The organism is Bythopirellula sp., from assembly GCF_041737835.1.
In the GTDB taxonomy this organism is placed as follows: domain Bacteria; phylum Planctomycetota; class Planctomycetia; order Pirellulales; family Lacipirellulaceae; genus Bythopirellula.
On record NZ_JBGSQY010000024.1, the window covers coordinates 57672 to 115342 of the forward strand.

The following is a 57671-nucleotide window of genomic DNA, read 5'->3' on the forward strand; positions in this document are numbered from 1 at the left end:
GATTCATCAACGCGAACCGCGAGGCGTTCCACAACTTGTTGCAGAAGTTGCGACCCAACTCAAACCGTTCGCTCACCACCGCCCCGCGCGGCAGCTTTTGATCGTCTTCGGTGCCGTGCGATTGCGACCACTGCGTGCCGAACGGCCGGTGGCATTTGTCGCACTCGATCCGCGGCAACGTGCGGTTCTTTTTCGTTTGGGCAATCAACGACTGGCAATGCGGGCATTCAAACTCCACCGGCATGCGGACGTCTTGCGTCTCGGTCGTCAGATACGCCAGCCCAAACCGCAGCGAATCGGCCCCGAACTTTTCGATCACGTCCAAGGGATCGACGCCGTTCCCCTTCGACTTCGACATCGTTTCGCCGAAACCATCGAGAATCTTCGGATGAATGAAGACCTCGGGAAAGGGCACTTCACCCATGTTGTAAAGACCAGCCAGCACCATCCGCGCGACCCACAGCGTGATAATATCACGCGAAGTGATCAGCGTGCTCGTGGGATAAAACTTCGCAAGCTCCGGTGTTTGTTCCGGCCAGCCAAGCGTCGAGTGCGGCCATAAGGCGGACGAGAACCAGGTGTCGAGAACTTCGTCATCTTTCTCTAATGACCTAATTACATCGGCAAGATTATTCGTCGCCTCTGTTGCTGCTGGAAAGCTTGGCAAAAGCACACCATAAGTTGGTCCCGCATTAAAGTCAGTTGTGAATTTCTTAATTCCATCAAAGAACTGATCTACGCGATTCGAATGCGTGCAAATGCGGATGTCGGACTTGCTCCCAAAGTTGAGACCTTCTTGAACTTGGATGAAATATTCGTCGGGGTTGAATCCCGCTGCAATGCATGCCTTTTCAAGTAATTTAGCTGCTTCTTGTTTATCATTTTTCCAGTTATCTACATCATCAATGGCAACCAGTGCATGCCACACTGGTATCCGATGTCCCCACCAAAGTTGTCGACCCACTGGCCAATCGCGTTTTTCACTGAGCCAATCCAGATACGTTTTCTTGTAACGCTCGGGAATAATCTTTACACGCCCGTCCGATACTGCGTCCATCGCCGATTGCGCGAGCTCGTCCATCTTCACGAACCACTGATCGGCCAGATACGGCTCGATCGGCGTCTTGCTACGATCGCTGTGGGCTAGATCGATGTCACGATCTTCGATTTCCACACAAAGCTCGGCTGCTTCCATGTCGGCAACCACTGCCTCGCGGGCTTTCTTCATCGTCAGGCCGCGATACTTCTCCGGCACGCTGTCGTTGAGCGAGCCGTCGGTGTTCATAATGTTGCGTATATCGATCGACTGATTGCGTTGCCACACCTGGTAGTCGTTCTCGTCGTGTGCGGGGGTGATCTTCACACAGCCTGAACCCAGTTCCGGCTTCGCCCATTCGTCGGCGATGAGCGGAATCTTGCGACCTGTAAGCGGTAGCTCCAACATCACGCCGCGTTTGGCCATGTCGCGAAGTTTTTCGAGTTGCGGCAGCATCTTCGTGCGGCGTTCCAAAAGCAGCGTCGCTTGCTCTTCGAGTTCCCCTTTTTCCTTCGCGCTGGCAGCGATAATCTTTTCGCGCAGTTCGGCACTCACTTTGTCGAAAGCCTTCGCCGGATCGGGATGCACCGCCACGGCCGTATCGCCGAGCATTGTCTCGGGTCGCGTGGTGGCAATCGTCACATGCGTTGGTTCCCCCGGCCGAGGATCAATGACCGGATAATTAAAGTGCCAGAAGTGGCCCTTGGTGGCTTCGTGGAAGACTTCGTCGTCGCTCACCGCGGTTTGCAGGAATGTGTCCCAATTCACCAACCGCTTGCCACGATAGATTTTGTTGTCGGCGAACAACTTGAAGAACGTCTCGCGCACCGCGCGGGCGCATTGATCGTCGAGCGTGAACCGCAGCCGTTCCCAGTCGCAACTCGCGCCCAGTTGTTTCAGCTGCGAAAGGATCCGCTGCTCGTATTGTTTCTTCCAATCCCAAATCCGCTCGACGAGCTTCTCGCGACCCAGATCGTGCCGCGTGAGTTTTTCCTCTTCAAACAACCGGCGTTCCACCACGGCCTGCGTGGCGATCCCCGCGTGATCGGTCCCCGGCATCCACAGCACGTTGTAGCCCTGCATCCGCTTCATGCGGCACAAAATATCTTGCAGCGTGTTGTTGAGCGCGTGCCCCAAATGCAAGGCCCCCGTCACATTCGGCGGCGGGATCACCACGCAATAGGGCGGCCGTGGATCGTCAGCCACGGCATGAAAATAGCCTTGGCTTTCCCAATAGGGATACCACTTGGCTTGAGCCGCAGAGTGATCGTACTGGGCGGGAAGTTCAGACAACGAGGGGGGATTCGGATTCGACATCAGAGGCTTAGACACAATCGAGAAAACAACGGTTCAGCGCAACAAAAAGGCCATTGTCCCATCACTTTCGCAGCGAGACAATGGCCTATTTCCGTTGGCAATCTATGCAATTCCCTCGCTTGCATCCAAGGATATTAACCACAAAGACACGAAGAGCACTAAGTAGCAAATTATTCGTGGTATTCGTGTCGATTCGTGGTTACCCTCTTCGTGTCCTTTGTGCCTTTGTGGTTACCCTGACCGCGCTAACGACAACCAAGCGTCGTCGCGATCGTCACCGGATAGTATCGTCCCTCGACGATGTGCCACAGATTCCCCCCGACGTGCAGCACCGCCACGCGGCGATTCCCATGCCATTCCCAGCGCTCGCCGGTCGCCAAATCAAACACTCGGGCCGATGACGGATAACGCAGCAACTCCCAAACGCCCTTGCCGTTGAGTTGTACCGCGGCGCTGCGTCCTACGTTATCGAGTTGCTTCAACAGTCCCGGGGCACGTTCGTTCAACATGCGGGCTTGCATTTCGGGCGATAGTTGCAGATCGAAGGCCGTGGTTGGCATGACGGTCCCTTCGCCGAACGCGAATTCAAATCCGCCCCCCTTTTTGGCCAGCCCCCAAGCGCGCTCGCCGAGTTGCTCATTGTAATAGTTGTAAACCAATCCGGGCTTGATCTCCGCGGGCGTGACCCGCACAAGCTCCACGGTTTCCAAATTGGGATGCAGCCGGTAAACGCCCGTGTGATCCTCCGCGGAAGCCACTTGAGCCACCGCAGCCTTAGAACTCAACAGCTGCACTAACAACATCATCCAAAAAGCGAACGTCTTCATAAGAACCCCTCGGACCATACATGCGAAACGACCCTCAAATATAGATCACGGTTAGCCGGCAGCGTCCCGCTGCCGTGCACGCCGCTGCCGTCAATCCAATTCGCCCCCAAACCCGCTGCTAGCAGCCCAATTTGGCCCATCTTCTGGCCTGCATCATTCTGCGGTGATTTGGTAAGCTTCGCCGCTATTTTTCGCGCTCGGCGTCGCTTCGCGGCACCGCGCGGTTAACTGGATTTTTCGCCACATGCTCAAAGCGCTTGAACTCAACGGCTTCAAAAGCTTCGCCGATCGCACGCGGCTGGAGTTCCATAACGGCATTACGGGCGTTGTGGGGCCTAACGGTTCGGGCAAGTCGAACGTCGTCGACGCGATCAAGTGGGTGCTGGGCAATCAAAGCCCCAAGGCGCTGCGCGGCAGCGAAATGACCGACGTCATCTTTGGCGGCTCGCGTTCACGCAAACAGAGCAATGCCGCCGAAGTGACGCTGTCGTTCGACAACAGCACCGGTGTGCTCAACGTCGACGATGCCGAAGTCCATGTCACCCGCCGCGTGTATCGCAGCGGCGAAGCCGAATACCTGATCAATCGTCAGGTTTGCCGCCTGAAAGATATTCGCGAAATTTTCGCGGGAATCGGCGTCACCACCGGCGCCTACAGCATCATCGAACAAGGACGCGTCGATGCCCTGCTGCAATCTTCGCCCAAAGAACGCCGCCTCATCTTTGAAGAAGCCGCGGGGGTGAGCCGCTTCAAACTCAAACGTCAAGAAGCCGCACGGCGACTGGAACGCATCGAACAAAATCTGCTGCGGCTCTCGGACATCGTCGAAGAACTCGAATCCCGCTTACGCACGGTTCGTTCTCAAGCCGGCAAGGCGCGTAAATACAAAGAACACTCTGACCGTTTGCGCCAGCTGCGTATCCAATTAGGCCTTGCTGATTGGCGCAAACTGACGACCGCGCTCACCGAGCAAAATCAGCAGACTGAATCACTGCGTATTGCCGTTAACTCGGCCCGAGAAAACGCGGCTGCGCGGGAAGCCGAATTGCAGGCCGTCGAGCATGCCATCGACCAATGGCAACGCGAGTCCCAAGAAGCCGGGGCCAAAGCGGCCGCGGTTCGCGAGCGTATTGCCCAATGCGAATCGACCCGCCGCAGCCAACTCGCCCGGATTGATGAGCTGGAACAAGAAACCGAACGGCTCGAGCGCCAGCTCTTGGCGATGACGTCCAAAGCCGGCAACGCTCAGCAAATGGTGTCGGAAAACACCGAGCAACTTCAAGCCGCGGAAAGCCAATTTGCGGAACTCGACGTACAAGCCCGGCAGCAACAAGCGGAACTCGATTTGGCCCAGGCGGCCCTCGCCCAATGCCGGGGCGATTTGGAAAAATGCCGTACCGATCACACCCAAGCCTTTCGCGATGCCACGCAGCTGGAACACCGCATCCAGATTATCGAAGCGCAACGCCAATCAGCCGTCGCGACCGGTGAACGCTTCCGCCAGCAGGTCGAACAAACCCGCCAAGCCAAAGCCGAGATTCTCGAACGCTTCACCACGGCCAACGACCAGCTTCGCATTCAAGAAGCTGCTGCGGAACAATCACAGCGGACGTTGGAACTCGCCCAAGCCAAGCTACGCGAACACCGCACACAGTTGACCAAAGCCCAGGCCCAGTTCGCCGAACTGAATGGCCGACTCACGGGCGCTCGTGAACGCGCTTCAGTCCTTGAAGAACTCGAACGCCAACTCGACGGTTTGAGCGCAGGAACCAAAGAAGTTTTGCGGCTCGCCCGCACCGAACCCCATGGTCCCTTCGGACAAGTCCACGGGATCGTGGCCGACTTGTTGCACGTCGACGCCGACACGGCCTCCTTGGTAGAAATCGCGCTGGGCGATCGTGCGAATTGTCTCGTTATTGAGAAAGTCGATCCACGCTTGGTCAATATGGCTGAGAACGAGTGGGCCGGGCGCACGAGCTTTTTGCGGCTTGATGTTCCGCTGGTCGCCAGTGCGGTTGATCGGATTGATCTTTCCAACGAACCGGGCGTCATGGGCCGAGCCGACCAATTCGTCGAAATCGCGGCAGAGCTGGCCCCTCTCACGCGACGGCTACTGGGCCGGCATTGGTTTGTGGATTCGCTCAAAACCGCATTTCAACTGGCCGGTGGTATTGGCCGTGGTTTGAACTTTGTCACAGTTGTCGGAGAAGTCGTATCGGCGGACGGAACGCTGACCGTCGGCCCACGACAATCGTCGTCGGGCTTGCTTTCGCGCCGTAGCGAATTGCGGGCCCTCGTCGATGAAATCCGCGACATGGAACACAAGATCGACGAGCAACGCACCAATTGTTCGCACCTGGAAAAAACGCTGCACGACGACGAGCAATCGCTGACCGAACTTACCAAACAGCACGACCGGACGTCGCAGACGACCAACGAAACTCGTCTGAAGGTTGCTTCTGCCCGTGAGCGACTCGACCGTGCCACCGAGGAGTTAAATTCCGCAGAAGCCGAGTTGCGTTTGCACGATGAGCAAGCGACCTCCGAAGACAATGAACTCACCGATATTCGCGGTCAACTCAAGCAGCGTCAGACGGATCTGGAAAATTTCCAAAAGCAGCTTGAGCTGCGCACCGAACAGGGTTCCCGTTTGGAAGAACAACTCGCCTCGCTTCAACCGAGCGTCACCGATGTTCGCGTAGCCCTCGCTCGCAGCGAACAACGGCGCGATGGCCTCCGTCGGCAGATGGAACAATTGCACCGCGATCACGCCGAGCACGACCGTGCCTTGGAAGAAACTCGGCAACGCTCGGTCGATTGCCGCACACAGCGAACCCAATTGCAACAATCGGTTCTCGAACACACGACCGAACTCGCCGAACTTTACGCAGCCAAAGATCAACTCACCACGGGCCTCACCGATTGGTCCGCCAAGCACGAAGACCTTCGCAAACAACGCACGACCGCCAGTCGCAACGTCGAGGGTTTGCGCTCGCAGCTTCTCGAAAACCAATCCAAGTTACAGCAACTTGATCACAAACTTCAGCAACAAGAGCATCAACGCAAAGAACTGGCCGAGCGGCTCAAAGAAGATTATCAAATCGAGCTGGCTGTGATGGCTGTGACCGAACCCCCGGTCGAAATCACCGGTCGCGACGAAATGGAAAAAGAAATCCGAACACTCCGCGACCAACTTTCCGGCATAGGCCCCGTGAGTCTCGACGCCCTCACCGAACTGGAAGCCATTGAAGAGCGGCATTCGTCGCTCGCCAAGCAGTACATCGATCTCAAGACCGCCAAAGCGAAGCTCGAACAGCTCGTCGTGAGCATCAATTCCGAAAGCCGCGATATCTTCGTGAAAACGCTCGACGTGATCCGCGGGCATTTCCAGGAACTTTACCGCAATCTGTTTGGCGGTGGCGAAGCTGATATCATCGTCGAAGAAAGCGAAACCGATGACGTGCTCGAATGCGGCATCGAGATCATCGCTCGCCCCCCCGGCAAGCAGCCACGCAGTATCTCGCTGCTATCAGGTGGTGAACGAACAATGACGTGCGTCGCGTTGTTGCTAGCAATCTTCCGCAGTCGCCCCACCCCATTCTGCGTGTTGGACGAAGTCGACGCCGCGCTCGACGAAGCGAACATCGACCGCTTTGTGGAGGTCTTGAAGCAGTTCATGGCCAACACACAGTTTATCGTCGTCACACACAGCAAGCGGACGATGTCCTGCGCCGACACGCTCTATGGCATTACCATGCAAGAATCTGGCATATCGAAACGCGTATCGGTCCGCTTCGAGGATGTCCGCTCCGACGGTTCGATCGTCACCAGCCAAGCGGCGTAAATTTTTTCTTAGGCGCGTTGCAACGCTTCCTACAGAACCTGTAGCCGCGCCGATTTGCGGCCATTTTCTCGATTGGTTCTTAAACTTCCAGCATCGATTCCCTGGGCACGACGCACAGGATCGACACCTTCTTTACAGCCCGTACAACCGGTTGTCTCACCTTGAATAGAGAAAGTTTCTAAAGTCGGACCCCCGTTTGAATCGAAACTATCCTTCGGAAGGATTGTTCTGGCTGAACGAAATACAATCAGCCAGTCAGAATGATCCACGCAGGGGGGAGCCTGCCAAATCCGGGATCATGTAATCGCGCAAGCGATTGCACCCACCTACCTTACGAGTAGCGGTACGCTCTCTCCACGCCAAGACATATTTGCCGCTCCAAAGGGAGCGCAAGTGTTGGAAGTTTTGCGCGATCGTAACGATTGGAATCACTGTTAACTACAGTCTCCAATTTAACGAATTTTGCCAATCTTCCAGTGCTTGCACTGCCGATGGAACACCATGGCGGAGAGGATCAGAAGGACCTGAGCCAACCCTACATGCGATTTTAGTATCCCGACCCAGGTGTGCACAGAACACCGTACTGGCCGAAGGGAAGCCGACGCCAGGCTGTTGCACGCAAACGGGATGCGCGGCTATCGGGCAAGTGCCCATAGCGCGACAAGATGCGTTAACGCGAGACTATATTGGAGTACCCGTGATGAAGGTCTTTACAACTGGTCAGGTCGCCAAGATCTGCAAAGTGGCCCCGCGCACGGTCAGCAAATGGTTTGACTCAGGGCGATTAAAGGGCTATCGAATCCCCGGTTCCCAGGACCGTCGGATTCCCCGTGAATACTTGATCCGCTTCCTCAAAGAGCATGGCATGCCTTTGGGCGATCTCGAAGACGAAGCGATGGCCAAGGTTCTGATTGTCGCCCAGGACCAAGTGCTGATCGAAAACCTAAAGCGTGAACTGCCTGTGGAACGAGCTTTCCGCACCTCCACCGCCGCGAGCGGTTTCGAGGCCGGCATCCAAGCCGAAAGCTTCCACCCCGACTGCATCATCGTCGATTTCTCGATTGGTCAGCTCGAGGCCCTGCAGATTTGCCAAAACTTGCGTCGCTCAAGCGACTTTGCTGAAACCATTCTGATTGCCTTGTTGCCCGATGACGGCACCACGGCAAGCTTCGACCGCTCAAGCATTAATGAGACGTTCAAGAAGCCTTTCGATGCCGCCCTGTTGGCCGAAAGACTCCGCACGCTCATCGGTGCCAAGAAAGAGTTGGTCTAAGAAATCAATTGCTTCCCAGATCAACCGGTCCCTCGCGGCCGGTTGATCTATTTATGTCACACATCCGCTCAAGCGGTTCATATAGCAAGATAGGGGCTGTTGAACGATTCAACTGCCGGGCGACGGAAAACTCCCGTTAAAGTCGTCCTCCCCGCACATAAGCCTCGCCACTGGAAACGGTGGCGAGGTTTTTTTGTTGCGCGAATTCATGTTGAAAGTCCCTAGCCGGAGCACAACGTGCTCCGGGTAATGCCAAGAATCTTATCCCGGACCGCGTTGCGGCTCCGGCTAACGCAGATGTGACTTCTCTCTAGGACCGCGTTACAATATCAGCATGAGCACATCCATCGAAAATCTCGTCACGCTCACCGAACTCTCTACCGATCTGGAAGCCGCGATGATTATCGCGGCCTTGGAACGCGAAGGGATTGAAGCCTTCATGAAAGGCGAATACACCGCAGGCTTCCGGGCTGAGGCCCCCAGTTGGCCCAAAGTCGAAGTCAGAGAATCGGACTACGAGCGCGCAAGAGCGATTCTCGACGCGATGAATCCACATCATGACGAGACACCTGTCGACGAAAGCGAAGTCACCACCGATTCGCCATTCCGAAAATTTATCCTCAGACTGGCTGCCATTGGCTTGGTGATCACGATTGGCTGGTACGGCATCTCACTTATTCTGACACTTTTACAAATACTCTCTTCTCTTGCGTACTCACTGGCCTAAGCCATGACTGACCTAACCCACTTCGATGAAACGGGCGCGAGCCGGATGGTCGATGTCGGCGAAAAACCTGTCACCAAACGCATTGCGCGAGCTAGTGGGCTGATTCGCATGCAGCCCGCCACGCGGCAACTGATCACGGATAAAAAATTATCCAAGGGCGATGTGCTCGAAGTTGCTCGGCTGGCCGGTATTATGGCGGCTAAGCGAACTGACGAACTCATTCCGCTCTGCCATTCGCTCCCCCTTGATGCCGTGCGTATCGATTTCAGTGAGAACGGCAACGACGCCCTAAAAATCGAAGCCACAGTCGAAGTGACCGCCAAAACAGGCGTCGAAATGGAAGCCCTCACGGCGGTGAGCGTCGCGGCGCTCACGATTTACGACATGTGCAAAGCCGTCGACCGCGCAATGCGGATCGAGCAAATCCAACTCGAAGAAAAATCCGGCGGTCGCAGCGGCCACTTCATACGTTAGCCGGCATCGTCCCGATGCCGTTCAAGATCGGCAGTGGGACACTGCCGGCTAACCGGGCTTTCGCTATAATGGCGACTCATGTCTCATCGCCTATCTCGGAGTTCCGCCATGCTTCGCTTCACTCTTTGTGCCTTTGTGTCCTTTGTGGTTTTAGCCTCAAGTCATGCCGCTGAGTTACCAACCTCAACCCCCGACGCCGAAGGCCTGTCGGCCGAGAAACTGGCCGAAGTCGGCAAGATCATGAACAAACAGATCGACGAGCACAAAATCGCTGGGGGGATCGTGCTCATCGCCAAGAACGGCAAGCTGGTCTTCCAAGAACCCTACGGCGTAATGGACCTCGAAACAAAAAAGCCCATTGCTCCCGACACGATCTTTCGCATCTACTCGATGAGCAAAGCCATCACGTCGGCCGCCGCGCTGATCTTGCACGATGAAGGCAAGCTCGATCTTGATGCGCCCGTATCAAAATACCTGCCCGAATTTGCCGAGCTCCAAGTCTTCGACGGCGACAACGTCCGTCCCGTCGAGCGTGAGATGACCGTAAAACAGCTCTTCACGCACACCTCGGGGATCGTCTACGGCGCACCAGGGGGTAGTCCCACGGAAAGCTTGTTCGAAGTCACCGACGCGCTCGATTTCAATTCCGACCTGGAGTTGATGACCAAAAAACTTGGCCAGATCCCACTGCCTTTTGAACCGGGTACCAAATGGCAGTACGGAGCGGGGATCGACGTGCTCGGTCGCGTTGTGGAAGTGGCTTCCGGACAGCCGCTCGATGAATTTTTTGAGGAGCGGATCTTCAAACCCTTGGGAATAACCGACACCGGGTTCTATGTCCCAGAGGACAAACGCGAACGCTTCGCCACGAATTACTATGCCGACGGCAAGGGCCGCATGATTATTAAAGACGATCCCCAACGGAGCGGCTACCTTCACAAGCCCGGGCTCTTGTCCGGAGGTGGCGGCCTCGTGGGAACGGCTTCCGACTACATGCGGTTCCTGATGATGATTGCCGGCGACGGCGAATTCCACGGCCAGCGAATCCTCAAACCCGAAACGGTCGAACTCATGCGGACCGACCAAGTCCCCAAGCTCGCCGGTTGGGTCAAATTTGGCGAAGAAGAACGCACGGGAGTCGGCTACGGCTTGGGCTTCTCGGTGACGACTGAAGCTCACAAATCGAACGCCCACGCCAAGAAAAATGAATACGGCTGGGGCGGCGCGGCGAGCACCCACTATTGGCTCTCCCCCGATGATGACCTCATCGTGGTGACGATGGAACAGCGCGTGCCGTATTCCCCGGAGACGGAGGAGAAACTCAAACCGGTGATTTATGGGGCGGTGGAAGAGTAGATACGTACGATTTATTTCAAGTGTTAGCCGGCAGTGTCCCACTGCCGATAGTTCCTATTGCGGCACAACCACTACTCGGCATCGGGACGATACCGGCTAACGAGTGCCGATGTCGCTGGCAATCGCTTCCGCGTTTACTTCCCCCGTGATATCCACAAACCGGCATTCGCACAAACTGCGGAACCAAGTTCCCTGCCGTTTCGCAAATCGCCGTGTGCGGGTTTTGATCTTCGCCACCATCGCATCGTAATCGCCGCCGCTGAGGTACTCGATCACTTCCTGGTATCCCACGGCTTGGCTTGCCGTGCGGCCGAGTTGTTTACCCTCGGCGACGAGTTGCTTGACTTCATCAACCAGCCCGCGCTCGAACATTTGCTCCACACGGGCGTTGATCCGTTCATGCTGTTCTTCCCGTGGTCGACGCAGGACGAAGACTTTGCAATTCTCGGCCGGCGTTCCTTCTTCAAAGTGCATTTGCTGGTGACTGATCGGCGACCCCGTCGTGCGGAAGACTTCGAGGGCGCGAATCAAACGCCGTGTGTCGTTGGGGTGGATCTGCGACGCGGCCAGCGGATCAAGTTGCTCCAGCCGTTCGTAAAGCGCCGCGTTGCCCACTTCTGCGACCTCAGCGGCAATTTCTTCACGCATCTGCCAATCGGCGGGGGGCCCTGACGACATTCCGCGCAGTAAGGCTTTGAGGTAAAGCGGTGTACCTCCCACGAACAAGACTTCGTGGCCACGCCCCTTAATCTCAGCAATGGCGGCGTGTGCAGCATCCAGATAGCGCTCGATGCTGAATTCTTCGTCGGGGTCGACGATGTCAATCAGATGGTGCGGCACCTGGGCCTGCTCGTCGTTGGTCGGCTTGGCCGTGCCGATATCCATCCCGCGATAGATCGCCATCGAATCAAGCGAGATAATTTCGGCACCGAGTCGACGAGCCAACGCCAAACCGACCTGCGACTTACCGACGGCGGTGGCCCCGGTGAGAAACCAACAATCGAGAGTGGGCTGAGCTTCGTTCACTAGTTTCTCCGACCTTCTTCAACAAATCAGGGAGCTTACGCACCCCGCTCGCCCTAGCGATTGCCACACTGTAAATCCCTGCCTAAACTGGAGGATTACCTCGCCCTTACCAGCCCATTGTGATAAGTGAACCTTCGCAAGGGAAGCCACACTTATGTCCGATCACCCACGCACACTCGACTTGCTCGAACAAACGATCGTCGCGCGCAAAGGGGCTTCGGGCGAAACATCGTACACGGCCAAGCTGCTGGCCGGCGGTGCGAACAAGATCGGTGGTAAGATTATTGAAGAAGCGGCCGAGGTTGTCGAAGCGGCGAGCGAAGAGGGTGAGGAAGGCCGACAACACACCATCCGTGAGGCAGGCGATGTGATTTACCACTTGATGGTGCTGCTCGCCAGCCGCGACATAGAACTCGCCGAAGTGGAAGCCGAACTCGCTCGCCGATTCGGTGTCTCGGGTTTAGAAGAAAAAGCCAACAGAAATACTTAGCCGCTGATGAACGCTAATAGACGCTGATAAAAGAATATCAGCATTTTTTCATTTAGCGTTTATCAGCGTGAATTAGCGGTTTAGTTATGACTGAAAATTTACGTATCGGTGTTCCCAGCAAAGGCCGTTTGGCTGAAGTCTCGACGGCGTTGCTTCTTGAAGCGGGGCTACGCTTTCGCCGACAGGATCGCAGCTTGTTCGCGCGCGTCAAGGAAATGCCGATCGACATTACTTTCCTGCGGACCGACGACATCCCCGTGCTCTGCGCCGAAGGGGCTATCGATTTGGGCATCACCGGTGCTGATCTGGTAGCCGAAAGTGGCGTTGAGTTGGTGGAACGACTCAACCTGGGCGTCGGCAACTGTCGCTTGGCCGTCTGCGTGCCGGAAGATGGCGCGATCAAAACGCCGACGGATCTTGCCAATCAACGTGTAGCGACCAGCTTTCCCAACGTCACCAAGGGCTATCTCGCCAAGTTTGGGGTCACCGCCCACACGGTCAAGCTGACCGGCTCAGTGGAAGTGATGATCGCCTTAGGCATTGCCGACGCAATTGTCGATCTCGTGGAAACCGGCAGCACGCTCGCCGCCAATCGTTTGCGAATTCTCGACGAAATCGGCACGTACGAAACAGTGCTGATTCAGAATCCCAAAACCGCACACCAGGCACTGTGCGACCGCGTTGTGCGACGCCTCGAAGGTGTGGTCATCGCCCGGGCGTATTCTCTGCTGGAATACAATGTCCCCGCCGCCAAGCTGGCCGACGCCGAAAAGATCACGCCGGGTTACAATTCCCCGACGGTCAACCAACTCGAAGATAAGAATTGGTGCGCCGTACGAGCGATGGTCAAACGCAACGAAGTGATCGGCATCATGGAACAGCTCGAATCACTCGGCGCCACGGCGATTTTGGAGACATCCATTGCGAATTGCCGGCTGTAGCCGCTTGCGGCTTAGCGCTAAACACCGCTAAGCCGCAAGCGCATCACTCATAAAACGCCACGCTCGCAAAACTCACGCACGACGTGCGATCCCCGGCCACGGCTTGGTCATATTTCAGTAGCTCGCCACGTTTGGGCTTAACTGTTTCCAAGAGCGTGTACATCGGTGCGAGCCCGCAGATGCGATTGGCATCCCCTTGTTCGGATACGTGCTCAAACCAAGCTTGCGCGTCGCCCGCACACGCTTTGACCAACAAATTTTGATCGTCGGTCCACTGAATCTTGAGACGCTCGTCATCCAATAACTCGGGATCACCAAACTGCTGCCCGATGTGGGCCATGTCGACGCCGCCGACGAAACAAACGTCTTCGCCCGTCGCAGTCGCTGTCTCACGAAGCGCTTCGATAAACTCCGCCACGACGGGCGATTCCTTGGGCAATTTGCCATGTTGCACAAAGGGATGAAACGAGCCCACCAGAATCGGCACGATCTTATAGTCCCGCCGTCCACCGAGCACATATTGCAGCATGAGAGCTTGAAACTCGATGGAGTGCTCATGCCGATGGGGCAGTTCGTCGCGAAAAATCTTGTCGGGATTGCCCAACCGCTTGGCCAAATCGTCAATAAACTGGCGGTCCGTCACGGCCGTGCCCAACGGCGTGTCAAAATCTTTTTGCGAAACGCTGTAAAAACTCTTTAGCGGTGTGTGGGCCGTTCCCAAAATCACAAACAATTTGGCAGGCGAGTCGGTCACAACGCGGTCATAAGCCCACGCAAAACTAGAACCGCCGCGATGGAAATCAATGTGAGGGCTCATCACGCCACAGAGTTTTGACTCAACCGACAATCCCCCTCTTCGGTATTCCGAGGAGGGGCTAGGGGAGGAGCCTTTGAGACCTTCCCACGGCAACAATCCCGGCCCACCCTCACGGGTGAAGAGATCACCGAGCTGTGCTTTCAAACCCGCGGGTTCACCGAAATATGCACCCCCCGCATGCGCGGCGGGTCGTACGTCAAGTTCGAGATAATCTTCCTCGGAGCGCATCTCGTAAGTAGCGAACCGCAAGCTGTCGAGAAAATACAATTCATCCAGCTGCGCGACCAGTTTCTCGATTTCGGCCACGTCGATTCTCTGCTCAACAGTCCGCTGAAACTCCGCCCGGATTTCGTCATGGGTTCGCCGCCCATTCATCAACGACACCAAAATCGCTGCCGCGGGTGGCAGCACGACCGTTTTGGCCAAGCCACTCGGATCACGTAGCACGTAGTCGCCGTCCGACCCATGCGGAAACATTTCAAGTGGACGAATGCGGGGCTTGGCGGGAATAGCATTCACTGCGAATTACTCACCGAGAATCTTTACAAGAATCCGTTTCTTACGACGGCCGTCAAATTCATAGTAGAAGATGTGCTCCCACGGGCCAAGGTGCAGTCGGCCCTTGGTGATCGCCACCACCACCTCGCGGCCCATGATCTGGCGTTTGTGGTGGGCGTCGGCGTTATCTTCCCCCGTACGATTGTGGTGATACCGCTGCGGCGAAGGATCGAACGGGGCAAGCTCTTCCAGCCATTTGTCGTAGTCGCGATGCAAGCCGCTTTCATTGTCGTTGATGAAGACACTCGCAGTGATGTGCATGGCGTTCACCAGCACGAGCCCTTCCTGCACGCCGCTCTCGGCGACTAACCGTACAATGTCGTCGTGGATCGAGATAATGGCCCGTCGCTCGGGAACATTCATCCACAATTCTTGCGTCAATGTTTTCATCGCCGACAGCTCCTCTAAACACCATTGTGCTTCAAAACGGAGAGACTGTCATCGGGGCGAATACGGGCGGTTCTAGAAGGGGGTTCGATGAAACCCTCAGGTTACCAACATGAGAATTGTCGTTGCCAGGAAAGCGTTAGCCTTCTTTATTACCAACGAAAGCAAAGATGCCGCCGATCGCCGCGATGATTACGCCCACCCATTTCAGGGCATTGCCAGTGTTGGCCGGCCTATCACGGGCAGACTCGAATTCGGCATAAAGGGCGTCGTGCTCCTTCTTGACCTCTTCCAATTTCGCCTTGATCTCGGCGGGATTCTCGCCGCGCTGCATGCTCGGATTGGCCTGCGCTTCGGCCAACTTGAAGCCCAAACCTTTGAGTTGAGTTCCCAGTTCGGTGAGCTGAGTATTTTTTTCAGGTGACCAACCAGATTGCGGAGGGAAAAGAGTCCCCCATAGCAGCCCCATGACTAATAGCAACACGCCTAAAATGACACAGGCAACGGGAATGATTGCTTTCATGGCGGCTTTTGATACTTCCTATTCTGTCAAAGTCAGGCCGTCATGAACACAGGCCAAACTGCCATAAGTAACGGGATCGATATCGTTACCGATCCAACGGACGCTGCCGTCGACATGTGAATTATTCACGCCGCCTGGATGTTGGCTACGGGCAGTGGCAATTGTTTCGCCAGTGGCTTTACAGGGCATCCTGTCCAATCGAGAGTTAATAGCTGTAGTGTTGGCGTCACAGACGAACAAGTCGTCAGCAAGATCTGCTCCGATCGAATTACGTTCCGAATTGGGCGTAAGGACATAATCTCTGTATGTAGGATTCGGTTGGTATTCAGGGGGTGTTGCTATCTGGCAAATCCGAGTCAACACGTTAGCGCCGTGCATGTCGAGGGCGAGTATGTTGGCACCTGGCCAAGCCAGGGCCCACACTCCACGAACATCGAGGACATCGTCACGGGTTCGCACTTCTGACAACATGAGCGAGTTACTGGTGCCATCGGTGATCCGAGCCAATGGATGCGGCTCATGAATTAAGGCGCCTCTCGCGAGAGGAGTACATTCAATATGTTCAGGAGCCGTATAGGCGGCATAGTTTCCTTTTGCATAAGCCCGCGGGCCAGCAAACAGACCTTGTTGAAAAAACCGGCCACGCGCTTCATCGGAGGGACACAAAATAAAATCAATTTGCGCCGACTGGGGCCCTCGCGTAGTATCAGTCGCCGTTTCCTGGTTGGTTTGCGTCGAAACGTTGGCCTTCATATCAAATTGGTCATAAAGTTGGGCCTGTTCGATGAACGGCAAGATACGAACGATCCAACTAAGGCGTGTCACCATCACGCCTCCCATATTTCCTCCATTCTGAATGTTACCTAGCGAAAGGCTTTTGCCATTGGTGGAAATCGCATCCATTGACTGAGGCAAGGCCTTGCGCTGATTCTCGTAGTTCAGAACAGCCAGCGCTAAGTTGTGAAGCTGACTTTGGCATTGGCTCCGCCTAGCTGCTTCGCGCGCCGCTTAGATAGCTGGTAGCAGCAACGCCACCAACACGCCAATGATGGCGATCACCACTAACAGTTCAACCAACGTAAATCCACGGTTTACCTTCGGCATATGCCAACCCCTTCGGCGATTCGTCATTTCCATAGATTTGCCAAACCTGTTTCGATTGAACCTATCCATAAATGAATTCTGCTTGAAATATAAGACTTTCACAATCCAAATAACGCGCAAGTTATTCTGCCCAGAGCGCAGGTCAAAGAGAATTTTCTGAGTTTGCGTTCCGGAGTGCCACGGGTGGCCCGCCGCTGCGGATTCAAAGCAACTTGTCCACCCGTGCTTCGAGGACACTGCTGGACAAGCCAGCAGTGGCACCCAAGCTAACACGACAAAATTTGAATAGGCTCCATAACCCTTGCCCATTAACTCGATCAGTACGTCATTGGTCCTTCAAGCAAAACAACAGGAACCTGTACAAGCCAAGTTCCTGTTGTCCCATGTTTAACTCAAATTCTACGAGGAACGCCTTAGTCTCGCTTACGGGCCAAACACGCGCTGGTCGCGCACAAGACAACGAGCGCTACACCACTCGGCTCGGGGACGGTCACAACGGACACATTGTCAACTAAACCAAACAGGAGCGAGCGGACATCTGCAATAGTTGAAGCTGTATTGTTAATGTCAGACTGCCCTAGAAAAAAATTGCTGCCACCAAGGGGATTCGCCAGGACAGATGCATCAACGGTTCCCAGCAAAACTCCGTCCATTGTCCATGAAACACTATTGCCAAGTTTTTTTATGATCACATCACGCCAAGCAAAGCCAGTTGCTCCTACAACTGTGCTGCCTGTTTGCGAAGCGAATAAAGCTGCCTGAGCTGCCGGCGGCGAATCACCACCAAATCCGGCATAATATATGTGGGGATGATTTCTTGAGTCATCAGCTTCGGGGTCGACGATGGCGGAAGCAGCATACAGTGCGCTGCCATTAGGTGCCAAAGGTCCATTGGGATAGATCACATAGTCCGTGCTAGCTCCTGCTTCACCCGTTGTACCAAAGACAATGCTGTCTCGGGAATTAAACCACTGGGCAGACGTCCCTGCAGTGCCCCAACCATAGGTTGTGAGTTGCGTTGATCCGCTACCACCCGCTGGCAAAGGACCGGGAGCGTTCAGCCAAACACTCATGCGTATTCTAAAATCTCCCGTTAGCGACAAACCAATCGGCGAGACGCTCACACCGCCATTGGTTTCGGTAGCATTATTGGCATTGAGATAATTTGCTTCGAGCTTAAGTCCGCGAGTAGTCCCACCCGAGCCAGGGGCCGAGGGAATTCCTACGGCACTGTAATCGTAGGAAAACGTGGCAGCATGATTGCCAGTGGAGACATTGACGTTATATCCGGCACTCGTGTCGGTCTCGAAATCATCGCTAAACAGGATCGTGGCCGATGCCCTGCTACTGAGGGTACTAGCCACCAACACGGCGACTAGGATCCCAAAATTTCGCTTCATGAGCTTGTCCTTTCTTCGATTGTCAACTGATGCACACCAAGGATTGGTAATTACAACCGCCCATTCTTGCTCAACTCTGAATTCTCTTCGCTAGGATTTCCGTACCCGGCAAAACGCCAGGACCGAACACGCTCCCCAAATCAAAAGGCCTGCCGCAGGCTCGGGTACGGAAGCTATCGCGCTCAAAGCACCGCCGTTATAAGCCGTTTGCCAGGCTGCCAAATCGCTGGAACTAAAGGGAACTGGTGAGAGCCCTCGCTGCCAGGCAAGGAAGTCACGGCCATCGACATCGCCATCTTCATCGAAGTCGCCCGGCAAAATCGCCAAGCCTTCGTACTGCTGGAAAATGGGAGGGCTGGCGTTAACATTCACGCCGCTAGCGGCTGGTTCACGGAAGCCGACATAAAACGTCCCCACCATGTCGGGCGTGATCGTATGATTAAAGACCTGATCATTAAAACGCGCCTCGACCTCACCGGTGGCTTCATCGTAGTCGATGGCCAAGCGATGCCAATCCGACGGACTTGCTGCGAGATCAATCGTTTGCAACACGGTCCAATCGGCGCCACCCGGCTTGCTGTCACCGCCGTCGTTAAAATCGATCAGGAACAGCTTCTTGTAGTTAAGCGTATCTTCTTTAATGAAGACCCAGCCTACGCCCGTATTGCCGTTGGACGTTTCCGCAACGGTTGTCAGCACACCCTCGGGGTCAGGCGTTCCATACAAAGCATCGGTCGTGCCGATACCATAGGTGGTCGTTTCCACTTGCTTAGCAGTACCCGTCGCGCCGTTGTTGATCGTGTCAAGGAACGCCAGAATGTCGTAGCTGGTCACCAACGAATTGGAAGCCACCATATTACCGCCACCGGTTTCATCCCAGGCCACGATGGCTTTCCCACCTTGTGGAGAGGGTGTCGTCGCATGCTTGATCGGGCCACCCACGATGGTCGGATCGACGGCACGCGGTGCAACGAAGGAATAACTAAAACCCGGGACAGGTGCGCTTTGTGCCAGCGCATCAACATTCGGGGCCACGAAGGCTCCGATCTCCGGCAAGTTGTTCGAGGCGCCAGGTGTCTGTGGAATCACGCCGAAATCACGACCGTTCTTATTGGTGTCTTCACCATTGCGATATCGGCCGTACGACTGGGGCGTCTCGACGGTCGTCACCAATTGCGACCAACCACCACCTCCGATTTGGGTAAGCTGCTCAGGGGTCACAAAATCGTATTGGGGATCAAACGTGAGCTGCACGCCTAAAGCATCCACCAGCTCATTGGCCGGATTTCGGATTTCATAAAGGTTGTTGTCATTCACCAAGAAATCGCTCGTCGACGTATCAAAATCAATCAAAGAAGGATTGATCGAGCCCCCCGAATTGGCAATCACATAGTAGGGGTCACTTGCTAAGATCGTTCCGGAGAGAGGTATCGACAAAAGCGTGCTGCTGTCGTCGAGATCGATCACATTGAGGGTCCAACCATTAAGATCTACATTCGAGCCACTGCCGTTGTAAATCTCGATAAACTCGCCCGTGTCAGCGACGTTGGAATTGCCATTGGTACGGTTATCTTGAACCAATTCGTTGATAACAAGTTGAGCACTGGCCAGGGATGTGCTCAGTACTAGGCACCTAAGACAAGGCTCGCATTAAGAACTCGACTGTTGACTATCCTCATGATGTGACTCCTAAGATTCATTGGAACAACTCCACACATGGAGAGAAATTGATCGGCATAGAGATTCTCTTGTGAGTTTGCAGCAACTCCCCAGGAGAAAATGAGTGAAAGGGAATGGATGCGAAAGCCTCTTCGCGCATTCTCTCTGTAGGTAAACGCTTTAAGAAAAGCATCTGCACCTCGCTCCTTGTCGGAGACCAGGCATCTGCGGCCAATGGCTTTGCCTCGCCCTAGCAGCAGACAAACGGATAAATTCGCGTCCACCTACGGCTTTGATATTAACAGGCCGCGCCGAGAGAATACACACTTCTAAGCGCAACTCTTTAGCGGTTTTGCGCAATGCCGTTTGTGTCCTCCGGCATCTTCAACGACAACAGTATGTAATGCCATGCTGCACGCTTCGAATCACTTGCTATCTCACCTGAGTTGAGGCATCCATGTTGTCGCGTCTCTCGCGGGTCCTATCACCCGTGTTTATCCTTGCCATTTTTGTTGTTCCTTCCCGAGCCGCCGTCACGCTCAATGGCAACATCGACTCCGGCTCACTCAAGAGCTATTCAGTCTCCGGCAACACGGTCAACATCGTGGGGCGCGATTCGTTCGCGGGCGGCGGCTTCAGTTTAGGCGACGAACATTGGCGCTGGCTCTACTTCAAAGCCAGCGGCGTGCTCGATCAGAATCTCACGTTCTCCGTCGCCGGGGAATTCGGCGGCGATGGTTCTTGCTGCGACGACACAAGCATCGAAACCGACCACGAACTTTACGACCACGAAATGGTTTATTCCTATGACGGTGAAAATTGGCAGTTCTTTCCTCATGCCAACAACACCCTGAGTTCCGCCAACGCCAATCCTGCCGACGATCGCTACACGTTCACGCTGAATGCCCCTTTCACACAAGATGAAGTCTATGTGGCGTACGCGCTCCCCTACACTTACAGCCGTAGCACGACTCATACGCAAACCGTACTGGCTTCGCCCTGGGCCGAGCCAACCGCAACGGGCAATGCCAATGGCGTGATCGGCCAAGCCCCGGGGGGCATGGATGAGTTAAATCGCTTGCAACCGGCACGCGATCTCTATGCCTATCGCATCACCAACCCCGCCACCGATTCGGCGACTCCCAAATACAAAGCAGCGTTTGCCACCGGGCAGCATGCCTCGGAAACGCTCGGCATTTATACTTATGAAGGCCTCGTGAATTGGCTGATCTCCGATGATCCGCGCGCCGCGGCGCTGCGCGATCAAGCTGAGTTTTTCGCCTATCCTACTTTGAATGCTTCGGGCCGCGCAGCGGGGCTCACGCGTGCCATGCTGCAAAATCCAAATAACGATCCGAATGGCTATTGGCGTCCTGGCCCGGTGAGCGGCAACGATTGGGACAGCCCCTTGCGCACCGAGCAAAAAATCAACGGCGAAGCAATGTATAACGATGTGCATGCCACGCCCGGTGATTCGCTCGATTTGTTTGTCGATTTCCATTCCTCTGTTCCCGACTACGCCATCGTCGGCCCCAACGGCGAGGGCTCTGAAAGTCCCTATGACGAATATGCGGGGCAGTATCGCGACGATTGGGGATATATTCGCTCCGGCTATACGGACAATGATTGGTGGCAATCCTTCCGTGCCCTGCAACCCAATATTTTGCAAGAGATCTCCGGCTCTGGCCCTTCAAGCCTGACACTCGCCGGTTACGGTTGGAACGACGTCTATGGCCTCAATGCCGACATGTCGGTCACGTTTGAAAACCAATTCGGCATTTCGCGACCGATCTCCTATTACCACGACCTCGGCAAGAACGCGGGTCTCGCGATGTACGAAGCTTGGATTCGCGTTGATAACCCACTCGAAGGTGACTTCGATGAAGATGGCGACGTCGACCAAGGTGATCTCATCGCTTGGCAACAAGGCTACGGCCTGACGACAGGTGCCGAGCACTACATGGGCGATGCCGACGGAGATGGCGACGTCGATGGCCGCGATTTTCTTGTCTGGCAACGACAAGTGAGCGGCAGTTTGGTGGCGAATTCGCTGAGCGTGCCCGAACCGGCGGCTGCGACACTCCTGCTGTTTGCGATACCGCTCTTATTGAAACGGCACTAAAAAGAAGTAAGCAGAAAGAAAGTAGCGGCGGAGGGATTCGAACCCCCGACACGCGGATTATGATTCCGCTGCTCTAACCAACTGAGCTACGCCGCCGCATGTTGATCGTTGCCGATCCAGCGATTTGAAGTTCTCGATTATCGTTCGTAAACTCTCCAAGGTAAAGGGGGTGGCAATCACGCAAAAAGCCACCGGAGAACCCCAGAGTTATTTTGAACGTATAGCCGGTTTCGCAAAATTTCTTTCGGAGATCGCACCATGAATTCTTCGCGACGCTCATTCCTTTCTACGGTTGCCGCGGGCACGGCTGTTCTAGCAAGCAATTCCCTCTTTGCTCAATCACCGGGGCCTGGTTCCGTCATGGCCACCGAAGGTAAACCCACCGGCAAACCGCTTCCCACGAATGCTCCCGGCGGCAAGCACTATCAACCACCTTATCGCTTCGGCTTAGGTGGGGTCGCCATCGGCAATGGTTTTGAACCAGTGAGCGACGAAACGGCCCAAGCCGCGCTGCAAGCTTCTTGGGATGCAGGCGTCCGTTATATCGACACGTCCCCGTTTTATGGGTTCGGACTGAGCGAACGCCGCGTCGGACATTTTTTGCATAATCACGATCCGAAGGACTATGTCCTCTCCACAAAGATCGGACGAATCTTCACCGCGACGAACACCCCCAACACGGCAACTCTTTGGAAAGATCCTTCGCCGTTCGAGTTTCGCTACGACTACACCGCCGACGGCGCACGACGTTCCATCGAAGACAGTTTGAACCGCCTTGGTGTTTCGCAAATCGATATCGTCTTCATCCACGATCTCTCGCCCGACAACGGCGACATGAAAGACGAGTGGGTCAAGCACTTCGAAGTCGCCGCCAAAGGTGCGATGCCCGAACTCACCCGCATGCGCGAAGAAGGCCTCATCAAAGCCTGGGGCTTGGGCGTGAATCGACCCGAGCCGGCGCTGCGAACCGTTGAAGTCGCTGATCCCGACATCTTTCTGTTAGCAACTCAGTATTCACTCCTCGATCATCAGGAAGCGCTCGACAATACGTTTCCCAAACTTGCGGAACACGACGTTTCGGTGGTTGTAGGTGCGCCGCTTAACGCTGGTTACCTGGCAGGCCGCGAGCGCTATCACTACGGCGGCACGATCCCCGATTGGGCACCCGCTAAACGTCAGCGCATCAGCGAGATCGCCGCCGAGCATGGCATCGACATCCGCACGGCAGCCTTGCAATTTGCCGCTGCACCGCCGATTGTGTCCGCCGTGATCCCCGGCGCACGCAACGCCGCACAAGCGAAGGCCAACGTCGAGTCGATGAGCATCGCGATTCCCAACGAATTTTGGACGAAGCTCAAAGCAGAAAAGCTGATTGCTCCCAATGCTCCCACCCCGCAAGCGAGTTGAGTTTAGCGCGACGATTTCATCCAATGAGCTAGCTACCATCTCTCAATCCATTGATAGCTACTACGGCATCTAAGAGCGACAAGGTTTGACCATCTTAACTAGCTTAAGTTCCCGCGCCGATTTTGCGCCCATTCGTGCCTTGCCAGCAATGCATCATTCTCCAGGGGCCTTGTCGGCAATGCCGATACTTTTCCCGATGCTCCGATTTTTCTCACTTTAACGTTTGTGAGACTCGCCATGTTTTCTTTCGCCCTGCGGCCGGTTCGCCAGCTCGCGCAAGCGCTGCTCGCCAACGATTCGCCTCGCCAAGTTGCTTGGGGCTTCGTGATCGGCATGTTGATCGGTTTGGTTCCCAAGGGCAACCTGACCGCCATTCTGCTCGGCATGCTGCTGTTCGGTCTGCGCGTGAATAAACCCGCGGGATTGATGGGCATCGGCGTATTCACCTATCTCGGTTTGTTCCTCGATTCATTCGCCCATCGCATCGGCTCGGCGGTGATCGCTTCGGAATCGTTTCGCACGTTTCATGCAGAACTCTACCAAGCGGCGATCAGCCCGCTTTTGGGTCTTAATAACACCGTGGTACTCGGCCAACTCCTGATCGGCATATATTTGATCTATCCGGTCTACGTGGTGTCCTATCGCTTCGCCGTCAAGGTGCAGGCCCCGCTCAGTGCTTGGCTGCTGCGGTACAAAGCGGTGCGCTGGATTCGTGGCGCCGAACTCGGTACGCAATGGGGGATGGAAAGTTGAACTTCATCCGTTGGAAATATCTCGTTCCTCGTTTGATCTTGCTGCTCGCTTGCGTGGCCAGCGTGCGATTCGGACTTGATCCGCTGCTGCACTCTCTGATCGTAACCAGCGGCGAATCCACCACCGGTGCCAAGGTCGAGCTCGCGTCCGTGGAAACATCGCTTTGGAATGGTCGCGTTGTGTTGCGTGATCTCCAAGTCGCGAACCCACAATCCCTGATGAGCAATTTGCTTGACGCCGAGCATGCCGAATTGCAACTCGACATGAACGCGCTCTTTCACAAGCGCGTGGTCATCAAGAATGGCGAGATCTCCGGTATTGAATTCAACACCGAGCGGACCGAATCCGGCGCGCTGGAAATTGTTATTGATGAAAACGCTGAACCTTCGGCCCTCGATCCGCTGATTGCCCAGGGAGCCGAGTGGGCCGGCGATTGGTTCGATGCGGCCAGCGAACGGCTGGATGCTGACTTCACCGACCAATTGCAAACACCGCAAGTCGCGCGGGCCCTCGAAGACCGCTGGCAGGGTCAGGGCGATGCCTTGCGCAAGCGTGTGGAAGAACTCAAAACTCGCGGCAAGCAACTCGAAGCCGAGTTCCGTGAAGTTAAAAGCAATCCATTGCGTGGCGTCGAAAAACTCCCGCAACTTCAAGCACAGCTCAAATTCGTACAGCTCGAATTGGTTTCGATCCAAGAGCAAATCAAAAAGCTCCCCGAACAAGTGAAAGCCGATCGCCAAGCCTTGACCGCTGCCCGTAAGGCCGACGAAGCTTTTATCAAAGAGCATCTCAAATTCGGCCGCCTCGATGGCGACAATCTCACGCAAGTGCTGCTTGGTCAGCCGGTCGCCGAAGGGACCCAGTCGGCGATCGATTGGATCGTGTGGGCGCGCAAGCGACTCCCCACGAACTCGACCAAGCAAATCGCCAAGCAGCGGAGCCGCGGCACCGACGTCACCTTTGGAATCGCGCAGCCCAAGTTCCACATCGAACGATTGGGCCTCTCGCTCACAGCTCCGATTTCGGGCGAGCCGATGCAGTTCGTCGGTTCGATCACCCACGTGAGCGATCAACCTCGCCTGCTTGCCGAGCCCGCGAAATTGCAACTCATGGCCACGGGCGTTGTCCCCGCGACCTTGGAAGTCGTTTCCGACCGGCGTGGCGACGTGCCTCGCGAAGAATTGTTCCTCACCTGCACGGCGATTCCCATGGCGGGCCAAACCTTGGGCAAGTCCGACAAGCTCGCACTCGAGCTTTCGCCCAGCACCGCGAACATTCGCGTGGAGCTAGTGCTCACCGGCGATGATCTCTCCGGCGAAATCTCGTTCACACAACCCAATTTCCGCGTCTCTCCGCTGGCCAATCCCAACAGCAGCCAAACACTCTTGGCGGCGTTGTCAGAAGCCTTCGGCAAAATCGACGGCGTCTCGGCCGAGATTCAACTCGCCGGCACGCTCAAACGGCCCCAGATCAAACTCACCTCACCAGTCGGCCAGCAACTCGCCGACGGCATCAGCACGGCCGTGATCAATCTCGCCAGCAAGAAGAGCGAAACGATGCTCGCCAACGTCTCGGCCCAGATGACCGAGCAACTCGCGAAGCTCGAATCGACCAAAACCAAACTGCAAGACGACCTCACAGCCAAGCTCGGCGAGAATCAACAACTGTTTGAATCGCTCGCCACATTCAGCACCGGCGACACTCGGCTCCCCGTGCCCCAACTCGGCTCGCTCGGCGGCAGTTTGCTGCGGAAGTAAGGCGTGACCTTGCCTATCTACTAATAGTTCTCCGCGCACTCGGTCGGTTTGGGGTAGCACTGACACTTAGTCCTACAGTTGCGCCGTATCGTGCAGACATTGCAGGACAAGTGTCAGTGCCGCTTGCGACGAGAGGTTATTTGCATCGACAACCTCTTGTGCTTCGCACACCGATCCGCCATAGCGGATCCGGCACAGTTAACAGATATGGAAAGCATTCTGCGGACAAAATGTCGGTGCTACCCGCTCATTAATTAAGAACGTCATGCAGAATTCGAGCAAGCACTGGCAAACCAGTTGCACTAAGCTCTAGAATTAGGCTGTCGATGCCGGACATGTCATCTTTTCTTATAGGAGTTCTCCGAGCATGAAAAACGACTACGTGCCATTTTCCGGTAAAAGTATATCAAGCTTTGTCGCCCTGCTTCTTTCCTTCAATGTTTGTATTGCAAGTGCGCAGTTAGTTAAAGAATCCGTTCCTAAGTCCGCAACCCTCCAAGCCATGCGTGAAGCGTGGGCCAAGCGGACGGGTACGTTAGATTCTTTGGCGATACATTTTGATATCGATGAGATCATCAAGGGCGTGGGAAAGAAAAAAGCCACACGCGGCGATGCCTTGTTTGCCGAGCCAAAGCCGGTCGAAGATTTGCACTCCAAGGTAGCTCTTGATTACTACTTTGAAAACGGAAAGATGGCGTTTAATCGCTATTCAAGTAAAGTGATGGATCTCAACGATCCAACAATCACACGGCCACAAAAAATTCAGTATTCATTCGAAGGTAGCAAGAATTGTTCTCTTTGTGTGGAGACCCTGCTGCCTATGGGTTCTATCGATGTAGAGGCGTCCCCATCGCAAGCGATTCTCACCAACCTGGACTATCTCGCAGTCAGTCTCTGGAGAGACCCGAAAACCGTGCTCGAGAAGATTGGTTACTCTTATGATGACATGGTCTTGGATGAAAAGAATGTCGTCCTAGACGGGATGCCGTGTAAAAGAGTTTCCATCCCGAGAAAGGGATCCAAAAGCATGATGTCGAAATTGGACGTCTCTGACGATGGCAATTTCCTACCTCTTCAATGGCAAACTTGGGTGAACGGGCGGTTGCAAACCAAGCTGACAGTAAAGTTCGTCAACGATAAACAATTGGGATCTCGCATCAGTGAATGGAGCTACATGGGACACGATTCCAAAGGAGTCGCAAATAAAACAAGAAGGGGTAAAGTTGATAGTTTCAAAGTCGGTGAAGATATTGTAGACAGCAAATTTGAAATCGATTTTCCTGCCGGTACACATGTCATCAAGACAGACGCAGGCAAAAGAACGTATTTCAAACAGAACGGTGACAAACTCGTTCCAATTGAAAAGAAAGACTTTGGTAAACTGCCCACACCTGACGGTTTATTTATGCATTCTCCCGGGTCCGAAGACTTACTTCCTGGGAAGCCCACGGCGTGAAACTTCCGTCATCGCAAGAGGATCGATAACTCTGATGTAGCCAAAAATCTCCGCGCCTCCGCGTGAAAATTCTTCCTTCAAGTGGCCAAAGATTTCCAGAGATTTGGCCACCCCAATTGGTTAAAATACACGCTCACCGTGAGCAACTCGTGTTCTTTGACAATTGAAACCGTTGAGTGAGTTTTGGAACAGACTGTTCGTGCGTTTTGTCCAAAAGTCGACTCGTTTTGGAACGTGCGAATTTTGCAAGGGCTTGAACGTTCAGCACTTGTGAAATCGCCAAGTGACAAAACCCAGGAGTTTCGGCGCGAATGTTGGAAACCCGGCGCACGTGACAAAAGTCAGGTTTGCGTGATCAGGGAGCTGCAAACCTCGCAAACCTGGCAAAGCTCGCAAACCTGAAGAACATGTAGGCCGGAACAAGCTCCGCGCAGTTCCGGCACAGAACACGTGTTAGGTGAGCCTTGCCGGAACTGCGCACCGCTTGTTCCGGCCTACACCTAACACATTTACAAGCCGTGTGGACAGTGGAGGCTAGATTCTTTGGTCGCTTACGCTAAATAAACCCCGACAAGTTGGAAGAGTTGGACAAGTTGGAAGTCTTGAAATGAGAAGCGGCTCAGACGCGATCAGTGCGCGAAGATTTCGCTGATCGCTTGGGCGATTTGCTGCGGGTGGTTGAGCATGTGAATGAAGCTCGTGGCCAGCAGCACGATGGCGAATAAAACGATGCCGAGCCAGCGGGGGTTGGAATCGACCGACAGGGTTTCGAGTTTTTCGCTGAGGATCGTGCCGAGTTGCCGCCAGGTGGCTAGGTTTTGCTTGCCGCCGCTCGCGACGAGCGACACGTTGCGCATGATCTCGAATGTTTCGAGGTGAAGCTGAATACCAACCGTCGGCATCGCGAGGCTGTCCCCAGCCCAGCGGGCTTGGGGGTCGAGACTGCGGGCCGCTTCGGCGAGCACGGGACGAAGTTCCTCGCTGCTGATGTTGTAAATCACCAGCCTGGGGCGCGCGATCAGCACCGTGAGCCAAATGCACAGCCAGTACAACATCAATAAGAAGAACCAGACGTAACTCCCAAATTCAGCGGATGCCGCTTCGGGACGGAAGAGTTCGATAGGACCGATGAAGACAATCCCCGACATCGCGGCACCAAGCGTCGCGAGGTCCGCACCACCGGAGGTGAGAAATGGTTTCCGCCGCGCGTTCAAAATGCCGAGCAGCAGGCAGTATGAAGCCAGAGGCAGAAACGCAATGGTCAGTCGCAAAGGATCGGGGAGCATCCCGCTATGCTACCCCGAGCGGACGGATGGGAACAGGGTCACTGGGGAGACTCTTCGGCCGAACGAAGCCATTCAAGCATGACCGTGCCGACTTTGCCGAGAGAGTCCGCCGAACAGCGGCCGGGAGAATCGTTGGTCGTATGCCAATAACTATTGAACTGATCAGGATAATGAAAGTCGATGACGTCGATCGTGGGGATCCCGGCAATCCGGTACAGCGGCAGGTGGTCGTCGCTCACTTCATAGCCGACGCGAGGAATGAATTCGTGAATCCCCAGCCGCGCGGCAGTGCCCCAAATCCCTTGAACAATCGGGCGCGTCTCTTTCCAGCCGACGCTGTGGCGTTCTTGGAAGATGCTGAGCTTGGCGTCGCCGACCATATCGAGCAGCACGCCCGCGATGTATTCGTAGTCGCGATTCCCTTTGGCATATTCGCGGGCAAAGTGCTCGCTGCCAAGAAAGTAGGTTCCGCGCCGCCCATACACAAGTTCCTCGGCATCGAAGAACACGAAGTCGAGCCCATAGCGGTCGGGCAAATCCTTGACATGGTTGGCGAGTTCCATCAGCACGGCCACGCCACTGGCCCCGTCGTTAGCACCCAGAAACACGCCTTGCTGACGACGGCGAGGATCGGTTTCTTCTTCGGGAAGCGGACGAGTGTCGTAATGGGCACACATGAGAATGCGTTCTTTGCGCTCGGGAAAGAATCGCACAATGATGTTGGTCATCGGCACAACTTCGCCGGTGAGCGGATGCTTGGCTTCAAAACGCTGGAACTCAACGTCGTAGCCAAGTTCCTTGAAATGCTTCACCAGGAATTCCTGTTGAAGTTGCATCCCCTTGCTGCCACTCATGCGATTGCCAAAGGAACAGATTTCACGCAAGTAGCCGTAAGCCTGCTGGCCGTCGAACGCCGAGGGGGAAGTTTGCGCAAACGCTTGCCCAACAGCGAGAGCATAGAGCACAACAAGACAGCCAAGGTGAGGAGTGCGATTCATGGCTGAATTATAGGTCGCAGCCGGGAAGCGGGGGAGATGAGCTTCCTGAGCCGCAAATCACCGAAGGAAATAAACAGGAGAACCCGTGACTTGAATCGTTGCACCGGCCTGAGCCGAAAGCGGGTTGCCGCCAATGTCGGTCACTTGGCGGTAGCAGTCGGGAACAGTCGTGGTCGCCGGAGTGAGTGAATACGCGAGACTGCAACGCTCGAAGTGATACCAGATCACTTGATCGTGCTCTTCGCGTTGCAAAAAGCGGTCGCTCCCCACGGTGTTATGGAAATGAACGAGTGCCGACCATGCGGGGCGAAGTTGCAAGCCGCCGACGTCGTCCAGCACGCCGTAGCCACGTGCCGCGAGCCGCCACCACCAGACACGTTCGCTCATGCCCGAGCAGAGCGAGATCAGTCCGAAACGAACCATGAACGAGGCGTAATCATCCAACGAAACATGCAGCGGGCTTTCGCGATAGTTGACCTTCGTATAAGCCCCCGCGATGGGCGAGTATTCCTTTGTGCCTTGGATCGGCCAATTGGTTTCGGTGATGTAGAAACGTTTGTCACCCCAGTTGGCGCCGATCGCGCGACCGAGCGTGCATTTTTCCAGAAGCGAGAACTTGCCCTGGAAATTTTCGGGCTGGCCGCGACGGTCGACATAGAGATGACACGAAATGCCATCCACGAGCGACGACATTTTGTTTAGTAGCGGAGGGTAGTAGAAGTATTCAAAATCGTTGACCGCCGGACCCAGGAAAGTCAGGTGCGGGTATTTGTTGCGTATCTCGGCGAGATCATCGAAGCTCGCCAAGGTTTCCTTGAGATTCCAATGACCCCATTTGACGCGATTGACCGCATGGCCAAATTCGACGAAACGAACCTTGTCGTGAAGTCGAGACAAGGTGTCGTTTGTAAATTCCCGCCAGGTCTCTGGTTTGACGATGGCTTGGCGAGATTGAACGAGTCCCAACGAAACTTCGTGGCCACGTTCACGGAGTTGTTTAATGGCAGCTTCACAGGCGTTAAGTCCGGCGGCGCCTTTGTGGAGATAGCACCGCACCAGTAGGGGCATGCCGGGGAGTTGCGAGACAAGCTTCAATTGTTCGGGAAAGTCCTCGTTGACTTCGATGGCCATGCCAAAGCGTTGCCGCATGTCGACGGGCTGCGAGAAAACGGTCGGCGACAACTGGCGATAGTGATTGCGGATCGTGCGAGCATTGCTGAGCGAACTCCAAGCGACGTTGAGCCAATCAGCCGAACGGCGGAAGCGATGGCGGTCTTTGGAATTGAAGACTACGGCCGGTTGGCCTGACTTCTCGTCCCAGAGCCAAAAATCGCGTTCCGCGGGTTTGCCCGTGGAGACAACTTTCTGAGTGCGGCTTGCCCGATATTCGCGAATGGGATGGCGGTATTTACGGGTTCGATTATGAAATGATATCCGCGACCGATACCACTTCTCCCAGCGTTTAAATTCTCGCGGGAGATCGTGGTTCTCGAAATACATGTGGTAAAAGATTGTGAGATAATGCGATGGGATCTCAAGCTTGGCTAGATCACGAGCCCGATGGCGGAGCGTCACATTATCGAGCAAGCGGCCACGATTCAGATCGATGAAGGTGGGTTGATCCCAACCGTCGGCGGCTGTGCGCTGGAACAGAAAGTTTTGCCCGCCGAGGTCATAGTGGATGTATCCGCTGTCGTGCATGCGGCGAATGGAGTTGGCCGCGAACTGGAGCAGATTGAGGTACGTTGTGCTGTCGGGATTCTCCGCGAGAAGTCGATTGGTTTCGGAGAAGAGGTCCGTCGAACCGCTGACGAACGAGGTCAGCAAGTAACTTTCGGCGAGTTGATGCCCCTGCCAGCGTTCGAAATAGCCCAGCGGCTCGGCGTTGCTAACTTGGTTCTCGAACAAATGCGCTGCGTAGCGATGTGCTCGTGCCGCCTTGCTGCCATAGGAGCGGTAATGAATCGATCGTAACGCGGAAGGTGTTTTGAACGCTTTGAGACAAAACCCGTTGGGATAGAGTTTCAACGGATCGTCGAGACGATAGATGCGGTTTCGTACTCGATAGATCAAAGCATCGGAATGGTTCTCGAGATCAGCCGTCAGCGATTCGAGCCACTGATTGAACTCGGGAATGCATAAGCGTTTCGAGAGTTCACCCGAAAAGCGAGTTTGTCGATCGAGTTTCTCGAATCCGAAAAGCGAATGATTCGCTTGTGCCTCTTCGCCGGGAAGATAGAGCTTGAGCTGCCGTGGCTCGAGGTAGCTATGCGATTGAAGTTTGGCGGCAGGCAGGCTCATGCGACGTTGGCTTTCGTGATAGCGAACCGCTGAAGTAATACTCAATCTCAATTCAGGGGGTATCTGATAAAGCGGCGAGATTGTGGAGGATGGCCCAGATTGCCGCAAGAGCGGCTTGAGACCAGAAAAGTGCCAGCACTGTGGAGAAGTGCAGATTGCCCTTTGCCGAGTCCAATATTTTTGACAGTATTTTCAACCTTGACTCACAAGAGAGCGCTGAGTGTCAGCAGGCGACATCATGTCACAAAATGACCCCGAAATTATGGTTTCCGATTTGCATCGCCGCATTACGGGCGTGAGTACGACGATTCGTACGCTCATGCCTTACATCGCTGCGCGCGAAGCCACGGCGTTGGTCTCCAATCTCGATCAGGAGAAACGTGGTGCGATTGGAATCGTTGACGCTTTGAAAACATGTTACCGATTGCCGAGGAGAAAACCGTTTCGCATTTGGCACGCTCGGCGAAATAATGAAATGTTTTGGGCCTTGGTGTTCAAGCATGTTTTTCGTTGCCGGTTGAAGGTTGTGCTGACCTCCTGTGCCATACGCAAACATTCGTGGGTCCCCCGGCAACTGATTTCCGCAATGGATGCCGTGATCGCCACTAGCGACGAGGCCGCCAGCTATCTGAACGAAGTCACCGCTGTGATTCCACATGGGGTGGACTGTGAGCGATTTCATCCCATCGCCGACCGCGAGCAAGCTTTGCGCGAGCTTGGCATTCCCGGCAAGTACGGCATTGGAATTTACGGACGTGTTCGGCCTGAAAAGGGAACGCATTTCTTTGTCGAAGCCATGCTAGAAGTCCTGCCCGAACATCCCGAGTTCACGGCCTGTATTGTTGGCAGAACGGCTCCCGAACATGCTGCGTTTCGTGCTCGGCTGGTCAAGAAAATCGAAGCAGCCAATCTAACGGGGCGGATTTTGTGGCTGGATGAAGTTCCTTACGACCAAATGCCACGGTTCCATGCGGCGATGGCTTTGTGCGTGGCGCCGCCATTGTATGAAGGATTTGGAGTCGTGCCGTTGGAAGCCATGGCCACCGGCGCGGCGGTCGTGGCGAGTCGCACAGGCTGTTACCCCGATGTGATCGTTCCTGGTGTGACGGGCGAGTTGGTTCCTCTCGGCGATCAAAAAGCGTTGACGGAAGCGTTGCGTGGGATCATGAAGTCACCAGAACGCTTGATCGAAATGGGCAACGCTGGCCGCGAACGGGTGGTACAGAAGTATTCCGCTCAGATCGAAGCCGAACGAATAATCGACGTTTACAAGCAGATGTGGAATAAGGCGGCTTAGGAAAGCCGAGTTATTGATGAAGTCTCGCGTGGAAGCATTTGTGATCTCGTTGCCCCGGGCCAAGGAACGGCATGCGCAGGTTGCTAAGCTACAGCGTGATTGTCCGTTGCCGTGTCATGTGATCGAGGCGGTAGATGGCGGCCAGTTGAGCGATCAAGAGGTCGCCCGCGTTTACAACAAGAACATTCATCGTCCAAAATATCCCTTTGAATTGCAGCGAGGCGAAATCGGGGCTTTCCTAAGCCATCGCAAGGCCTGGGCCGCGATTGTCGAACGAAACCTAGATGCCGGTTTGATTCTGGAAGACGATATCGAATTGGAGTTACCGGGATTTGCGAATTCACTGCAGTTAGCAATCGAGCACCTTAAAACTCAGTCGTACATCCAATTTCGGGTCTTTTGGGGTGAGCAGCATCCTAGCAAGCCTGCTTCGATGTCACCGACAAGTATCGTGCCATTAGGGGCCACATCGCAGTTGGTGGGTCGAGAAGCGGCGAGAAGGCTTTTGAATTGCACCGAGCAGTTTGATCGGCCAATCGACACGTTCGTGCAGATGAAATGGCTCTCGCAGATTGAAACCCACGTTGTAAGCCCCTCCTATGTGGCGGAGATTTCGCGGAATCTTGGAGGCACCACTGTACGTCAGAAGTCGCGAAGTCTCTTGAGTCGCCTGCACCGCAACTTGATGCGACCAGTTTATCGCGCCAAAGTGTGTGCCTATTCGTACTGGTATCAATCCTTGAGAAACAACGAAGAATTCGTCGGCGTGGCCAAAAGCCGTGCCGCTTAGTTCAATACGACACCCTTGAAAGCATGCCGTCACAATATCTCATCTAAAAAGTATTCACTGGGGCAAGGAGCCTCTATGGCAGTAGGATTTCTTCCATACGGATTGCCTGGTTGCAAATTCGAGCGGCTTGCCGACATCAAACTTACGGACCTAAATTGGCCGTTGGGTGAGAGTCGTACGCAAGGCGTTGTGGGAGATTTGACTGCCAAAGATCATGTCATCATGTGTGTGAGCTCACGGGCGTTGCTAGTCAATCGCAGCGGACTGAGTTGCCGGTTGTCGTTGGCGTTGTTCGAGCCGCCCGCAATTCACGGCCGCTACTATCACGTCTTGCCGTATATTTCGCACAAGTTCCATAGAATATTTACCTACAACACATCGCTACTAAGCCGTATTCCGAATGCGCGATTTCAAGCTCATGGCGGCTGTTTTTTGGATTTGCCTGTAGAGCACGATGAAAAATCGTTTCAGATTTCGATGATTGCTTCGAAGAAACGTAAAACCTCCGGTCATCGCTTACGACATCGTTTGGCCGATTGGTCTCAGCAGGCCGGAGTCGACCTGAAGCTTTTGGGTCGAGGCTATTGTCCACTGGAGAGAAAGTCCGACGGTCTCGTGCCATATCGTTATTCGGTTGTGATTGAGAATTGCCAAGAGCAAGGTTATTTCACAGAAAAGCTGATCGATAGCCTGTTATGTTTATGCCTGCCAATTTATTGGGGACCACCTGACGTGGCACATTTCTTTGATCCTCGAGGACTAATCCTCTGTAGTAATGAGACAGAGATGCGTGAAGCCATCGAGCGAGCAGATATCAAAGAGTACGAGAGCCGCCTGCCATTTTTGCTGGACAATTGTAAACGAGCAAAAGAGTATCTCGACCCACGGGTTACGATGGCCGAGTTCCTGGTAGATGAAGATCGTTTGCCATCTCGTTACGCCGCATAAAAGATCCGCTTAATCAGTAGAATGCCATGACCAAGATTCCCAATGATCTGACGTGCCTCGTCCCGACTTATAACCGTCCGACTTTTCTGCGTCGCTTGCTCACCTTTTGGGACCATGTCTCTGCGCCAGCCCCGATCATCGTTGTCGATTCGAGTAAAGGGGACGCACGCCGGGAAAACGAGCGAATCGTCCGGGAGTTTTCGCGGCGTTTACCACTGCGTTATGAGCACATTGATTTGCCGATCATCGTGAAGATGGCAGCAGCTGCCAATTTGGTTAAGACGCAATTTGCATTCTTCTGTGCGGACGACGATTTCATTCTGCCGACGGGTGTGAACACAAGTCTGGAAATACTACGTCAGTCGCCGGATTATGTGTGCGCGCAAGGAATGATCGTCAGCGTACGTTCGGTCACAGATTATCGTTGCCGAATCATGCGAGGTTACGATCTATCTTCAAACTCAGCGGTGAATCGTTTCGAGCAAATTGCTAAGTATTGGTATTCGACGTTTTATGCCGTCAATCGAACTGCGGAATTACAAGAATGTTTTCGCGTCACTTTAGAAGGCCCCAAATACGAACAAGCACGAATCTATCCTGAATTCATGTTATCACAGATGGCCGTGCTTCTGGGTAAAGTCAAATTTTTCCCAGAGATTTATGGTGTTTGGCAAACTCATGCTTTGAACGAGCATCGTAAATTGCCTGCCGTGCAAGAATTGACAGCTGGCATCAAGCACTATGAGCATTTCCAAGAGGTTTTGGCCGCAGAGTTGGCGCGTTATTCCACGCTGAACTACGATCTTTGTTTGGATATTGTTGATAGGAATTTTGCTTCGTTGATCAATGGGCGTGTTTCCAATCAACGACTGACCTCAAAAGTGAAATCCGAGATCATGCGAGTCGTGCGTCGTATCGAAGGAATGTTTAAGAAAGACGAATACTTAGAACGGCGCACCCTGACTCCGAGTAATCCCAAATGGCAGGACCCGGCTTGGCAATGCGCTCATCGACTGATCTGTAAATTTCCTAATGGAATTTCAGAAACTGAGGCTCCCTTCGTGAGATCTCAAATCGATCAAACTGCCGCTGCGTGAGCATCTGGAATAAGTGCTAGCAGAACCTGATCTTGTCGCTGCTATGCCTCTGAAGTAGTATCTGCGGGTCCATTCCGGCGGATCAAGGATTGACCCAGGGGATAATATCGATGCGAGTGGTGCTACTTGCGGGAGGCATGGGCACACGTCTTCAAGAAGAGACGTCATTTCGCCCCAAGCCTATGGTGGAGATCGGCGGCAAACCGATTCTTTGGCACATCATGAAACATTACGCCAGCTATGGATGTGATGATTTCTACGTTGCGCTTGGCTACATGGGTGAGTTCATCAAGAATTATTTCTTGCAAGGATTCAACCTCAACGGAAATCTCACGGTCGACTTCGCTCGGCGAATGGTCACACGTGAAGACGTTGAAAGCGAAGAATGGCGACTCAATTTGATTGATACCGGATTGCATACCCTTACAGGGGGACGGTTGTTTCGTCTCCGGCGTTGGTTGGAAGGTGAGACTTTTATGCTCACCTATGGCGATGGTGTTAGCAACATCGACGTAAGAGCACTGTTGGATTTTCATCGTAGCCACGGCAAGTTGGCTACGGTGTCGGCGGTGCGTCCGCCGGCTCGCTTTGGTGGTTTGGTTCTGGATGGCGACCGAGTCGAAAGATTTACCGAGAAACCAGTTGCTGGCGAAGGCTGGATCAACGGAGGTTATTTTGTATTTGAACCCGGCGTGTTTGACTATCTGCAGGATAATCAATTCAGTCTCGAAATCGACGCGCTGGAGAAAATAGCCGCTGACGATCAACTGGCTGCTTTTCGTCACGAGGATTTTTGGCAATGTATGGACACGCTTCGCGACAAGCACACCCTCGAGAATCTGTGGCAATCTGGAGAAGCTCCATGGAAGACTTGGGATGAAACAAAGCCAGCTCGTCTCGAACTCAAGCCTCAGAACGAGCAAATGAATATCTTGCGGCAATCGGCCTAAATGTAGACGAATAACCGAAGCATCGAAAGCAATTGAGAATGGTCAACATCACGCCCAATCGTGATTTCTGGAGAGATCGTCGCGTGTTTGTCACGGGCGCTACGGGTTTGGTTGGAAGCTGGTTGGTGCGGCGGTTACTCGAAGCTGAGGCCGACGTTGTTTGTTTGGTGCGAGATTGGACACCACAGGCTGAACTCATGCGTAGCAGCATGATCGATCAAGTCACGATAGTTCGCGGTGATATTTGCGATTCGACTGTTTTGGAACGTGCCTTAGGCGAGTTTGAAATCGACACAGTCATGCATTTGGCTGCCCAAACGATCGTTGGGATTGCTAATCGCAATCCACTATCGACATTTGAAGCAAATATTGGTGGTACTTGGAAATTGCTCGAAGCCTGCCGTCGCAGTCCTCGTGTCAAACAGATTGTTGTAGCTTCGTCGGACAAAGCTTATGGCGATTGTCTGACGTTGCCTTATACGGAAAAAACAGCGCTGGCGGGACTTCATCCTTACGACGTAAGCAAATCGTGTAGTGATCTGATTGCACAAACGTATGCGCACACCTACGGCACGCCCGTGTGTATCACGCGGTGCGGAAATTTTTATGGTGGCGGCGATTTGAACTGGAATCGAATCCTACCTGGAACGATCCGGTCGTTATTGCGTGGTCAGCGTCCGGTCATTCGATCGGATGGGACATTCGTGCGCGACTATTTTTATGTCGAAGATGGCGCGGCAGCTTACATGCATCTGGCTGAAAAAATGGTGCAAAATTCCAGCCTCATCGGACATGCATTTAATCTTTCTAATGAAATTCAACTGACAGTATTGGATCTTGTCGAACGCGTATTGCAGCAGATGGATTCCAAACTTACTCCTCAAATTCTCGGCGAAGCTTCGAATGAGATTAAGCATCAGTATTTAGATGCTACGAAAGCGCGTGAGGTGCTCGATTGGCAGCCACTATTCACGTTGGATGAAGGACTATCAAGGACGATTCAATGGTACATGAACTACTTTCACGGCGATCGGAAACCTGTAAGCACGTCTGCTGCCGTTCCTGCGGCCAAGATGGCCTGACGGAAATCCTTACATTGGGCAGTACCCCGCTCGCCAATCGATTGCTCACCGACGAGCAACTCGGCGAACAAGAACCGACCTGGCCTTTAGATTTGGCTTGGTGTCCTAAATGTTCGCTCGTTCAAATCACCGAGACGGTGGCACCCGAGATTCTGTTCCGTGATTATGCGTACTTTTCTTCGTTCTCCGACACGATGGTTTCGCATGCGAAGACGATTGCCGAGCGACTGATAGGCGAACGCAAGTTAAACAGCGACAGCCTCGTTATGGAAATCGCAAGCAACGACGGCTATCTGTTGCAGTGGTATCACCGATCAGGCGTGCCGGTCTTGGGAATCGAACCGGCCCGCAACATCGCAGCGGTGGCAATCAAGGAACGGGGCGTTAACACGATTTCCGAATTCTTTGGTTCAGAGATTGCCGCCAAATTGGCTGCTGAAGGTCAGCGTGCCGACATTATTCACGCCAATAACGTTCTGGCTCATGTGGCCGATCTGAATGGTATTGTCGAAGGTTTTAGCAAGCTGCTCAAACCGGAAGGCATGGCAGTCGTGGAGTGTCCTTACTTGCACGACATGATCGAAAACGTCGAATTCGATACGATTTATCACGAGCATTTGTGCTATTTCTCACTGACTGCGCTAGACAAGCTGTTCAGACGACATGGTCTGACGATTGTCAATGTCGAGAAGTTGGCCATTCATGGCGGTTCGATTCGCATTTTTGCCACACCCAGCAAGGTAGCAGAGATTCTGCCTGCTGTTTCGCAATTGTTGGCTGAAGAGGCTAAGTGGGTTGAGAGCGAAGAATTTTACCTTGGCTTTGGCACACGGGTCGCTAGGCTTCGCCGGGAACTCGTGGGTTTGCTAGAGCAATTGAAATCCGACAACAAGCGTATCGCGGTTTATGGCGCTTCCGCAAAAGGAAGCACGCTGCTCAATTACTTTGGAATTGGCTCCGAGGTGCTGGAATACGTTGTCGATCGTAGCACGGTCAAGCAAGGCCACTACACTCCTGGTACGCATCTGAAGATATGTCATCCTGAGAAACTAGTTGAAGATCAACCCGACTACTGTTTGTTGTTGACTTGGAATTTTGCAGACGAAATTCTCGAACAACAGCACGAATATCGCGCTAACGGTGGGAAATTCATTATTCCGATCCCAGAACTGCGCGTGGCATAGCCTAGGAGAGGCGTGTGCGATTTCTGCCTACGGAACTCGATGGCGTAATGCTCTTACAGCCGGAACGTAATGAAGACGAGCGTGGCTATTTCGCACGCTTATGGTGCGAACGTGAGTTTGCGGAACAAGGTTTGAACACGAACTTGACGCAAATCAATGTCTCGCACAATCGTGTGCGAGGGACACTGCGAGGGATGCATTTTCAAATCGCCCCGCATGCTGAGATCAAAATCGTTCGCTGTAACCGCGGAAGCATTTTCGACGTGGTGGTGGACGTGAGGTCCGATTCACCCACGTATTGCCGTTGGCAAGGATTTCAGCTCAATCAGGCGAATGGCGACATGCTCTACATTCCCGAGGGGTTTGCTCACGGATTTCTCACCCTGAGCGATGACGTGGAAGTCTACTATCAAATGTCGACAGGCTATTCTGCTGAAAGCGCGCGAGGACTGCGATGGGATGATCCTGCGCTGGGCATCTACTGGCCGGGCGAAGTCAAAGTGATTTCGCAGCGAGATCAAGATTGGCCGAGGTTAGCATGAAGCGGCTATTAATAACTGGAGCGACAGGGTTTGTTGGCCGCGCTTGCCTGCCGTGGCTTGATCGGCAGAAATGGGAAATTCATACCGTCTCGCGCAACATAGATGAACACATTCCGCAGGTTCATTCGCATTGCGCCGACATGAAGGAGCCGCGCGAAATTCGGACGCTGTTGCAAAATGTGAAGCCCACGCACTTGTTGCATGCTGCTTGGTGTACCAATCCCAAAGATTTTTGGCACTCGCCGGATAACCACGAGTGGCTGGAAGCGAGTCTTGAACTATTTGAAACTTTTGTTGAATGCGGCGGATTACGAATTGTTGGGCTCGGTTCGTGTGCGGAATACGATTGGAACCAGGGTATCTGCACAGAGCATGAAACGCCTTGCCGCCCCAGCACGCCTTACGGTGAAGCAAAACTAGCCGCGGGGCGTTATCTGGATCAATTAAGTCGCCAAGGGATAAGCACGGCCTGGGCACGACTGTTTTTCGTGTATGGCCCGGGCGCTAGCATCGACCGGATGCCCGGCTCGGTGATCTCGGCCATTGCACGTGGCGAACCGGCACTGTGTTCAACGGGCGAGCAACGACGAGATTTTCTTTACATTCAAGATGTTGCCCGCGCGATTGTCGCGATCATCGAGAGTGGAGCGATGGGACCGATCAATGTTTGCTCGGGAACGGCGACCTCGATCGGTTCAATGGCCGAACAAACAGCAAGACTTATGGATGGTGAGTCGCTCTTAAGACTCGGGGCGTTGCCTGCCCGTCCCCACGATCCTGCTTTAATAGTGGGGGATAACGGTCGCTTGATCCACAAGGTCGGTTGGCGACCACGATTTTCGCTTGCCGAGGGACTGCGAGCGACGATTTCCGCTTGTAGTTCCCATGATGCCAGCACTCAGGGTGTTGATCTTGCGAAAAGTGGAGCCAGTTGAGATTATCCAATCGCGGATTCGGATAGCCGCGTATTTCCGTCGAGACTTTCAGGGATGAATTTATGAAATTGACGATCGATACCGTTGCCGGCACGCTGACGGAAATTGATGGCGAACACCGGACGATGAAACTCTATTCACCTGAAGCGTTTAACATTCTTTCGCGCGAGTGGCTGCGAATTGGTTGGGACCAAAAGTATCCCTACACGTTTTCGTGGCTGGGCCGTCCGATTATTCAGCTCCCTGAAGATATGATTCGAACACAGGAAGTCATTTACCGTCTGAAGCCCGATGTGATTCTAGAGACAGGCGTGGCTCACGGCGGCTCGTTGATTTTTTATGCTAGCCTTTGCAAAGTTTTGGGCAAAGGCCGTGTGGTTGGCGTAGATATCGAAATCCGCCCACACAACCGCAAGGCCATCGAGAACCATGAGCTGGCATCGTACATTTCCCTCATTGAGGGAGATTCAGCGGGATCAGAAACATTGGACCAAGTGCGGTCGCTCATCAAGCCAGGTGAAAAGGTCTTAGTGATCCTCGACTCCTGCCACACCAAGTCTCACGTGCGTGCCGAGCTAGAAGCTTATTATCCACTCGTTTCGCTGGGATCCTACATCGTCGCGACCGACGGGATCATGAAATTCGTTCATGACGTACCTCGTGGTAACCCAACGTGGAAGGACGATCATCCCGAAGCGGCTGCGGTGGAGTTTGCCGAGGAGCATCCCGAGTTTCTGCTGGAGCAACCCGAATGGACCTTTAACGAGAGTCCATTGTGCGACAACGTGACTCACTGGCCAAGTGCGTGGCTGAAACGAGTTGCGTAAGCGGAGAGTCATCTTGAGCGATCAAAGTTCACCATGCCCCGTCTGTAAGAACCAGCAAACGGTCAACACGGTTAAGCGTCATCGCTTGCCAGCGATGCAAAATTATGTGTATCGCAGCGAGAAACTTGCGCATGCCGTGAAGCCGGGGCAATTCGCTTTGACAATTTGTGAGAGCTGCGGTTTCGCATTCAACGGCCAATTCGATCCCGAATTGCTGACGTACGATGAAGGATATGACAACAGTGTTCCTTCGACGGCGATGGCCAACTACTACGGAAGCTTGGCAGACTATTTCAACAAAACTTATCTCCACGACGAAGGATTCATCGTCGACGTCGGTTGCGGCAAAGGGACATTCCTCAAAGCCCTTTGCGATAAATATCCCAATGTCCGTGGCTTAGGAATTGATCCTAGCTACGAAGGGGATCTCATAGAAAACCAAGGCCGCTTGCGATTCATTCGCGATTTTTTTGCGGAAGGACAGCTGCAAGAAAAGCCAAGCTTAGTCATTTGCCGCCATGTGCTGGAACACATTCCTCAGCCGGTCGAGTTTCTTGCAACAATTCTCGAAGCGCTGAGAGCCTTCCCCGATGTACCGGTGTTTGTGGAAGTGCCGGATTTGGGTTGGATTCTCAAAGAACGAGCCTTTTGGGATTATTGCTACGAGCATTGCAATTATTTTACGCCCACGAGCTTAGCCACGGCTGCGACGTTGGCGGGGATGCGGATCCAGCAGGTACGGGCAGCTTTTGGCGACCAATATATGTGGCTCGAAGCACGGACATCTTGCTTAAAAGCTTCGGTCGATACTGGCACGACGGGACAGCGATTAATTTCAGAAGCGATGCAGTACGTGCGTCAAGAAGATTCGCTCATTGAGAATGCTCGCGAACATCTTTTAGAGCTAAAGCGCGAGAATTATCAGATTGTGCTTTGGGGAATGGCTACCAAAGGAACTTTGTTCTCTTACTTGGTGGATCCTAAAGCGACGCTGATTGACTATCGAATCGACATCAATCCCAATAAGCAAGGTTGCTATACGCCGATTGTTGGTCACCGAATTGATGCACCTGCCGTATTGCAAGCTCAGTCACAAAAACCAACAGTTGTGATTGTAATGAACGAGAATTACTGGCGAGAAATTCTCTCTTGCTGCGAAGCGCTAGGTGTCGATCCCATCTTGATTAACGCAGCTTGCCAAACTTTGGGCAAACTGGCTGCGGCAAGCTGAATACCTTGCATTAGGTAACAGGGCAGGCAAGTTGTTTGCCAGTTCTCCAGCGCTTACAATCGATGTGAGTATTTACAACTCCAGAGATATGTAGGCCAATATGCTTCGTACCTTATTTGTTTGCGGCTTTTTTTGGGCAAGTTGGACAACCAATTTTCTTACCCCTGAAATATGCGTTGCAGGTGGCGGACCTGAAAACGTTCTGTTGGTCGTAAATGTCAACAGCGAAGCATCAAAAACCGTGGCAAATTACTACATCGATTTACGTAAGATACCGCCAACTAATGTTTTCTATTTAAATTTTCCCGCAGGCAGGGTTTCCATTCCCAGCAATATCTTCGAAAAACTAATCCTATTGCCCATTTTTAAGGAGATTGAAAAGCGTAAGTTATCAAAACAGATCGACTGCGTCGTCTATTCATGCGACTTTCCTTGGCGCGTCGACTTTAAGAAGCAGTTCGCCTCTGAGAATCTGGGGCGTAGTTTTACGCCCATGTGTTCGTTGACGAGTGCCACATATCTGTATGCCTTCGTGCAACAACACCGCAAAGAAATGTTCGGGCTCAACGCAAACTTTTATGCGGCACCTTTTGATCCGTTGGTGGTAGTATCAAGAGCATTTCGAGCTAACTATCGTTGGTCGTTAGGTGGGAAACGCGCTGGACAGGAAGGTCTTCCTTACATGATGTCGGCCATGTTGGGAGTTAATACCGTCCCAGGCAACACCGTGGACGAGATTGCGTGGTATTTACAACGCGCCGTGCCCGCTGACGGGAGTGCTCCCGGCGGGACGATTTACTTTGCGGCAAACAAGACCATCCGCTCAAAAGTACGCGATCAAGACTTCCCGGCAGCTGTGCGGCTTATCCAGCTTGCGGGCGTACGGGCCCAAATCGTTCAGGAATTCTTTCCACAGAATAGGCCGGACATGGCGGGAGTGACATGTGGTCATAGCAATGTGAATCCCGCGGGTTCGGGAAGCCGTTTTCTTCCCGGGGCATTCTGCGACAATTTGACAAGCTCAGGCGGGCAATTCTTGCCAGATAAACGTCAAACAGTAATTAGCGAGTTTCTACGTATCGGCGCGGCAGGTGCTTGCGGCACGGTGATCGAACCTACGGCCATTCCTCAAAAGTTCCCCAATGCTTCTTTGCACGTGCATTACGTGCACGGTTGTTCGCTCGCAGAATCGTTTTACCAAGCCGTGGCTAGCCCGTTTCAGCAAATACTGGTTGGCGATCCCCTCTGTCAGCCTTGGGCAAAAATACCAAAGGTTACCGTGACGGGGATTACCGAAGGAGAATTTGCCAAAGGAGTCGTTGAAATTGTTCCTACGGCAACAGGCACGCAACAGCCTGTGGCTTCATTTCAGTTGTTCGTCGATGGAAATTTGCAGCAACAAATTTTTCCAGGCGAACGATTCAAGCTGGATACAACGAAAATGGCAGATGGCTATCACGAAGTTCGCGTTGTGGGGACGGACAACACTCCGATAGAAACACAAGGCCGGTGGATAGGATCACTCAACGTCAAGAATGGACGCGATGCGATTCAATTGTCCTTGGCTTCTGGCACGGAATCGCCAATTTTGAATTTCAGACTTTCGGCGACGCAGCCGACGCCAACTTCCATCGTGTGGAACGGTGTTGAGGTCGCCAAATTGCCCAGCGGCGAGGGGCCATTCACGATTGAGAAAAGCAAGCTTGGATCAGGTACCGTCACACTGATGGCAGTAGCCAAAGGCGAAAATGGCCTGCGTTCACAACCTTTGCGAGTGATGATTGGCGAGTGATGTTCGAGGATGCTATCAAGAGTTAATGATTAGCATCGAAACGGAATCTCTCAAAATGTCTCGACTCTGGATGCGTTGATATTTTGCAGCATTTACCCAACCCGTGTCGAATTTGTTGACACTTTTTGGGATACCCGCAAAGATAAATTGTAGCGAACCAAGTCGTTTTGCCAGACTTGCTGACCGCCGATAACTGCTTTTCAAACAATGAGTTGCGTTCTGCAATCGTCGGGGGCCTGAAGCCGAGATTTTGAGAGTTTCTAGCCTCTGGCCCGCCAATTGCTTTGTTTCACGCCACGCCAGCAGGAATGTTGGAGAATGACGATTCTAGGGGCTGACGGCTTGAAGCGGGTTAGAGCAAGTTCAACGTCAAATCGACGGCTTCTTTTAGCTCCTAGGCACACTCAGGCCTTTACGGGTTGGGTGGCGGCTACAGACAATAAGAAATGACGTGAATTCGAGAGAAGGCGTCCTCAATCGTGAGGGCGGATTGTGGGGAACGTTACTTCCTAGCAAGACTTCCCAGTTCCTTAACAAGCATGCTTACAATGAATTGTGAGTAAATCACAAGCGACTCAGCAGGGATTCTGATGCTGATCAGCGGTAACGCTGAGGAGTCTTTTACAACATGTTTTACCTCTTAGCCGTTTGCTGTATCGCCGCGTTTGTGAGCTACACGATCACAAACTTTGTCGGCATCTTCGCCCCTCAGTGGGGATTGGTTGATCGTCCCGACGGGCATCACAAAAGTCACAAACGCGAAGTGGCCTTAGGTGGCGGCTTAGCAGTGTTTTTGGCTGCTGCCATCACCTTTGCTGTCGAATATTTTTCCTCTTCCCGGCTGCAAAAGTTGTTGGGCGAGAATGAATCCTTGTTGGGTGGCTTACTGCTCGCATGTGGTTGGATCGTGTTATTGGGACTGTGGGACGACCGCTTCGGCATGAAGGGGCGCTATAAATTATTTGGACAATTTATAGCAACCTTAATCGTCATCGCCTCTGGACTGCAGATTCACACGATTGTCGTCTTCGACTACAAGATATCACTGGGATACTTTTCGATACCTTTTACCGTGTTCTGGCTCCTCGGGGCAATTAATTCCTTGAATTTGCTCGACGGTATAGATGGGTTGGCCACGACCATCGGTATTATTCTCTGTGCCACGATTTCAATGATTGCGGTCTTTATGTCCCAACCAGCTGTGGCGGTTGTAGCAGCAGTTTTTGTGGGAAGTCTTCTCGGTTTTCTGCCTTTCAACTTTCCGCCCGCTCGGATGTTTTTAGGTGATGCTGGGAGCATGCTCATCGGCTTAGTGGTGGGTACCTTGGCGATTGGCGGTTCGATGAAAGGACCGGCCACGGTCGCCATGGCCGCTCCACTAGCTATTTGGGCACTACCAATCTTCGATTCTGTAGCAGCGATTATTCGCCGCAAACTCTCAGGCCGTAGTATTTACGCCACGGATCGCGGGCATCTGCACCATCGTTTGATGGCGGTCTTCGGCAAGAACACTCGCGTTCTGGCCGTTGTAGCCGTGTGTTGCGCCATTACCTGTGCCGGGGCAATGATCAGCATTTTCATGAGGAACGATGTTATTGCCTTGCTTACGATCCTTTCCGTGCTGCTCATTCTGATTCTGACTCAAATGTTTGGTCACATTGAGTTGGTCATGGTGATCAGTCGTTTGAAGGGATTGCTCATGTCCATCTTCCGAGCCGGTGGTGCGCGGCAGTACGTTTTCCGGTTGCAAGGCTCGAGGGATTGGAACCTCATGTGGCAATCAGTGATCGAGTATGCCGAGAAACTGGATCTCATTGAAGTGAAACTCGACGTGAACCTTGCGGCCTTGCAGGAAGGGTTTCATGCCTCGTGGCGTCGGCCGTGCCGTACGGAGAAGTCACAACGCTGGGGTGCGGAAGTCCCTTTGTTTTCGGGCGAGCACGTCATCGGCCGTTTGACAGTTTGCGGCAACAGGCCCATGGGCATGACTTCTTGCGAAACCATTAATCAGCTGATGGAGCTCCTTGAGCCGCTCGAAAATGAGATTGTAGCTCTGGCAGGAAACAATGCCGTTAAAGAATTGCCACAACCTTCGACGCCAGAAATACCCTCTGCTAAGGTCGCCTCTCAGGTTCCCGTGGCATGAGCTTTAGTTAAGCTTACAGGAATAGTTTCGTGGGAGGGATCCTGCCCCCCGGCTAACTCTTGGAAATGTGAATATCCTTCCTATTTCGAGTCCTCTTTATTGATCTCGTAAGAGAGAAGATATTCTGCCCCACCTCTAGACGTTCCTAATCAAAAAGCGGAAGTAGATCGCATCGCCCATCGTGCGTAGATGGGGGTATCTTGTGAGAATCCTGGTTTCCTCTATTTAACAGTCATTGCTTCCTTTATCACAATTCTTGAGCAGTAGATATCGATGTCTTTTGAACCTACTACTCCAACTGCAACCGCAGGCCCCAGCAAAAAGGTAACTAAACCTAGCAGGGCCGTATCGAGCGTGGCTTGGCTGGTCAGTGAAACATTGGTGGCAAGGGTTGTCGCTTTCGGCAGTCAGTTGCTGTTGGCCTATTTGTTGGTCCGCGAAGACTTTGGTCTATTCGCGATGACCAATATGGTGCGGGCGGTCGCCGAGCTAATCGCTTCACCTGGACTTCGGACCCTTTTGATTCAGCGTCATGCTGAGTATGACAAGCTCGCTGCTCCGGTTTTTTGGCTAAGTGCGCTACTAGGGCTGCTGGGGGCGGCGAGCGTCTGTGTGGTGACGTACTTCTGGTACCAAGGAGAAGAAAACGCTCTCGCAGCTAGAATGATCTATGTTGTAGCACTTTCGATTCCCTTACGTGCAGTTTGTGTCTTACCTGAGTCAGCATTACGCATCAGGATGCAGTTTGCACAAATCGCTATGTTAGGTGCATTAAATGTCGTTTTGACCTGTGTGATTTCGATCACGCTGGCCTACTACGGATTTGGTGCTATGAGCCTGGTAATTCCCTTCCCTATTGTGGCATTGATTCAGCTGGCAATTACCTGGTGGCTTGTGCGTCCGCAAATCGGTAGGAGATTTTCCATCGACGATTGTTGGGGGATACTTCATAGTTCACTTGTGCTATTCGCAAGTCGTGTGCTGACCGTTCTCTCGGCAAACATCGATTATTTCTTCCTGCTCATGTTCCACGATAAGGTCGTTGTGGGTTTGTATTTTCTGGCATTTAATATCTCAACGCAAACTTTGCGTTTGTTCTCCGAAAGCCTCGTGCAAGTCTTGATGCCCTCATTAGTTCACATTCCCGAGCAAGAACGTCGACTGGCAACGACAGTTCGCGCAACTCGAGCCATTTCGCTGGTCGTCATGCCTAGTTGTTTTCTTCTTGGGCTAATTGCCAAGGAATTTGTTGAGATCGGTTACCGGCCAGAGTATATTGATATGGTTCCTATTTTAGTGGTTCTGTGCTTAGGCATGGCTTTCCGTTGCGTTGGGGCGATCTCCAATGCGCTCCTCAATGCCCAGGGGAGATTTGGAACCGTTTTGACCTTTGATGTGTTGACGACCGCGATCTTTTCCGCCAGCGTTGGAGTGGCGGCTTGGCTAGGGAGCGCCGTAAGTGTGGCATTTGTCGTGAGTGCGAATGTCATCATTCGTATGTTATTCCTGCAGCGGGCTGCATTGACCTACAACGGCGTTACCTATTTCCGAGCAGGAGTTATTTCATATCTTTTGCCTGTAGCGGTTGCCTTTGTGGCGTATCTCGCGGGCGTTAGCAGTGTCCAATGGCTTCAGGCAAATGTAGTTGTGAGCCCCTGGAGAGCTGCCGCAATCAAAATCGCGAGTTTTTCGGTGACCTACCTGTTGTTGGCGTTTTGGCTGATGAAGGATGACGTTCTGGCCTTGATATCACGAATCGCAAGTTTGTGGCCTAGAATTTTCATGGGACCCGATAGGAAGCTTGCCGACGGATCAACGCCACAGTAGTTTCTGTTAAATCCGCGAATACCAACAATGAAATATCTTTACGCTAACTTTACCGATTCGGCCATCAACTACGGAAATCTGATCATTGATTTCGCTACGAAGAGGTTATTGAAGAATCAGCTGCAATTGAAGTATGACGAATTCGATTGCCTCAACGGTGGGGGCCTGCCCCAAGGCGAGTATGATTTTGCAATCATCCCCGGTTGTACGTTGTTGACGGCAGGCCAATCTCAAGGTTTGCGTTCGCTATCTGAACTGAATATTCCTATTTATTGCTTAGCAGGAAATATTTGGGCGCCACAAAAGCCATACGGCTTTTTACTTCGGACTCGAGTTCTCCGCTTTCGTCAGCCACCAGAACCTGACTTAGGAATCGTGCGGTTGTGCTGTCAACCTGTTGGCTGTCGCGACCCATACACTTACGATCAGATCACTCGCGCTGGGATTCAAGCCATTTACATGGGCTGTCCGACATTGTTGCTGCCCAACGACGGTACAGGCAACGATGGCTTTGTGCTGTTTAGCTTTGGCCGGCATCACTTACGAACACAGGTTCGCTATGGTCGCCAACTCTCTCACGACGCCAATGTGATTGGAATTTGTCATCAAAAAAATGACTATGACCGAATTCGGGCCGCGGGGTGGCGATTACCTTTGGTAGATTATCACGGCGACCTTGATATGTACCTGAGCTATTTCAAGCGTGCTTCTGTGGTCATCACAGGACGTTTGCATGGGGCTTTGCCTGCCCTCGCATATGGGAAACGCGTATTTTACTTCGGTACCAACGACAGTAGGACCACGATTCTGGATGACCTAGGAGTGCCAATTCATCCTTATCGAGCAATCCCACATGGAGTAGCACTAGCTTCGAGTGCAATTAATGGGGGTGTCGTTGACTACTACAAGAAGAGTTGGCAGGGCATGTTAGATTTGATCTTGGAGCAATGCAGATCGTCACCGTCCTTTCAGAATGGTAGAGCGATAGAACATGCTTGACTTTGCCACCTAGGTTAGATTTTTCACTAACTTCTTGGCAATTGATTGTCACAACTTATAAAATTTTTGATTTCATCCATATCGAATGTTTTTGCCTCCACAAACTGCCACGATATTAATTACCACCAAAGACCGTGCGGAACTCTTTTCGCGGGCTCTGGAGTCTGCACTGATTCAAACAGTCAAGTGCGAAATTGTTATCGTCGACGATGCATCTAGTGACAACACCTCGCAAGTTGCTCGGCAACTGTGTCCTCACGCGATAATTCTGAAAAACCACTCGCCTGTGGGAATAATTGCTGCGAGAAACCAAGGTTTTGAAGTTGCAACTGGTGATGTTGTCTTCACTCTCGACGATGATGCCACTTTCTCGGGCCCAGGTTTGGTCGCCAGCGTGCTGGCAGAGTTCGATAAACCTTATGTCGGTGCGGTGACGATTCCTTTGATCGACCACTTACCCGATGGAACGGTTCGACAACGTCTGCCTGTAGAACCTCAGTCCGATGACTTCTTATGTGTGCCAATATTTAGCGGAGGAGCCAATGCCATCCTCAAGCAGCTATTTTTCGATTGCGGCTCCTATTGCGGCACATTCCGCCAGGGCGAAGAACGGGGGCTTTCGCTCAAAATGTTAGAGTTGGGCAAGATCGTACGCGTCGCCAGCCAATATCATATCGACCATTATCCGCAGGCCAGAGCAGGGGATCGATCACGTATCATCTTTTGGTCTGCACGGAACTTTTATCAATTTGGATGGCGGTATGTACCTTTTCCTACGCTCATATCTTTTCTTGCGGTAACGTCGTTAAGACAAGTCAAAAATGGTATTGCAAAGGGTTGTCCTTTACAGCCAGTGGCTGCGGCGGGATGTGCTGTCGCTGATGCGTGGAAAGCGCGCGCCAGTCGTAGTCCGGTTTCGAACAATAGCTTCCGCGCATTTCACGAGCTTTCTAGGTTTTCAATGCTTCGCCTTTCGGAACTGACAGCAATTCTCGACTCTCACAACGTTCTCCTCGCAAGCTCCTGAGCATATCACTATGGCAATCGAGAAGATTCGCCTGATTATTCAGCAACCATCGCTAGCGAAATATCGAGTACCTGTATTTCGTGAATTGGCGAAATACCCAGACATCGATCTCAAATTGCTTTATGGTGCGCGTCCCGATCTCCCCAACGTGGAACCTGACGGATTTGATGCCGAGCCAGTTTTCTTGTGGCAAAAGTCGCTTCGTGGTCAATATGTCTTCTGGCACTCAGCGCAGTGGAATTCTGCCTCGCTCAAAAACGCGGACGTGTTGATGTTGACTTGGAATCCTCGCTATTTGAGCCTTGTCCCAACCTTGCTGAAGGCTAAAGCGATGGGGGTGCCTACGATCTTGTGGGGCCACGGGTATTCAAAAACCGAAAACTCGATGCGAAGTAAAGTGCGCAATTCAGTCGCAAGGTTGGCTACGGCACTTATGTTTTACAATCAAGCAGCGGCCAACTCCTATCTCAACGCTGGCTTTGATTCGCGATCAATTTTTGTTGCCCGCAACAGTTTGGACCAGGAGCCTATCCGGCAGGCGAAGATTTTTTGGGATAGTAATCCCGACAAACTCGATGCCTTCCGCCGTGAACAGAATTTGGGATCAGGTCCCAATATTTTGTTTGTTTCGAGACTTGAACAGGCAAATCGATTAGATTTATTGGTTGAAGCCGTCGTGTTCCTAGTCGATGAATTTCCAAAGTTGCAAGTGAATATTGTTGGCAAAGGAGCTGAAGAGCAAGCACGGCTTCTGGCACTGGCACATGATCGTGGTGTTTCTAACCGGCTTCACTTTGTTGGGCCAATATACGACGAGACCGCACTGGCACCTTGGTTTCTGGCCTCGAATGTCTTTTGTTATCCGGCGAATATAGGTTTAAGTATTTTGCATGCATTTGGTTATGGGCTACCGGTTGTGACAAGCAACGACATAGGTAGTCAAAACCCCGAAATCGAAGCACTCAATCCTGGGGAAAATGGCTTGCTGTACGATCATCTCAATGCGAAATCGCTGGCGGATTCGCTCCGCACCATTTTCTTGAACCATGAGTTGGCTCAGCGAATGTCTTTAGAAGCTGTGCGAACCGTCAACGAGGAATTTAGCCTGGAGAATATGGTGGCAGGAATGGCCGCAGCCGTACGTCACTGCGATGGGAGATCATAAACTGCGCTGGCGATTGCGAGTGAAAGTATAATATTAATGTTCCGTGATTTTTCCGGTCTAACATCCTTGAATTGCAATTAACATGCTGCCAGATTTTTTTGTGGTCGGAGCTCAGAAAGCTGGCTCGACATATTTACTCGAATGCCTGAACGACCATCCGCAGATCTTCATGCCGGAGCAAGAAGTCGCTTTTTTTGAAGACTCGCTTTATGCAGAGGACCGGATCGAGGATTTTGAGAAGTACTTTGAAGCCGCTAAGCCCGGCCAAGTTCTTGGCGTGAAGCGGCCGAATCTTTTAGGGCATCCCGAGTGCCCAGAGCGTTTGCAGCGGCATATGCCCGACCTCAAAATCGTAGCGATCTTGCGACATCCGATCGAGCGAGCCGTCTCTGGTTATTTTCACTATATGAAGACGGGACTACTGCCGATTGCACCTGTCGAGATTGGCATGCGAAGGATTTTGCGAGGTGAATATAAGGAGTTTCCACGTGCACAGGATGTTTTGGAATTTGGGCTTTATGGCAAACAGTTAAGGCACTACGAAGAGTACTTTCCAAGAAAGAATATCTTGGTGATGTTGCTCGAAGATATGAAACTAGATGCGCAAGGCCAACTTGCTCAATTATATGCATTTCTTGGAGTGGCAACTGATTTCCATCCTGCTTCTTTCAATTCACGTCCCATGAAAGCGCCCTATTCTATTGCTAGACTGCGTTTATGGGATGTGATCGACCGACATACCCGTACTTGGTCACCCGATGGCAAATATTTTGTTCGGCAAGGTGGATTGTTTAAAACTCCACTTGTGGCTGCCAATAACCTGCTTGATCGTCTCATTTGGAGCAGGCTGTTCTCTGCCGAGCGTCCGCGATTGTCAGCCCAGTTGAAAGAGCAACTGATTGCCTATTACGCTCAAGACTCGAAATGTCTAGAGCAGTGGCAAGGGCAAAAGCTGACCGGTTGGAACGATTTGACGGAATATGACCTTGAAAAGGTTCCTTCCAAGGAAATGCTTTAGTCCCGTTTGAGGTATAATCTACAAATACGTACTTGGGGCCTGTAGACGCCTTCGAAATTACTTACGTTTGACTTAGTATCTAATTCATATGATTAATTCGACAGTTGTTGCTCTGTTTAGCATCGCAACGGCACTTGTCTTTCTGATGCTCAAGCAAGGTCTATCGCGCAAGGTAGACTTGTTTAGCGCGCGCAACATGTATCTTGTCGGTTTTATAATTTACCAGCTCACCAGTCCTGCACTTGCGCTTCAATCAGAGAATTTTACATATTTTCGCGTTTACTTCCCCAGCGATACCGGCAAGCAGTTTCTGATGATGGCGGCAACATTTGTCGCGATCTTTCTTTTTAGCTATCAAAGAATAGGCTTAACTCCCTGGGCGGCAAGCAAACTCAAGTTCCCCCCACGTGAGACAAACGATTTTCTACTCTTGGGCCTAGCCGTATTTTTGATCGTCTTAGGCATGCTCTTAAGGTTTATGCCAATTCCCAATCTCGCTGCACCGAGCGCACAAGTGTCAATCGCGTTTGCTGCGATTTCTTCGGCGATCAGTGGTTGGGTCTGGAGCAATCGAAGATCAAACATCCCTGTGGTGGTTTTGGCTGCTTTGATTGTTGCGGCTAGCTTAGTTATTGCTTTGACTGGGGTCTTTGGTCGCCGGCCTTTATTGGCCGTTGTGATGGGATTTGCTTGGGGAGTCTATCATCGACGAGCTCGTTTGATGAGTCCTGGTAAAATGATTCTTTATATCTCCCCTTTCTTGGCCGCTGCTGCAATTGCCGTGGCTGCCTTCACAGCAGCACGAAGTCACGACTTTGGCGGACAATCTGAGGCCAAAGGAGCCATCACTAAAATGATGGGTGCGAACATTAAAGAGGGCATGAAGAGTTTATTGGGGGGTCAGGCAACAGGATCGGCTTCCTTGTGGGCCGTTGAGCAATGGCCTGATCGTTTTGAGCAACGGTACTTCTACAGTCTTAGGTATATGGCGATGTGGTATATCCCTCGCTTCATGTGGCCGGACAAGCCCGAACCCCTTGGAAACGACATTGCCAAGCTCGCGGATGTCGATGGTGTGAATCAAGATGCAATTACTCTTCCACCGGGGGTGCTTGGTTATGCCAGGGCCGAAGGGGGATATTGGGCGGTCATTGTCTACGCCTTATTCTTTGGTCAGTTCTTGCGGTTTATCGATGAAATGGTACGGTTGAATCCCACAAATTCATTCATCATCTTGCCTGCGGCCGTGGCTACGGGACAAGCGTTCGGTTTGGCTCGCGGTTGCATTGCGGTCTTTACAGATCTAATTGTGCTCGGCTTCATTTCTACATATATAATTCTGTTCATAGCGGACCGTTTGTTCGGCAAAAAAATAGCTCAAGTGCAAATGAACCCTTGGCCGCAAATGCAATAAGACGATTTCCGAGAGGGTTGCGCCGCAGTTCTATGTCATTCTTAGATAATATTCGCGGATAATTCTATGCGCGATTCGATATCAATTGTTCATTTTTTCCCTAGAATTCGCAGGGAAGAGGGTGGAGTCGTACAGACGGTACTCGATTTATGCGGAACGTTGGCTGAAAGTGGGCATCGTGTGACCCTGTCCACGTGCGATGCCACGGATGTGCCGGAGACTTGGCAGCAAGCTCAAGTCGACTATCCACAAGTCCGAGAGTTGTCGACGTCTTCCTTGTTTGGAGCAGTTTTGAACCGACCTGCCCTAGACAAATTTCGTAGCATGCTCAAAGAGACCGATGTGGTGCATCTGCATACCCCTTGGGAATTAAGTAATCTCCAGTTGTCGCACCTCTTATATCGCGAAAAAATTCCATACATCGTTACGGTGCATGGAATGCTCGATGAATACAGCATGAGACAGAAAGCATTCAAGAAACGAGCATTTTTGGCACTGGGAGGTCGCAAGCTATTCACTCGCGCTACGACAGTTCATTTCACAGCTGAAGCGGAACGCGATCAGGCTCAACCGTGGATCCCAGGAAAATATCTGTCCTACATCCAAGCGTGTGCTATGGATCTTGCTCCTTACGAAAACCTACCGGGGCCCAGACCAGCTTTAGCGACCTTTCCTCAGATTGATTCGAGAAGACAGAAAATCTTATTTCTGAGTCGCGTGCATCCTAAGAAAGGCGTCGATTTGTTGTTGCAAGCGGCACAGCTGCTGAAAGCACGCGGTCTGACATTTGATTTACTAATTGCTGGGCCGGGAGAAGAGAAGTATGTGGTCGAACTACGGCAACTCGCTGGAAAATTAGGCGTTAGCGATTCAACCCATTTCCTCGGTATGGTTCGGGGTGACGTTAAGATATCTTTATATGAAGTTGCCGACGTATTTGTATTGCCGACACATCAAGAAAACTTTGGGCTCGTTTTGCCCGAGGCACTCGCATGCGCAACTCCGGTGGTAACCACTCGTGGCACGGACATATGGCGGGAGTTACAACAAGCAGGAGCATCGATTGTCGACAATCGCCCAGATAAACTTGCCGACGCAATTGCTGAACTTTTGACGGATGAGGCTAGAAGAATAAGATTGGGCGAGCGTGGTCGTAATTACGTGATGAAGTGGCTCGCTGAAGATCAGGTGGTAGCCGGTTACGAACGAATGTATCAGCAAACACTTCAACATGCTGGTAGGAACTGAAATTGCATGGCCATGCAAAATAAAATTGCGGAGCAATCGCTGTGCGATCTCAGTGCGTTTTCCAATCCAGCATACCAGCCGGGTCGTGGTTTCTTGGTACGCATGCTTTGGTATTATTGCAGCATTATATTTTTTGAAAGTGGCTGGCTCCCGCTAAGTGGTTTCAAAGTCAGAATATTACGATTGTTTGGTGCAACGATTGGAAACGGTGTTAACTTTAAGCCGAACGTGCGAATCAAATATCCTTGGCGGTTGTCAATCGGCGATCATTGTTGGATTGGTCAAAATGTGTGGATCGACAACATAGAAGACGTAACAATCGGAAGCCACGTTTGTGTTTCGCAATATGGCTATTTTTGCACGGGAAGCCACGACCACCGTTCACCAAATTTTGACCTTATGGCAAAGCCTATTATTGTCAACACAGGAGCATGGATTGGTGCCCGTGCGACGCTTTTAGGAGGCGTTGAAATTCAAGCCAATGCGATTGTTGCGGCGGGAAGTGTTGTTGTGAAGGATGTGCCTGCGGGAACAATCGTTGGCGGCAATCCCGCCAAAAATATCGGGTATCGTCAGTAATAGAAAGAATTTCATGGCCGGACAACACGATGACTTATCGTTCGATCAACTCAAGCGTGAGTATAATTTCCTGAACATCAGTAGTTATCCGCGCGTGCTGACAAACTTGATACTTGGAGAGCTTTCTCGGCGGCCTGGTCCAACAAAAGTGCTTGATGTCGGTTGTGGAAAGGGGATCGGTCGTAGTGTCGAATTACAGGAAGAGGTCGGAAAACTTGCGTCCGAGTTTTGGGGAATCGAACCTGATACGTCCGTACCAGCACCCAGTGGTTTGTTTACCAATTATCAACATGCCTTGATGGAGACCGCCGTTCTCCCTGAAAATTATTTTGATATCGTCTATTCCAGCATGGTGATGGAGCATGTCGAGAAACCCGAAGATTATCTTCAGGCCGTGAAACGATGCCTCAAGCCTGGCGGAGTGCATTTGTTTTTGACTCCCAACGCAAATAGCTTTGTACCTCGTGTAACAAAGTTGTGTCATCAATTAAAGCTCGATGAATTCGCGCTAAAACTTGTTAGGCGGCAGGACACGATTGAAGAGTATCATTACCCGGTCCAGTTCCGCTTCAATACGCCTCGGACAATTGATCGATTCGCTGAGCGCTTTGGCTTCCTTCCGCCGGAGTATGCCTACATCGAGGGAACGGGTGCTCGATCCTATTTTCCAGGGCCGTTTCGTATCATTTATAACGTGATCAAGATGAAACGTAACATCATCAAAAATCCTCGGCGATTGGCAACGATGATTTGTCGTATGGAGTTGCCGAGTTAATCACGCCAACGATTGTCTTTCACCGCTTTCTTCGCTGCGAGCAGCCGCGAAGTCATCGTTTCTTCGGCAGGTTTTTCTTGCGGCTCGGTTGGCTTAGTCGTTTGAGCTTTCGCTGCCACGGGCTTATTTACGGCGACGTTGCTCACGGGTGGCGCATCCACGGTTGGGGGTTGATACCGTTCGCGGATTTCCGCTTTCTTGGCGGAGAGCCGGGCCAGCGTGGCGGGCGCATGAACGACTTTACGGCGTGACAAAGCGCTGGCCAAACGAGTTTTCAGCCCCGAGAGATCAACTTGCACGCGACGGATGAAGATATCGCTGAGAAATACAACGCACGCAGCCACGACCAATGGCGGCCACATGTCGCGGCTCGTGATCGAAGGAGGAAGGTCGCGACGAAAGGGGTCAAGATCTTCCGCCAGCTTTGCCCCTGTTTTCGTGGCAAACGGCAGTTCCTCATCTGTACCAATCACTTGACCCGGCTGGCCTCCTTCGGGAGCGTTATTTGCCAATCGCTCCAGTAGCGGCAAATTGACCTGAAAGTCGCCGTACTCTTGTGAAGCCCCAACATTCACCCCGGCGCGCAACATCGAACCATCGGGCGTTGAAACCGTCACGAAATAGCTGCCTGGATCTTGCGAAGCAAATTCACCGACGTAACGTCCCGGGGCCGTTTGTTCGACAGCCAAAGAGACTGGCTTCAAATCTGGGCCGACCACGCTGCCAAAGAGGTTGAGCTCGTTGATAAACTGATCCTCGTCGTCCAACGCGTCGATCACGATTTGTGTTCGGCCGTCGGTCGTTTGGGTGGCGATGGTGTAGTTGCCTTGTTCCCCTGCCGGCCGCATGGACCACCGTACAAGCTGGGAAAAGAACTTTTCGTAACTACCCCAATTTTTCCATTGGTTTGCCCATAAGCTGCCAGCATCGGTCGTAAACGCTGCTGCTTTTCCTAAACC

47 protein-coding genes, 1 tRNA gene and 1 pseudogene (2 of these 49 cut by a window edge) are annotated in these 57671 nt (G+C 52.7%); 34 read left to right on the forward strand and 15 right to left on the reverse strand.

Going from position 1 to position 57671, the window contains the following annotated elements:
• Positions 1-2353, reverse strand: the 5' portion of a protein-coding gene (locus AC6T8Q_RS07650; protein WP_500678506.1) for a valine--tRNA ligase. The gene continues 896 nt to the left of window position 1, outside the view; the window shows 2353 of its 3249 coding nt (coding positions 1-2353); its start codon is at positions 2351-2353; its stop codon lies off the left edge, out of view.
• Positions 2354-2598: 245 nt separating this feature from the next.
• On the reverse strand, positions 2599-3180 hold the full coding sequence (locus tag AC6T8Q_RS07655) for a hypothetical protein (RefSeq protein WP_500678507.1): 582 nt from the start codon (positions 3178-3180) through the stop codon (positions 2599-2601).
• A gap of 244 nt (positions 3181-3424) precedes the next feature.
• Here AC6T8Q_RS07655 and smc point away from each other — a divergent pair, with 244 nt between their 5' ends.
• The 5 genes from smc to AC6T8Q_RS07680 all read left to right on the forward strand — a co-directional run bounded on the left by smc (position 3425) and on the right by AC6T8Q_RS07680 (position 10854).
• Complete coding sequence (gene smc, locus AC6T8Q_RS07660) at positions 3425-7024, forward strand: chromosome segregation protein SMC (protein WP_500678508.1); 3600 nt, start codon at positions 3425-3427, stop codon at positions 7022-7024.
• A 700-nt stretch (positions 7025-7724) separates the two neighbouring features.
• The gene (locus AC6T8Q_RS07665; RefSeq protein WP_496919828.1) at positions 7725-8297 is read left to right on the forward strand and encodes a helix-turn-helix domain-containing protein; all 573 of its coding nucleotides are present in this window, start codon (positions 7725-7727) and stop codon (positions 8295-8297) included.
• 334 nt (positions 8298-8631) lie between these two features.
• Positions 8632-9024, forward strand: a complete 393-nt coding sequence (locus AC6T8Q_RS07670; RefSeq protein WP_500678509.1) for a putative signal transducing protein — start codon at positions 8632-8634, stop codon at positions 9022-9024.
• A 3-nt stretch (positions 9025-9027) separates the two neighbouring features.
• Positions 9028-9498 carry a cyclic pyranopterin monophosphate synthase MoaC gene (gene moaC, locus AC6T8Q_RS07675; RefSeq protein WP_500678510.1) on the forward strand — a complete coding sequence of 157 codons (471 nt, stop codon included), beginning with the start codon at positions 9028-9030 and terminating at the stop codon, positions 9496-9498.
• A 108-nt stretch (positions 9499-9606) separates the two neighbouring features.
• Positions 9607-10854: a serine hydrolase domain-containing protein gene (locus AC6T8Q_RS07680; protein ID WP_500678511.1), complete on the forward strand. Its 1248-nt coding sequence runs from the start codon at positions 9607-9609 to the stop codon at positions 10852-10854.
• A 96-nt stretch (positions 10855-10950) separates the two neighbouring features.
• Here AC6T8Q_RS07680 and miaA read toward each other — a convergent pair whose 3' ends face one another.
• A complete protein-coding gene (miaA, locus tag AC6T8Q_RS07685; RefSeq protein WP_500678512.1) occupies positions 10951-11880 on the reverse strand; it encodes a tRNA (adenosine(37)-N6)-dimethylallyltransferase MiaA in 930 nt (309 codons plus the stop codon).
• Positions 11881-12034: 154 nt separating this feature from the next.
• On the opposite strand from miaA, the gene AC6T8Q_RS07690 reads away from it, so the two are divergent.
• Positions 12035-12370 (forward strand): phosphoribosyl-ATP diphosphatase, encoded by a 336-nt coding sequence (locus AC6T8Q_RS07690; RefSeq protein WP_500678513.1) that lies wholly within the window; start codon positions 12035-12037, stop codon positions 12368-12370.
• Positions 12371-12456: 86 nt separating this feature from the next.
• Positions 12457-13311, forward strand: a complete 855-nt coding sequence (gene hisG / locus AC6T8Q_RS07695) for an ATP phosphoribosyltransferase (RefSeq protein ID WP_500678514.1) — start codon at positions 12457-12459, stop codon at positions 13309-13311.
• A 43-nt stretch (positions 13312-13354) separates the two neighbouring features.
• Here hisG and amrB read toward each other — a convergent pair whose 3' ends face one another.
• The 7 genes and pseudogenes from amrB to AC6T8Q_RS07730 form a co-directional block, all read right to left on the reverse strand.
• Positions 13355-14647, reverse strand: a complete 1293-nt coding sequence (amrB, locus tag AC6T8Q_RS07700; RefSeq protein ID WP_500678515.1) for an AmmeMemoRadiSam system protein B — start codon at positions 14645-14647, stop codon at positions 13355-13357.
• Positions 14648-14653: 6 nt separating this feature from the next.
• Complete coding sequence (locus tag AC6T8Q_RS07705) at positions 14654-15076, reverse strand: secondary thiamine-phosphate synthase enzyme YjbQ (RefSeq protein ID WP_500678516.1); 423 nt, start codon at positions 15074-15076, stop codon at positions 14654-14656.
• Between the two features lie 136 nt (positions 15077-15212).
• Positions 15213-15596 (reverse strand): hypothetical protein, encoded by a 384-nt coding sequence (locus tag AC6T8Q_RS07710; protein ID WP_500678517.1) that lies wholly within the window; start codon positions 15594-15596, stop codon positions 15213-15215.
• Positions 15597-15614: 18 nt separating this feature from the next.
• Positions 15615-16592: pseudogene (locus AC6T8Q_RS07715) on the reverse strand (DUF1559 family PulG-like putative transporter); the annotation flags it as partial.
• 12 nt (positions 16593-16604) lie between these two features.
• Positions 16605-16700 carry a type IV pilin protein gene (locus AC6T8Q_RS07720; protein WP_500678518.1) on the reverse strand — a complete coding sequence of 32 codons (96 nt, stop codon included), beginning with the start codon at positions 16698-16700 and terminating at the stop codon, positions 16605-16607.
• A 413-nt stretch (positions 16701-17113) separates the two neighbouring features.
• Positions 17114-18100, reverse strand: a complete 987-nt coding sequence (locus AC6T8Q_RS07725; RefSeq protein ID WP_500678519.1) for a hypothetical protein — start codon at positions 18098-18100, stop codon at positions 17114-17116.
• 90 nt (positions 18101-18190) lie between these two features.
• The gene (locus tag AC6T8Q_RS07730; protein ID WP_500678562.1) at positions 18191-19723 is read right to left on the reverse strand and encodes a lamin tail domain-containing protein; all 1533 of its coding nucleotides are present in this window, start codon (positions 19721-19723) and stop codon (positions 18191-18193) included.
• A gap of 493 nt (positions 19724-20216) precedes the next feature.
• Here AC6T8Q_RS07730 and AC6T8Q_RS07735 point away from each other — a divergent pair, with 493 nt between their 5' ends.
• Positions 20217-21881, forward strand: a complete 1665-nt coding sequence (locus AC6T8Q_RS07735) for a M14 family zinc carboxypeptidase (RefSeq protein WP_500678520.1) — start codon at positions 20217-20219, stop codon at positions 21879-21881.
• Between the two features lie 22 nt (positions 21882-21903).
• On the opposite strand, the gene AC6T8Q_RS07740 is transcribed toward AC6T8Q_RS07735, so the two are convergent.
• Positions 21904-21977, reverse strand: a tRNA-Met gene (locus tag AC6T8Q_RS07740).
• 162 nt (positions 21978-22139) lie between these two features.
• On the opposite strand from AC6T8Q_RS07740, the gene AC6T8Q_RS07745 reads away from it, so the two are divergent.
• The 4 genes from AC6T8Q_RS07745 to AC6T8Q_RS07760 all read left to right on the forward strand — a co-directional run bounded on the left by AC6T8Q_RS07745 (position 22140) and on the right by AC6T8Q_RS07760 (position 27254).
• Entirely contained in the window at positions 22140-23288 is a 1149-nt protein-coding gene (locus tag AC6T8Q_RS07745; RefSeq protein ID WP_500678521.1) for an aldo/keto reductase, read from the forward strand.
• Between the two features lie 237 nt (positions 23289-23525).
• Complete coding sequence (locus AC6T8Q_RS07750; RefSeq protein ID WP_500678522.1) at positions 23526-24041, forward strand: TIGR03546 family protein; 516 nt, start codon at positions 23526-23528, stop codon at positions 24039-24041.
• Entirely contained in the window at positions 24038-25798 is a 1761-nt protein-coding gene (locus AC6T8Q_RS07755) for a TIGR03545 family protein (protein ID WP_500678523.1), read from the forward strand. The genes AC6T8Q_RS07750 and AC6T8Q_RS07755 overlap by 4 nt, the downstream gene beginning before the upstream one ends.
• 367 nt (positions 25799-26165) lie before the next feature.
• A complete protein-coding gene (locus AC6T8Q_RS07760) occupies positions 26166-27254 on the forward strand; it encodes a hypothetical protein (protein WP_500678524.1) in 1089 nt (362 codons plus the stop codon).
• A 629-nt stretch (positions 27255-27883) separates the two neighbouring features.
• Here the strand turns inward: AC6T8Q_RS07760 and AC6T8Q_RS07765 are convergent.
• From AC6T8Q_RS07765 to AC6T8Q_RS07775, 3 genes are read right to left on the reverse strand one after another with little or no spacing between them, the layout of a single operon-like run.
• Positions 27884-28540, reverse strand: coding sequence for a hypothetical protein (locus tag AC6T8Q_RS07765; RefSeq protein WP_500678525.1), 657 nt, complete (start codon positions 28538-28540; stop codon positions 27884-27886).
• 38 nt (positions 28541-28578) lie between these two features.
• Entirely contained in the window at positions 28579-29538 is a 960-nt protein-coding gene (locus AC6T8Q_RS07770) for a M28 family peptidase (RefSeq protein WP_500678526.1), read from the reverse strand.
• Positions 29539-29595: 57 nt separating this feature from the next.
• Positions 29596-31884: a lipopolysaccharide kinase InaA family protein gene (locus AC6T8Q_RS07775; protein WP_500678527.1), complete on the reverse strand. Its 2289-nt coding sequence runs from the start codon at positions 31882-31884 to the stop codon at positions 29596-29598.
• A gap of 193 nt (positions 31885-32077) precedes the next feature.
• Between AC6T8Q_RS07775 and AC6T8Q_RS07780 the strand changes: the two genes are divergently transcribed.
• The 22 genes from AC6T8Q_RS07780 (at position 32078) to AC6T8Q_RS07885 (ending at position 56712) form a co-directional block, all read left to right on the forward strand.
• Positions 32078-33136 (forward strand): glycosyltransferase family 4 protein, encoded by a 1059-nt coding sequence (locus AC6T8Q_RS07780; protein ID WP_500678528.1) that lies wholly within the window; start codon positions 32078-32080, stop codon positions 33134-33136.
• Positions 33137-33152: 16 nt separating this feature from the next.
• The gene (locus AC6T8Q_RS07785; RefSeq protein WP_500678529.1) at positions 33153-33926 is read left to right on the forward strand and encodes a glycosyltransferase family 25 protein; all 774 of its coding nucleotides are present in this window, start codon (positions 33153-33155) and stop codon (positions 33924-33926) included.
• A 75-nt stretch (positions 33927-34001) separates the two neighbouring features.
• Positions 34002-34874 carry a hypothetical protein gene (locus AC6T8Q_RS07790; protein WP_500678530.1) on the forward strand — a complete coding sequence of 291 codons (873 nt, stop codon included), beginning with the start codon at positions 34002-34004 and terminating at the stop codon, positions 34872-34874.
• Positions 34875-34900: 26 nt separating this feature from the next.
• Positions 34901-35971, forward strand: a complete 1071-nt coding sequence (locus AC6T8Q_RS07795) for a TIGR00180 family glycosyltransferase (protein ID WP_500678531.1) — start codon at positions 34901-34903, stop codon at positions 35969-35971.
• A 110-nt stretch (positions 35972-36081) separates the two neighbouring features.
• Complete coding sequence (gene rfbF, locus AC6T8Q_RS07800; protein ID WP_500678532.1) at positions 36082-36921, forward strand: glucose-1-phosphate cytidylyltransferase; 840 nt, start codon at positions 36082-36084, stop codon at positions 36919-36921.
• A gap of 38 nt (positions 36922-36959) precedes the next feature.
• Positions 36960-38003: a GDP-mannose 4,6-dehydratase gene (locus tag AC6T8Q_RS07805; RefSeq protein WP_500678533.1), complete on the forward strand. Its 1044-nt coding sequence runs from the start codon at positions 36960-36962 to the stop codon at positions 38001-38003.
• Complete coding sequence (locus tag AC6T8Q_RS07810; protein ID WP_500678534.1) at positions 37925-39187, forward strand: class I SAM-dependent methyltransferase; 1263 nt, start codon at positions 37925-37927, stop codon at positions 39185-39187. Before AC6T8Q_RS07805 ends, AC6T8Q_RS07810 begins: the two co-directional genes overlap by 79 nt.
• A 14-nt stretch (positions 39188-39201) precedes the next feature.
• On the forward strand, positions 39202-39729 hold the full coding sequence (rfbC, locus tag AC6T8Q_RS07815) for a dTDP-4-dehydrorhamnose 3,5-epimerase (protein WP_500678535.1): 528 nt from the start codon (positions 39202-39204) through the stop codon (positions 39727-39729).
• Positions 39726-40664 carry an NAD-dependent epimerase/dehydratase family protein gene (locus AC6T8Q_RS07820; protein WP_500678536.1) on the forward strand — a complete coding sequence of 313 codons (939 nt, stop codon included), beginning with the start codon at positions 39726-39728 and terminating at the stop codon, positions 40662-40664. The genes rfbC and AC6T8Q_RS07820 overlap by 4 nt, the downstream gene beginning before the upstream one ends.
• A 62-nt stretch (positions 40665-40726) precedes the next feature.
• Positions 40727-41491, forward strand: a complete 765-nt coding sequence (locus tag AC6T8Q_RS07825) for a cephalosporin hydroxylase family protein (protein WP_496919864.1) — start codon at positions 40727-40729, stop codon at positions 41489-41491.
• Positions 41492-41504: 13 nt separating this feature from the next.
• Positions 41505-42722: a class I SAM-dependent methyltransferase gene (locus tag AC6T8Q_RS07830; protein ID WP_500678537.1), complete on the forward strand. Its 1218-nt coding sequence runs from the start codon at positions 41505-41507 to the stop codon at positions 42720-42722.
• A 355-nt stretch (positions 42723-43077) separates the two neighbouring features.
• The gene (locus AC6T8Q_RS07835) at positions 43078-44514 is read left to right on the forward strand and encodes a hypothetical protein (protein WP_500678538.1); all 1437 of its coding nucleotides are present in this window, start codon (positions 43078-43080) and stop codon (positions 44512-44514) included.
• A gap of 628 nt (positions 44515-45142) precedes the next feature.
• Positions 45143-46660: an MraY family glycosyltransferase gene (locus AC6T8Q_RS07840; protein WP_500678539.1), complete on the forward strand. Its 1518-nt coding sequence runs from the start codon at positions 45143-45145 to the stop codon at positions 46658-46660.
• Positions 46661-46933: 273 nt separating this feature from the next.
• On the forward strand, positions 46934-48487 hold the full coding sequence (locus AC6T8Q_RS07845) for an oligosaccharide flippase family protein (RefSeq protein WP_500678540.1): 1554 nt from the start codon (positions 46934-46936) through the stop codon (positions 48485-48487).
• A gap of 27 nt (positions 48488-48514) precedes the next feature.
• The gene (locus tag AC6T8Q_RS07850) at positions 48515-49486 is read left to right on the forward strand and encodes a polysaccharide pyruvyl transferase family protein (protein WP_500678541.1); all 972 of its coding nucleotides are present in this window, start codon (positions 48515-48517) and stop codon (positions 49484-49486) included.
• Positions 49487-49571: 85 nt separating this feature from the next.
• Positions 49572-50513, forward strand: a complete 942-nt coding sequence (locus AC6T8Q_RS07855; RefSeq protein WP_500678542.1) for a glycosyltransferase family 2 protein — start codon at positions 49572-49574, stop codon at positions 50511-50513.
• Between the two features lie 10 nt (positions 50514-50523).
• The gene (locus tag AC6T8Q_RS07860) at positions 50524-51678 is read left to right on the forward strand and encodes a glycosyltransferase family 4 protein (RefSeq protein ID WP_500678543.1); all 1155 of its coding nucleotides are present in this window, start codon (positions 50524-50526) and stop codon (positions 51676-51678) included.
• 82 nt (positions 51679-51760) lie between these two features.
• The gene (locus AC6T8Q_RS07865; RefSeq protein ID WP_500678544.1) at positions 51761-52696 is read left to right on the forward strand and encodes a sulfotransferase domain-containing protein; all 936 of its coding nucleotides are present in this window, start codon (positions 51761-51763) and stop codon (positions 52694-52696) included.
• Positions 52697-52784: 88 nt separating this feature from the next.
• Positions 52785-54110, forward strand: a complete 1326-nt coding sequence (locus AC6T8Q_RS07870; protein ID WP_500678545.1) for a hypothetical protein — start codon at positions 52785-52787, stop codon at positions 54108-54110.
• Positions 54111-54176: 66 nt separating this feature from the next.
• The gene (locus AC6T8Q_RS07875; protein WP_500678546.1) at positions 54177-55358 is read left to right on the forward strand and encodes a glycosyltransferase; all 1182 of its coding nucleotides are present in this window, start codon (positions 54177-54179) and stop codon (positions 55356-55358) included.
• Between the two features lie 6 nt (positions 55359-55364).
• On the forward strand, positions 55365-55937 hold the full coding sequence (locus AC6T8Q_RS07880; RefSeq protein WP_500678547.1) for a WcaF family extracellular polysaccharide biosynthesis acetyltransferase: 573 nt from the start codon (positions 55365-55367) through the stop codon (positions 55935-55937).
• Positions 55897-56712, forward strand: coding sequence for a class I SAM-dependent methyltransferase (locus AC6T8Q_RS07885; RefSeq protein ID WP_500678548.1), 816 nt, complete (start codon positions 55897-55899; stop codon positions 56710-56712). The genes AC6T8Q_RS07880 and AC6T8Q_RS07885 overlap by 41 nt, the downstream gene beginning before the upstream one ends.
• Here AC6T8Q_RS07885 and AC6T8Q_RS07890 read toward each other — a convergent pair.
• Positions 56709-57671 carry the final stretch of a VWA domain-containing protein gene (locus AC6T8Q_RS07890; protein WP_500678549.1) on the reverse strand. 2025 nt of this gene lie beyond the right edge of the window, so only the last 963 of its 2988 coding nucleotides appear in the window; the start codon falls outside the window, past its right edge; its stop codon occupies positions 56709-56711. The two genes, AC6T8Q_RS07885 and AC6T8Q_RS07890, sit on opposite strands and share 4 nt — an antisense overlap.

What these genes read in the sequence shown, in the direction of transcription:
- rfbF (WP_500678532.1), top strand. Translation starts at nt 36,082, where the DNA reads ATGCGAGTGGTGCTACTTGCGGGAGGCATGGGCACACGTCTTCAAGAA.
- AC6T8Q_RS07850 (WP_500678541.1), top strand. Translation starts at nt 48,515, where the DNA reads ATGAAATATCTTTACGCTAACTTTACCGATTCGGCCATCAACTACGGA.
- AC6T8Q_RS07795 (WP_500678531.1), top strand. Translation starts at nt 34,901, where the DNA reads ATGACCAAGATTCCCAATGATCTGACGTGCCTCGTCCCGACTTATAAC.
- AC6T8Q_RS07825 (WP_496919864.1), top strand. Translation starts at nt 40,727, where the DNA reads ATGAAATTGACGATCGATACCGTTGCCGGCACGCTGACGGAAATTGAT.
- AC6T8Q_RS07870 (WP_500678545.1), top strand. Translation starts at nt 52,785, where the DNA reads ATGATTAATTCGACAGTTGTTGCTCTGTTTAGCATCGCAACGGCACTT.
- AC6T8Q_RS07785 (WP_500678529.1), top strand. Translation starts at nt 33,153, where the DNA reads ATGAAGTCTCGCGTGGAAGCATTTGTGATCTCGTTGCCCCGGGCCAAG.
- AC6T8Q_RS07790 (WP_500678530.1), top strand. Translation starts at nt 34,002, where the DNA reads ATGGCAGTAGGATTTCTTCCATACGGATTGCCTGGTTGCAAATTCGAG.
- AC6T8Q_RS07845 (WP_500678540.1), top strand. Translation starts at nt 46,934, where the DNA reads ATGTCTTTTGAACCTACTACTCCAACTGCAACCGCAGGCCCCAGCAAA.
- AC6T8Q_RS07750 (WP_500678522.1), top strand. Translation starts at nt 23,526, where the DNA reads ATGTTTTCTTTCGCCCTGCGGCCGGTTCGCCAGCTCGCGCAAGCGCTG.
- AC6T8Q_RS07680 (WP_500678511.1), top strand. Translation starts at nt 9,607, where the DNA reads ATGCTTCGCTTCACTCTTTGTGCCTTTGTGTCCTTTGTGGTTTTAGCC.
- AC6T8Q_RS07840 (WP_500678539.1), top strand. Translation starts at nt 45,143, where the DNA reads ATGTTTTACCTCTTAGCCGTTTGCTGTATCGCCGCGTTTGTGAGCTAC.
- AC6T8Q_RS07735 (WP_500678520.1), top strand. Translation starts at nt 20,217, where the DNA reads ATGTTGTCGCGTCTCTCGCGGGTCCTATCACCCGTGTTTATCCTTGCC.
- AC6T8Q_RS07710 (WP_500678517.1), bottom strand. Translation starts at nt 15,596, where the DNA reads ATGAAAGCAATCATTCCCGTTGCCTGTGTCATTTTAGGCGTGTTGCTA.
- AC6T8Q_RS07720 (WP_500678518.1), bottom strand. Translation starts at nt 16,700, where the DNA reads ATGCCGAAGGTAAACCGTGGATTTACGTTGGTTGAACTGTTAGTGGTG.
- AC6T8Q_RS07810 (WP_500678534.1), top strand. Translation starts at nt 37,925, where the DNA reads ATGGTACATGAACTACTTTCACGGCGATCGGAAACCTGTAAGCACGTC.
- AC6T8Q_RS07655 (WP_500678507.1), bottom strand. Translation starts at nt 3,180, where the DNA reads ATGAAGACGTTCGCTTTTTGGATGATGTTGTTAGTGCAGCTGTTGAGT.
- AC6T8Q_RS07760 (WP_500678524.1), top strand. Translation starts at nt 26,166, where the DNA reads ATGAAAAACGACTACGTGCCATTTTCCGGTAAAAGTATATCAAGCTTT.
- AC6T8Q_RS07855 (WP_500678542.1), top strand. Translation starts at nt 49,572, where the DNA reads ATGTTTTTGCCTCCACAAACTGCCACGATATTAATTACCACCAAAGAC.
- AC6T8Q_RS07665 (WP_496919828.1), top strand. Translation starts at nt 7,725, where the DNA reads ATGAAGGTCTTTACAACTGGTCAGGTCGCCAAGATCTGCAAAGTGGCC.
- AC6T8Q_RS07875 (WP_500678546.1), top strand. Translation starts at nt 54,177, where the DNA reads ATGCGCGATTCGATATCAATTGTTCATTTTTTCCCTAGAATTCGCAGG.
- AC6T8Q_RS07670 (WP_500678509.1), top strand. Translation starts at nt 8,632, where the DNA reads ATGAGCACATCCATCGAAAATCTCGTCACGCTCACCGAACTCTCTACC.
- AC6T8Q_RS07690 (WP_500678513.1), top strand. Translation starts at nt 12,035, where the DNA reads ATGTCCGATCACCCACGCACACTCGACTTGCTCGAACAAACGATCGTC.
- smc (WP_500678508.1), top strand. Translation starts at nt 3,425, where the DNA reads ATGCTCAAAGCGCTTGAACTCAACGGCTTCAAAAGCTTCGCCGATCGC.
- AC6T8Q_RS07770 (WP_500678526.1), bottom strand. Translation starts at nt 29,538, where the DNA reads ATGAATCGCACTCCTCACCTTGGCTGTCTTGTTGTGCTCTATGCTCTC.
- AC6T8Q_RS07780 (WP_500678528.1), top strand. Translation starts at nt 32,078, where the DNA reads ATGTCACAAAATGACCCCGAAATTATGGTTTCCGATTTGCATCGCCGC.
- hisG (WP_500678514.1), top strand. Translation starts at nt 12,457, where the DNA reads ATGACTGAAAATTTACGTATCGGTGTTCCCAGCAAAGGCCGTTTGGCT.
- AC6T8Q_RS07745 (WP_500678521.1), top strand. Translation starts at nt 22,140, where the DNA reads ATGAATTCTTCGCGACGCTCATTCCTTTCTACGGTTGCCGCGGGCACG.
- AC6T8Q_RS07705 (WP_500678516.1), bottom strand. Translation starts at nt 15,076, where the DNA reads ATGAAAACATTGACGCAAGAATTGTGGATGAATGTTCCCGAGCGACGG.
- AC6T8Q_RS07765 (WP_500678525.1), bottom strand. Translation starts at nt 28,540, where the DNA reads ATGCTCCCCGATCCTTTGCGACTGACCATTGCGTTTCTGCCTCTGGCT.
- AC6T8Q_RS07805 (WP_500678533.1), top strand. Translation starts at nt 36,960, where the DNA reads ATGGTCAACATCACGCCCAATCGTGATTTCTGGAGAGATCGTCGCGTG.
- AC6T8Q_RS07880 (WP_500678547.1), top strand. Translation starts at nt 55,365, where the DNA reads ATGGCCATGCAAAATAAAATTGCGGAGCAATCGCTGTGCGATCTCAGT.
- AC6T8Q_RS07860 (WP_500678543.1), top strand. Translation starts at nt 50,524, where the DNA reads ATGGCAATCGAGAAGATTCGCCTGATTATTCAGCAACCATCGCTAGCG.
- AC6T8Q_RS07725 (WP_500678519.1), bottom strand. Translation starts at nt 18,100, where the DNA reads ATGAAGCGAAATTTTGGGATCCTAGTCGCCGTGTTGGTGGCTAGTACC.
- AC6T8Q_RS07865 (WP_500678544.1), top strand. Translation starts at nt 51,761, where the DNA reads ATGCTGCCAGATTTTTTTGTGGTCGGAGCTCAGAAAGCTGGCTCGACA.
- moaC (WP_500678510.1), top strand. Translation starts at nt 9,028, where the DNA reads ATGACTGACCTAACCCACTTCGATGAAACGGGCGCGAGCCGGATGGTC.
- AC6T8Q_RS07820 (WP_500678536.1), top strand. Translation starts at nt 39,726, where the DNA reads ATGAAGCGGCTATTAATAACTGGAGCGACAGGGTTTGTTGGCCGCGCT.